This is a genomic window from Streptomyces sp. NPDC050988, from assembly GCF_044456225.1.
GTDB lineage: Bacteria > Actinomycetota > Actinomycetes > Streptomycetales > Streptomycetaceae > Streptomyces.
This window is the reverse complement of sequence record NZ_JBITFQ010000016.1, coordinates 1-56,470: the sequence shown is the minus strand read 5'-3', so window position 1 is coordinate 56,470 and position 56,470 is coordinate 1. Positions and strand designations below refer to the sequence as shown.

Annotated in this window: 52 protein-coding genes and 1 pseudogene (1 of these 53 cut by a window edge); 29 read left to right on the top strand and 24 right to left on the bottom strand. The window is 70.4% G+C overall.

Features of this window, described 5'->3' with window-relative positions:
* The 5 genes in view from ACIBEI_RS29480 to ACIBEI_RS29460 are tightly spaced (each overlapping or abutting the next) and all read left to right on the top strand, a layout consistent with a single transcriptional unit that may run on beyond the window.
* Nucleotides 1-251: the end of a cytochrome d ubiquinol oxidase subunit II gene (locus ACIBEI_RS29480; protein ID WP_398893272.1), read on the top strand. It extends 751 nt beyond the left edge of the window; 251 of the gene's 1,002 nt are visible here — the last part of the coding sequence; the start codon falls outside the window, past its left edge; the stop codon is at nt 249-251.
* A complete protein-coding gene (locus tag ACIBEI_RS29475; protein ID WP_398893271.1) occupies nt 248-478 on the top strand; it encodes a hypothetical protein in 231 nt (76 codons plus the stop codon). Before ACIBEI_RS29480 ends, ACIBEI_RS29475 begins: the two co-directional genes overlap by 4 nt.
* Nucleotides 465-2,192, top strand: coding sequence for an ABC transporter ATP-binding protein/permease (locus tag ACIBEI_RS29470; protein ID WP_398893270.1), 1,728 nt, complete (start codon nt 465-467; stop codon nt 2,190-2,192). Before ACIBEI_RS29475 ends, ACIBEI_RS29470 begins: the two co-directional genes overlap by 14 nt.
* Nucleotides 2,189-3,778: an ATP-binding cassette domain-containing protein gene (locus ACIBEI_RS29465; RefSeq protein ID WP_398893269.1), complete on the top strand. Its 1,590-nt coding sequence runs from the start codon at nt 2,189-2,191 to the stop codon at nt 3,776-3,778. Before ACIBEI_RS29470 ends, ACIBEI_RS29465 begins: the two co-directional genes overlap by 4 nt.
* Nucleotides 3,775-3,954: a hypothetical protein gene (locus tag ACIBEI_RS29460; RefSeq protein WP_398893268.1), complete on the top strand. Its 180-nt coding sequence runs from the start codon at nt 3,775-3,777 to the stop codon at nt 3,952-3,954. Before ACIBEI_RS29465 ends, ACIBEI_RS29460 begins: the two co-directional genes overlap by 4 nt.
* A 116-nt stretch (nt 3,955-4,070) precedes the next feature.
* Here the strand turns inward: ACIBEI_RS29460 and ACIBEI_RS29455 are convergent, their stop codons facing one another.
* The gene (locus ACIBEI_RS29455; RefSeq protein WP_398893267.1) at nt 4,071-4,253 is read right to left on the bottom strand and encodes a hypothetical protein; all 183 of its coding nucleotides are present in this window, start codon (nt 4,251-4,253) and stop codon (nt 4,071-4,073) included.
* A 163-nt stretch (nt 4,254-4,416) separates the two neighbouring features.
* Here ACIBEI_RS29455 and ACIBEI_RS29450 point away from each other — a divergent pair, with 163 nt between their 5' ends.
* The 6 genes from ACIBEI_RS29450 to ACIBEI_RS29425 all read left to right on the top strand — a co-directional run bounded on the left by ACIBEI_RS29450 (nt 4,417) and on the right by ACIBEI_RS29425 (nt 11,483).
* Complete coding sequence (locus ACIBEI_RS29450) at nt 4,417-5,616, top strand: sensor histidine kinase (RefSeq protein WP_398893266.1); 1,200 nt, start codon at nt 4,417-4,419, stop codon at nt 5,614-5,616.
* On the top strand, nt 5,613-6,332 hold the full coding sequence (locus ACIBEI_RS29445) for a response regulator (RefSeq protein ID WP_398893265.1): 720 nt from the start codon (nt 5,613-5,615) through the stop codon (nt 6,330-6,332). Before ACIBEI_RS29450 ends, ACIBEI_RS29445 begins: the two co-directional genes overlap by 4 nt.
* A 250-nt stretch (nt 6,333-6,582) precedes the next feature.
* Nucleotides 6,583-7,014 (top strand): hypothetical protein, encoded by a 432-nt coding sequence (locus ACIBEI_RS29440; protein WP_398893264.1) that lies wholly within the window; start codon nt 6,583-6,585, stop codon nt 7,012-7,014.
* Nucleotides 7,015-7,089: 75 nt separating this feature from the next.
* Nucleotides 7,090-7,872 (top strand): ABC transporter ATP-binding protein, encoded by a 783-nt coding sequence (locus tag ACIBEI_RS29435; RefSeq protein WP_398893263.1) that lies wholly within the window; start codon nt 7,090-7,092, stop codon nt 7,870-7,872.
* Nucleotides 7,869-10,475 (top strand): FtsX-like permease family protein, encoded by a 2,607-nt coding sequence (locus ACIBEI_RS29430; protein WP_398893262.1) that lies wholly within the window; start codon nt 7,869-7,871, stop codon nt 10,473-10,475. Before ACIBEI_RS29435 ends, ACIBEI_RS29430 begins: the two co-directional genes overlap by 4 nt.
* A gap of 504 nt (nt 10,476-10,979) precedes the next feature.
* A complete protein-coding gene (locus ACIBEI_RS29425) occupies nt 10,980-11,483 on the top strand; it encodes a hypothetical protein (RefSeq protein ID WP_398893261.1) in 504 nt (167 codons plus the stop codon).
* Nucleotides 11,484-11,946: 463 nt separating this feature from the next.
* Here ACIBEI_RS29425 and ACIBEI_RS29420 read toward each other — a convergent pair whose 3' ends face one another.
* Complete coding sequence (locus ACIBEI_RS29420) at nt 11,947-12,417, bottom strand: hypothetical protein (RefSeq protein WP_398893260.1); 471 nt, start codon at nt 12,415-12,417, stop codon at nt 11,947-11,949.
* 59 nt (nt 12,418-12,476) lie between these two features.
* A complete protein-coding gene (locus ACIBEI_RS29415; RefSeq protein WP_398893259.1) occupies nt 12,477-13,391 on the bottom strand; it encodes a LysR substrate-binding domain-containing protein in 915 nt (304 codons plus the stop codon).
* Between the two features lie 106 nt (nt 13,392-13,497).
* Here ACIBEI_RS29415 and ACIBEI_RS29410 point away from each other — a divergent pair, with 106 nt between their 5' ends.
* The 4 genes from ACIBEI_RS29410 (at nt 13,498) to ACIBEI_RS29395 (ending at nt 17,071) form a co-directional block, all read left to right on the top strand.
* Nucleotides 13,498-14,343, top strand: coding sequence for an oxidoreductase (locus ACIBEI_RS29410; protein WP_398893258.1), 846 nt, complete (start codon nt 13,498-13,500; stop codon nt 14,341-14,343).
* Between the two features lie 180 nt (nt 14,344-14,523).
* Nucleotides 14,524-15,843: an aminotransferase class I/II-fold pyridoxal phosphate-dependent enzyme gene (locus tag ACIBEI_RS29405; RefSeq protein ID WP_398893257.1), complete on the top strand. Its 1,320-nt coding sequence runs from the start codon at nt 14,524-14,526 to the stop codon at nt 15,841-15,843.
* Nucleotides 15,844-15,882: 39 nt separating this feature from the next.
* Nucleotides 15,883-16,776 carry a dihydrodipicolinate synthase family protein gene (locus ACIBEI_RS29400; RefSeq protein ID WP_398893256.1) on the top strand — a complete coding sequence of 298 codons (894 nt, stop codon included), beginning with the start codon at nt 15,883-15,885 and terminating at the stop codon, nt 16,774-16,776.
* A gap of 151 nt (nt 16,777-16,927) precedes the next feature.
* On the top strand, nt 16,928-17,071 hold the full coding sequence (locus tag ACIBEI_RS29395) for a hypothetical protein (protein ID WP_398893255.1): 144 nt from the start codon (nt 16,928-16,930) through the stop codon (nt 17,069-17,071).
* 18 nt (nt 17,072-17,089) lie between these two features.
* On the opposite strand, the gene ACIBEI_RS29390 is transcribed toward ACIBEI_RS29395, so the two are convergent.
* On the bottom strand, nt 17,090-17,974 hold the full coding sequence (locus ACIBEI_RS29390) for a hypothetical protein (protein WP_398893254.1): 885 nt from the start codon (nt 17,972-17,974) through the stop codon (nt 17,090-17,092).
* A 216-nt stretch (nt 17,975-18,190) separates the two neighbouring features.
* A pseudogene (locus ACIBEI_RS29385) lies at nt 18,191-18,751 on the bottom strand (methyltransferase domain-containing protein); the annotation flags it as partial.
* A 44-nt stretch (nt 18,752-18,795) separates the two neighbouring features.
* Between ACIBEI_RS29385 and ACIBEI_RS29380 the strand changes: the two are divergent.
* Entirely contained in the window at nt 18,796-19,143 is a 348-nt protein-coding gene (locus tag ACIBEI_RS29380) for an arsenate reductase ArsC (protein WP_398893364.1), read from the top strand.
* 729 nt (nt 19,144-19,872) lie between these two features.
* On the opposite strand, the gene ACIBEI_RS29375 is transcribed toward ACIBEI_RS29380, so the two are convergent.
* Nucleotides 19,873-21,162, bottom strand: a complete 1,290-nt coding sequence (locus tag ACIBEI_RS29375; RefSeq protein ID WP_398893253.1) for an amidohydrolase family protein — start codon at nt 21,160-21,162, stop codon at nt 19,873-19,875.
* A 39-nt stretch (nt 21,163-21,201) separates the two neighbouring features.
* Nucleotides 21,202-22,377 carry a trans-sulfuration enzyme family protein gene (locus ACIBEI_RS29370; protein ID WP_398893252.1) on the bottom strand — a complete coding sequence of 392 codons (1,176 nt, stop codon included), beginning with the start codon at nt 22,375-22,377 and terminating at the stop codon, nt 21,202-21,204.
* 198 nt (nt 22,378-22,575) lie between these two features.
* Here ACIBEI_RS29370 and ACIBEI_RS29365 point away from each other — a divergent pair, with 198 nt between their 5' ends.
* Nucleotides 22,576-23,019: an Lrp/AsnC family transcriptional regulator gene (locus tag ACIBEI_RS29365; RefSeq protein ID WP_398893251.1), complete on the top strand. Its 444-nt coding sequence runs from the start codon at nt 22,576-22,578 to the stop codon at nt 23,017-23,019.
* Nucleotides 23,020-23,048: 29 nt separating this feature from the next.
* Here the strand turns inward: ACIBEI_RS29365 and ACIBEI_RS29360 are convergent, their stop codons facing one another.
* Nucleotides 23,049-23,897 (bottom strand): PhzF family phenazine biosynthesis protein, encoded by an 849-nt coding sequence (locus tag ACIBEI_RS29360; protein WP_398893250.1) that lies wholly within the window; start codon nt 23,895-23,897, stop codon nt 23,049-23,051.
* 322 nt (nt 23,898-24,219) lie between these two features.
* Between ACIBEI_RS29360 and ACIBEI_RS29355 the strand changes: the two genes are divergently transcribed.
* Nucleotides 24,220-25,749, top strand: coding sequence for an MFS transporter (locus ACIBEI_RS29355; protein WP_398893363.1), 1,530 nt, complete (start codon nt 24,220-24,222; stop codon nt 25,747-25,749).
* A 108-nt stretch (nt 25,750-25,857) separates the two neighbouring features.
* Here ACIBEI_RS29355 and ACIBEI_RS29350 read toward each other — a convergent pair whose 3' ends face one another.
* Complete coding sequence (locus ACIBEI_RS29350) at nt 25,858-26,433, bottom strand: cysteine hydrolase family protein (protein WP_398893249.1); 576 nt, start codon at nt 26,431-26,433, stop codon at nt 25,858-25,860.
* A gap of 117 nt (nt 26,434-26,550) precedes the next feature.
* Between ACIBEI_RS29350 and ACIBEI_RS29345 the strand changes: the two genes are divergently transcribed.
* Complete coding sequence (locus ACIBEI_RS29345) at nt 26,551-27,324, top strand: TetR/AcrR family transcriptional regulator (protein WP_398893248.1); 774 nt, start codon at nt 26,551-26,553, stop codon at nt 27,322-27,324.
* A gap of 30 nt (nt 27,325-27,354) precedes the next feature.
* Here the strand turns inward: ACIBEI_RS29345 and ACIBEI_RS29340 are convergent, their stop codons facing one another.
* Complete coding sequence (locus tag ACIBEI_RS29340) at nt 27,355-27,792, bottom strand: ester cyclase (protein WP_398893247.1); 438 nt, start codon at nt 27,790-27,792, stop codon at nt 27,355-27,357.
* A gap of 214 nt (nt 27,793-28,006) precedes the next feature.
* Here ACIBEI_RS29340 and ACIBEI_RS29335 point away from each other — a divergent pair, with 214 nt between their 5' ends.
* Entirely contained in the window at nt 28,007-28,543 is a 537-nt protein-coding gene (locus ACIBEI_RS29335) for an AAA family ATPase (protein ID WP_398893246.1), read from the top strand.
* A gap of 75 nt (nt 28,544-28,618) precedes the next feature.
* Here ACIBEI_RS29335 and ACIBEI_RS29330 read toward each other — a convergent pair whose 3' ends face one another.
* Both ACIBEI_RS29330 and ACIBEI_RS29325 read right to left on the bottom strand, forming a co-directional pair.
* Complete coding sequence (locus tag ACIBEI_RS29330; RefSeq protein ID WP_398893245.1) at nt 28,619-29,050, bottom strand: SRPBCC family protein; 432 nt, start codon at nt 29,048-29,050, stop codon at nt 28,619-28,621.
* Nucleotides 29,051-29,126: 76 nt separating this feature from the next.
* Nucleotides 29,127-30,140, bottom strand: coding sequence for an aldo/keto reductase (locus tag ACIBEI_RS29325; protein ID WP_398893244.1), 1,014 nt, complete (start codon nt 30,138-30,140; stop codon nt 29,127-29,129).
* A gap of 152 nt (nt 30,141-30,292) precedes the next feature.
* On the opposite strand from ACIBEI_RS29325, the gene ACIBEI_RS29320 reads away from it, so the two are divergent.
* The 4 genes from ACIBEI_RS29320 (at nt 30,293) to ACIBEI_RS29305 (ending at nt 38,628) form a co-directional block, all read left to right on the top strand.
* Nucleotides 30,293-31,192, top strand: coding sequence for a LysR substrate-binding domain-containing protein (locus tag ACIBEI_RS29320; RefSeq protein ID WP_398893243.1), 900 nt, complete (start codon nt 30,293-30,295; stop codon nt 31,190-31,192).
* Between the two features lie 332 nt (nt 31,193-31,524).
* Nucleotides 31,525-33,831 (top strand): M4 family metallopeptidase, encoded by a 2,307-nt coding sequence (locus tag ACIBEI_RS29315; RefSeq protein WP_398893242.1) that lies wholly within the window; start codon nt 31,525-31,527, stop codon nt 33,829-33,831.
* Between the two features lie 401 nt (nt 33,832-34,232).
* Nucleotides 34,233-35,129 carry a S1 family peptidase gene (locus tag ACIBEI_RS29310; protein WP_398893241.1) on the top strand — a complete coding sequence of 299 codons (897 nt, stop codon included), beginning with the start codon at nt 34,233-34,235 and terminating at the stop codon, nt 35,127-35,129.
* 265 nt (nt 35,130-35,394) lie between these two features.
* Nucleotides 35,395-38,628, top strand: coding sequence for a glycosyl hydrolase family 95 catalytic domain-containing protein (locus ACIBEI_RS29305; RefSeq protein WP_398893240.1), 3,234 nt, complete (start codon nt 35,395-35,397; stop codon nt 38,626-38,628).
* Nucleotides 38,629-38,796: 168 nt separating this feature from the next.
* Here ACIBEI_RS29305 and ACIBEI_RS29300 read toward each other — a convergent pair whose 3' ends face one another.
* The 10 genes from ACIBEI_RS29300 to ACIBEI_RS29255 form a co-directional block, all read right to left on the bottom strand.
* The gene (locus tag ACIBEI_RS29300; RefSeq protein WP_398893239.1) at nt 38,797-40,215 is read right to left on the bottom strand and encodes an NADH-quinone oxidoreductase subunit N; all 1,419 of its coding nucleotides are present in this window, start codon (nt 40,213-40,215) and stop codon (nt 38,797-38,799) included.
* Entirely contained in the window at nt 40,212-41,717 is a 1,506-nt protein-coding gene (locus ACIBEI_RS29295) for a NuoM family protein (RefSeq protein ID WP_398893362.1), read from the bottom strand. The genes ACIBEI_RS29300 and ACIBEI_RS29295 overlap by 4 nt, the downstream gene beginning before the upstream one ends.
* Before the next feature lie 5 nt (nt 41,718-41,722).
* Entirely contained in the window at nt 41,723-43,627 is a 1,905-nt protein-coding gene (locus ACIBEI_RS29290) for an NADH-quinone oxidoreductase subunit L (RefSeq protein WP_398893238.1), read from the bottom strand.
* Nucleotides 43,624-43,929: an NADH-quinone oxidoreductase subunit K gene (locus tag ACIBEI_RS29285; protein ID WP_359843530.1), complete on the bottom strand. Its 306-nt coding sequence runs from the start codon at nt 43,927-43,929 to the stop codon at nt 43,624-43,626. The genes ACIBEI_RS29290 and ACIBEI_RS29285 overlap by 4 nt, the downstream gene beginning before the upstream one ends.
* A complete protein-coding gene (locus tag ACIBEI_RS29280; protein ID WP_398893237.1) occupies nt 43,926-44,486 on the bottom strand; it encodes an NADH-quinone oxidoreductase subunit J in 561 nt (186 codons plus the stop codon). The genes ACIBEI_RS29285 and ACIBEI_RS29280 overlap by 4 nt, the downstream gene beginning before the upstream one ends.
* A 32-nt stretch (nt 44,487-44,518) precedes the next feature.
* Nucleotides 44,519-45,463 carry an NADH-quinone oxidoreductase subunit H gene (locus ACIBEI_RS29275; RefSeq protein ID WP_398893236.1) on the bottom strand — a complete coding sequence of 315 codons (945 nt, stop codon included), beginning with the start codon at nt 45,461-45,463 and terminating at the stop codon, nt 44,519-44,521.
* Nucleotides 45,456-46,760: a hypothetical protein gene (locus tag ACIBEI_RS29270; RefSeq protein ID WP_398893235.1), complete on the bottom strand. Its 1,305-nt coding sequence runs from the start codon at nt 46,758-46,760 to the stop codon at nt 45,456-45,458. The genes ACIBEI_RS29275 and ACIBEI_RS29270 overlap by 8 nt, the downstream gene beginning before the upstream one ends.
* Nucleotides 46,751-47,116, bottom strand: coding sequence for an NADH-quinone oxidoreductase subunit A (locus ACIBEI_RS29265; protein ID WP_398893234.1), 366 nt, complete (start codon nt 47,114-47,116; stop codon nt 46,751-46,753). Before ACIBEI_RS29265 ends, ACIBEI_RS29270 begins: the two co-directional genes overlap by 10 nt.
* A gap of 96 nt (nt 47,117-47,212) precedes the next feature.
* Nucleotides 47,213-49,477, bottom strand: coding sequence for a heavy metal translocating P-type ATPase (locus tag ACIBEI_RS29260; protein WP_398893233.1), 2,265 nt, complete (start codon nt 49,475-49,477; stop codon nt 47,213-47,215).
* Between the two features lie 77 nt (nt 49,478-49,554).
* Nucleotides 49,555-49,845, bottom strand: a complete 291-nt coding sequence (locus tag ACIBEI_RS29255) for a heavy-metal-associated domain-containing protein (protein ID WP_398893232.1) — start codon at nt 49,843-49,845, stop codon at nt 49,555-49,557.
* Nucleotides 49,846-50,042: 197 nt separating this feature from the next.
* Here ACIBEI_RS29255 and ACIBEI_RS29250 point away from each other — a divergent pair, with 197 nt between their 5' ends.
* Together ACIBEI_RS29250 and ACIBEI_RS29245 are read left to right on the top strand one after the other, a co-directional pair.
* Nucleotides 50,043-51,041: a hypothetical protein gene (locus ACIBEI_RS29250; RefSeq protein WP_398893231.1), complete on the top strand. Its 999-nt coding sequence runs from the start codon at nt 50,043-50,045 to the stop codon at nt 51,039-51,041.
* A gap of 112 nt (nt 51,042-51,153) precedes the next feature.
* Nucleotides 51,154-51,873: a DUF5134 domain-containing protein gene (locus ACIBEI_RS29245; protein ID WP_398893230.1), complete on the top strand. Its 720-nt coding sequence runs from the start codon at nt 51,154-51,156 to the stop codon at nt 51,871-51,873.
* Nucleotides 51,874-51,915: 42 nt separating this feature from the next.
* Here the strand turns inward: ACIBEI_RS29245 and ACIBEI_RS29240 are convergent, their stop codons facing one another.
* A complete protein-coding gene (locus ACIBEI_RS29240) occupies nt 51,916-52,998 on the bottom strand; it encodes a sensor histidine kinase (RefSeq protein WP_398893361.1) in 1,083 nt (360 codons plus the stop codon).
* Nucleotides 52,999-53,081: 83 nt separating this feature from the next.
* The gene (locus tag ACIBEI_RS29235; RefSeq protein ID WP_359843550.1) at nt 53,082-53,747 is read right to left on the bottom strand and encodes a response regulator transcription factor; all 666 of its coding nucleotides are present in this window, start codon (nt 53,745-53,747) and stop codon (nt 53,082-53,084) included.
* Nucleotides 53,748-53,922: 175 nt separating this feature from the next.
* Between ACIBEI_RS29235 and ACIBEI_RS29230 the strand changes: the two genes are divergently transcribed.
* From ACIBEI_RS29230 to ACIBEI_RS29220, 3 genes are all read left to right on the top strand, one after another.
* Complete coding sequence (locus ACIBEI_RS29230) at nt 53,923-55,197, top strand: DUF418 domain-containing protein (RefSeq protein WP_398893229.1); 1,275 nt, start codon at nt 53,923-53,925, stop codon at nt 55,195-55,197.
* A gap of 239 nt (nt 55,198-55,436) precedes the next feature.
* Nucleotides 55,437-55,865, top strand: coding sequence for a DUF6153 family protein (locus ACIBEI_RS29225; RefSeq protein WP_398893228.1), 429 nt, complete (start codon nt 55,437-55,439; stop codon nt 55,863-55,865).
* Nucleotides 55,866-55,950: 85 nt separating this feature from the next.
* The coding region (locus ACIBEI_RS29220) for a DUF305 domain-containing protein (RefSeq protein WP_398893227.1) at nt 55,951-56,470 on the top strand (520 nt) is incomplete at its 3' end.

The window sequence follows — 56,470 nt, the reverse complement described above, 5'->3', positions numbered from 1 at the left end:
GGGCGGCGGACAGCCTGCCCCTCGGCGGACTCGTCGTCGCGACCGTGTCCGTGTTCCTCGCCCTGGCCGTGGCCCGCTACCCGGTGCTCGTGCCTCCGGACCTCACCGTCTACGGCACGGCCGGGCCCCACTCCACGATGGTCTTCATCCTCGTCGGCATCGGCCTGAACATGCCGCTGGTGCTGGCCTACAACGTGTTCGCCCACCGGGCCTTCGCAGGAAAGCTCGACACTGCAGGAGCGCGCTCATGACCACCCGGAGCTCACTCCCCACGCCGGTCCGTATCGTGCTGCGCCTGCTCGCCGCGGTCGTCTGGACCGTGCTGGGGCTGCTCGCCTACGTCGTCTGCCAGGGGATGTTCGGTGGCTACCGGCAGATCCACTCGCAACTGCTGACCACCCTGGGCATGATCGCCATCGCCCTGACCGGTGGCATCGCGTGGATCGTCGACGAGCGGCGCCCTCATGACGATGAATGAGATGTACGAGAAGAGTGCGCCGGGCACCGCCGGAAAGCGACAGGACGACGACGCTTGGCTCACCGCGTGCGCCGCGCCGGGGCGGCACTGGTTCGGTCTGTCGGGCTCGGCCCAGGCACTGGAGACGCTGTTCACGATCGCCCGCTGGGGCGCCCTGGCATGGACGGCCCAGGCGAAGATGGACCGGGCCGCGGCGCACGAGAGGTGGGGCCTGGTGGCCTTCGCCGTCACGAGTGTGCTGGCGGTGGGCGCCGGTTGGACGGCGGGCACGCTCGCCGGGCGGGGCGCGCGTGCCGTCGCGACCGGCCTGCGGCAGCAGTTGACGGGCGCTCTGCTGCCGACCGCCGGGCGGATCAGCGAGACCGGTCCGGCCGAAGCCGCGTGGGCGATGGTCGATCTGGCTGACGACGTCGCCGACTTCCACGCGCAGGCTGCACCCCTGAGCCGGTCGGCACCGCTGTCCATGGTCGCCGTACTGGCGGTCACGGCCGCGGTGCACTGGCCGGCTGCGATCGTGCTCGTCCTGACCACCGCGCTGCTGCCCCTGAACATGCGCCTGGCGGGACTGTTCGCCCAGCACGGCGCGGCCCGGCAACTGGCCGCGACCCGGCACCTGAACGCTGTCGTCCTCGACAGTTTCCGCGGCATGCGGACGTTGCGCGAGCTCGGCGCGGTCGGCTGGCGCGGCCGAACCCTGACCGCGGCCGCCGAGCGGCTGAACAAGGCGACGATGAGCGTCCTGCGCCGGGCCTTCGTCTCCGGGATGATCATGGACGTCGTCATCACGTTCTCCATCGCGGTGAACGCCACGTACATCGGCCTGTCGCTGCTCGGCTACGTGCAGGTGCCGTACGCACCACGGCTCGACCTGTTCACCGGTCTGCTGGTGCTGCTCGTATGTCCGATGCACTTCGCCCCCCTGCGTGCCAGGGCCTCCGCCTTCCATCAGCGGGAACGCGCCACGATCGCGGCCGGCGCCGTCCGAGACATCCTCAAGGACACGCCTGCCGCGGTGACGCGGGTGGCCGGTCCGCGGTTGACCGAGCCTGTCGGTGTGTCGCTGACAGCGGTCCGGTTCCGCTACGGCGGCGCCGACCACGACACCCTCCATGCCGACGCCGAGTTCGAACCGGGCACCTGGACCGCGATCACCGGTGCCTCCGGTTCCGGGAAGAGCACGCTGTTGTCGCTGATCGCCGGATTGCGTCAGCCGTCGGCCGGAGTGGTCCGGTGGCAGACCTCGTCCGTACGGCAGGCACCGGCACTCGGCGGATCCGCCTGGGTCGGACAGCGGACCGTGCTGCTCGATGCGACCGTCCGCGACAACATCCGCCTCGGCCGCCCGGCCGCCACCGAGCGGCAGATCCGGCGGGCCGTCGACGCCGCCGGACTGAGCGCCGTGGTCGAGGGCCTCCCCGAGGGACTGAACACCCGGCTCGGCGAAGGCGGTTGGGGTGTGTCGACCGGTGAGGCCCGCAGGGTCGCCATCGCCCGCGCCTTTCTGCACGGAGCCCGGCTCTGGCTGCTCGACGAGCCGACCGCCCACCTAGACGCGGACAGCGAACGCGAGGTCGTTGAGGCCCTGCGGAGAGCCACCGACGGCTGCACCGTCGTCATCGCCACCCACTCCTTCACGCTGGCCGCCGCGGCCGACACCGTGCTCGCGATCGACGACGGCCTCCTGCACAACGCCAGGCCGGTGAACGCGCGATGAGCAGCAGCCGTCCCCCGAACAGCCGTGGTCGGCGGGGGAGTCACCTTGCCGCCGGCGGGCTGGTGCTCGCGGTCGTCGCCGAACTGTCCTCTGCAGGACTGCTCGGCCTGTCGGGCTGGTTCATCAGCGTCTGCGCCGTCGCCGGGGCGGCCAGCTTCAGCTCCTTCTCCTACATCGCCCCCAGTGGTGGTGTGCGTGCCTTCGCCATGGCCCGCGTAGCCGGGAACTACAGCAAGCGTCTGGTGCTGCACGCGGCCGCCCTGTGTCGGATCGCCACCGCCCGGGCCGGTCTCTTCGACCGTGCCGCAGCCACAGAGCGGGCACAGCAGGACCGCCTGTGGTCGGGTGAACTGCTCGACCGCAGCATGGCCGACGCCGACAGCGCCGGGATGGCACTGATCGAGTGCACAACCCCCGTTGCCGTCACCGCCGCGCTGACCCTGGGCGCCGTCCTCGCCGTGGCGGCGTCCACGTCCGTCGTGCCTGCAGCCGTACTCGCGGCCGGCGTCGTCGTCATGGCGGTGATCGCCCACCGCCCGCCCGGTAACGCCCGCGAAGCCGAGCAGAGCACCCGCAAGGCGCTGCGCACCGAGCTCGTCACCGCTGTCGACGCCTGGACGGAGATGGCCTCGCTCGGCGCCGCCGAGCAGCTCGCGGCGCGTACGACGGGGAGGTTCACCCGACTCGACGCCGCGCGCGAAGCGGCCGTCCGGCGCAGGCACCGGAACGGGCTGGTGGGCGGCCTGACCGGCACAGCCACTCTGATTGCCACGGCCGCCACCGGCGGCGCACCGGATGCCCCCACGTTCGTGTTCGTCGTCCTGTTGTCCCTCGGCGTGCTGGCCCAGGCCGAACAGCTGGCGAACGCCGCCGAAGCCCGAGCCACCGCGAAGGCCGCACACCGCAGGCTCACGACAGGCGTGCCGCTCGCCGCGAGCGCCCCCACTGCTGCGGAGATACGGTCCTGGTCCACCGAGCAGAGCGTCGGCTTCGCCGACTACCCCCTTCCGCCGATGGCCCTCCGGTCGGGGCGCGTCCTCGGTGCCACCGTCGCCCGAGGCGCGATGCTCGTCGTCACCGGCCGCTCCGGCAGCGGCAAGAGCACCCTGCTCCGAGCCCTCGCCTCGTCGCTGCGGCAAGCGAACGAAGGCCGCGAGAGCCGGCCCGCCGTCGTGGCCGTCGCCGCCGACGACCACCTCTTCACCGGCACCCTCGGATCCAACTGGCGCCTCGCCGACCCCGCCCTGACCGACGACGAGATCGACGAACGCCTCGCCGAACTGCGCCTGAATGACAGCGGACTGACCGCCACAACCGCCGTCGGCCCCGGCGGCAGGCAGCTCTCCGGCGGTGAACTCCGCCGGGTCTACCTGGGCCGGGCCCTGGCCCGCCACCCGCGCGTCCTGATCGTCGACGAACCGACCACAGGCCTGGACGACCGAACCGCCCGGCACGTACTCGGCATCCTCCAGAACCTGCCCGACACCACCGTCGTCCTCGCCCTGCACGACGTACCGGTCTGTCTCGAGTCGGCCGGACCCGTGACCCGGCTGCCGCTCGACCACACCTTTCAGGAGGCACCATGAGCACAACACAACACCGCTTCGAACCGGCCCTGGCGTATCTCGACCGGCTCTACTCGACCGCGTTAGCGGGCAGCGAGCGGATCATGCCGTTGCGCGAGACCGCCCGCAAGCACCGCCAGGCCGACCACAGGGCTGTGAAGACCGGGGCCAAGGACTCGTCGAAGGCCCGGCGGTAGCCCGGACTACCGGGAGCCCGTCACAGGGCGCGACTTGTAGAAGGACTCCTACAGGTAGGCGACCTCGTGCGGTGGGCGACGGAGTCCCAGAACGGCGGCAGGTGCGCCGGGGGCAACTACCGTGCCCGCGAGGCCATGTCGTCCAGAAACCGTCCCGGCTTCCCTTGCGCCCGGACCAGACCGGACTCGACCGCCTCCATCAACCCGCGCGCGGCCGGCTCGGTGTCCGCGTCGTGGGCGAGGACCCAATCGGCGTACGGCACTAGGGAGTTGGGCCTCGGTGGCAGTGCGACGGTCACGCGGTCGATCCTGGCACACACCACTGACAGGCAGGCCCGATCCCTCGGGCCGAACTGCAGGTCAGCGACTCGGCGCACCTTCGGTGCGCGCCTGGTTCGTCGTCTCACCTGTTCTCGACGTATTCGACAAGTTCGTACGACGGGGCCATGTACGCTGACCGCCATGATGCGCCGGATGTGGTCGGAGCCGTGGGTGCACACGGCCTACGACCTGCTCCTCGCGCTGGTGGTGGCCTATTCGACGCTGTCCTACGGCCAGGGCTACGACACACTCATTGGCTTCTCGATGGCGGCGGCCGTGGTGTTTCGCCGACGCCGACCCATGACGGTGATGGCGGCCGTTTCCGCTCTCGCGCTGGCGCAGTATGTACTGGCGGCGCTTCCCGAGCCATTGGCGAGCGACGGGGCCATGTACGACATGGCCGTCCTGATCGCGATGGTGACCGTGGTGAGCCATACCGAGCAGATATGGAAGGCGTACGCCGCCGGTGGCATCTCCGTTGTCGGCATCCTGCTGCTGTTCGGTGGCATGGCCGACTTCACCTCCGAGGCGGGCCGGGACGGTCTCGACGAGGCATTGGCGGTCGCGGGCGCGTGCGCGGCGGTGTGGGTGACCTCGTACATGATGCGGACCCGGCGGCTGTACGTGGGTGTCCTTGAGGAACGCGCGGCCACCGCGGAGCGGGAGCGTGCCCACCTCGCCCAGATCGCCGCCGCCGAGGAACGCGCGGAGATCGCGCGTGAGTTGCACGACGTGGTGGCGCACAGCCTGGCCGTGATGATCGTGCAGGCCGACGGGGCCAGTTACGCGATCGTGGCGGATCAGGACAGGGCCCGCACGGCGATGCAGACGATCGCGGGCATCGGCCGGGACGCGCTGGAGGACATGCGCCGCATCGTCGAGGTGCTGCGGGGCACGAAGGGGGCCGACGCCGAGGATGACAGTGATCGTCGCCGGGTCGGCCTGGCCCATCTCGAACCGCTGGTGGAGCGGGCCCGTGTCGCCGGACTCCAGGTGGAGCTGCGCATCGAGGGCGAGCGGCAAGGGCTGTCGGCCGCCGACGAGTTGACCCTGTTCAGGATCGCTCAGGAGAGCATGACGAACGCCCTGCGGCACGCCGGCCCCTCGGCTCAGGTCTCCGTCACGCTGCGGTTCGACGACGGCACCGCCGTGCTGGAGGTCGTCGACGACGGGGCCGGCAAGCTGGCCGGCTCCGCTCCGGTCGTACCCGGGTCGGGCGGCAACGGGCTCGTGGGCATGCGGGAGCGGGTCGAGGTACACGGCGGACGGTTCACCGCCGGCCCCCGGCTCGGCCCGGGCTGGCAGGTCAGGGTCGAGCTTCCGGTGAGGGCAACTGCATGAGTGACATGAGTGACGTGAGCGGCATGAACGGTTCGAGCGGTGCGGAGAGGCCGATCCGGGTGGTCGTCGTGGACGACCAGCCGCTGGTCCGCGCCGGATTCGCCATGGTGCTGGACGCCCAGTCCGACATCGATGTCGTCGGCGAGGCCGGGGACGGGGCCGAGGCTCTCTCGCTGCTGGACAGGACTCCGGCGGACGTCGTCGTCATGGACATCCGTATGCCGGTCATGGACGGGGTGGAGGCCACCGAACGGCTCGTCATGCGTCCGGACCCGCCCAAGATCCTTGTGCTCACCACGTTCGACACCGACGAGGACGCGTTCGCCGCGCTGCAGGCCGGCGCGAGCGGCTTCCTCATCAAGAACGTGCCACCCGAGGAGTTCCTCACCGCGATCCGCGTGGTGGCGGCGGGCGACTCCGTCGTGGCGCCCCGGGTGACCCGCCGGCTCCTCGACCGGTTCGCCGGACAGCTCAACCCCGGACCACAGCAGGAGGACGACCGCCTCGCCGTTCTGACCGAGCGGGAGCGGGAGGTACTGGAACTGGTCGCTCAGGGGCTGTCCAACTCCGAGGTCGCCGCCCGCCTGTACGTCGCCGAAACGACCGTGAAGACGCACCTCGGGCGGATTCTGACCAAGCTGGAGTTGCGCGACCGGGTACAGGCCGTCGTGCTGGCGTACGAGGTCGGGCTGGTACGGCCGTCGTCGTCCGGCTGACCCTTACTTCACGGCAGTGCCCTGCCCTGCCGTGCCCTGCCGGGCATCGCCTATCCGCCCTCCCTCCCCGCCGTGCCTGCCGCCCGGGCCCCTACCGGTGTAGGACCCGGATCCCACCCGGCGTACGACCTGGGTCGTACGTGCCCGGCCTCGGAGGTCGTGTCCCGATCCGATGTGCCGAAAAGCCTGCCTGACAAGAATCGTCGATGACACGAACGAACGTGTCCCGACAATTCTCTGGAGGCCTCACATGACTGCATCTGGAATGCAGACCGGCACGACCGGAAGCCTGAAGGCAAAGGCGCTGGTACTCGGAATCGTGGCGGTCGCGATTCTGGCGGTAGGAGCCGGCGGTGCCTACTGGTGGCATCAGCGCAATCTCCCCAGCCAGGCCTCCGAGGCCGACTGCGCCCTGGCCCAGAAGATCATCGACGAGGCGCAGAAGCAGGACAAGTCCACCGTCACGAAGTGGCTGAAGGACGTGCGCGAACTGCGCTACGCGGAGATGAAGGACGGCTACCTCGCGGGCCAGATCGGCCGCTACGAGGGCGCGATGGCCACCCACCTGACGGGAAAGGGCGAGATGCCGACCAAGGCGGAGATGGCCGATATGTCGCAGCAGGCGAATTCGCACTGCACCGACGTCAAGCGCACCCTCGTGTTCCCGCCCATCCCGGCCTGACGCCTTCCACGTCGAAAAGCCGCAAGTCATACGCCGTAAGTCATAACCCGTAAAGCAGTTGAGGGGAAGCAGGAAATGAGTACCCGCGCCGCTGCGCACGACAATGAAGGAATTTCCCGGGACGACGGCGATGTCGCCGTCGGCGCGGAGGGCCTCGTCAAGGTCTACGGCCAGGGTGACACCGGAGTACGAGCCCTGGACGGGGTCACCGTCGGCTTCGCCCGCGCGCGGTTCACCGCCATCATGGGACCGTCGGGTTCCGGCAAGTCCACCCTCATGCACTGCCTGGCCGGACTCGACACCGCGACCTCCGGGCGGGTGCTGCTCGACGGTACTGATCTCACCGGCCTGTCCGACCGTGCACTGACCACCGTACGGCGCGACAAGATCGGCTTCGTCTTCCAGTCGTTCAACTTGCTGCCGCAGCTGACCGCGTTGCAGAACATCACGCTGCCGCTCGACCTGGCCGGCCGGCCCATCGACCGAGAACTGCTCGACCACCTCTCCGGCGTGCTGGGCATCGGCGACCGGCTGACCCACCGGCCCAGTGAGCTCTCCGGTGGCCAGCAGCAACGGGTCGCGCTGGCCCGGGCGCTGGCGTCGCGGCCCGCTGTGGTCTTCGCCGACGAGCCCACCGGCAACCTGGACTCGCGCTCCGGCGCGGAGGTGCTCGGCTTCCTGCACGACTCGGTGCGCGACCTCGGACAGACCGTCGTCATGGTGACCCACGACGCGGGCGCCGCTGCCTACGCCGACCGCGTCCTCGTCCTGGCCGACGGCCGGATCGTCGGCGACCTGGACGCCCCGACCCCGGCGTCGGTCACCGACGCGCTGCGAAGCATGGCGGGTACCCGATGAGCCGCGGACGGGGCACCGGCAACGCCGCCGTGCTGCGCACCCAGCTTGCTGGAGTGCTGGTCCGGCCCGGCAGGCTCGTCATGACGGGTCTGGCGGTGGTCGTCGCCGCGTTCGTCGTGTTCGGCACCGTGATGGCCCAGCAGATCACCGAACGGACCGCCCTCGACCGCTTCAGCGGCACCCCCGAGGCGACCAGCCTGATCGTCACGGCGAACGGGGGCGGGGACGAGTCGGCCATCACCGACGCGAAGATCAACGCGGTCCGGGCGGTGCCCGGCGTGGCCGAGGTCGCGGCCCGGACGGAGATCGGGGTGTCGCTCGCCGGTGTCTCCCCGCACTACCTGGAGCTTCAGGGCGACCCGGGCACCGGGCGGCTGTCACGGGTTCAGGTCGTGGCGGGCAGTTACCCGGACGGTCCCCGGGAGATGGCCGTGAACCGCCAGGCCTCGCAGCGGTTCGAGATCGAGCCCGGCGACCGTGTCGGCATCCTCTTCCCGAAGGGCGAGGACGGCGGGACGACGACGGTCACCATGACCGTCACGGCCGTGGTGCGGGCGGACTCCGACCGGCAGGCCACCGGCTACGCCCCTGCCGCCACCATCAACTCGCTGGGCGACATGAAGGAGTATCCGCAGCTGGACATCCGCGCGGAACCCGGGGTGTCCGCCGAAGCCCTGTCCGAGCGGCTGTCTCCAGTGCTTCAGGGCGCTGACGGCGCGGCTGCCGTGATCACCCCCGGCGACACCGTGCGGACCCAGGAGGCCAACGACGCGGCCGAGCAGTACGCGGAAGTCTTCCAGCTCATCGCGATGTTCCTGGCGATCGCCGTGGTCGCCGCCGCCCTCGTCGCGACGTCGACGTTCCGCATCGTCTTCGCGCAGCGGCTGGGCCAACTGGCGCTCCTGCGCACCATCGGAGCCAGGCGAGGCCAGCTCGTCCGGGCACTCGCCGTCGAGGGCGCGCTGGTGGGCCTTGCCTCCGGTACGGCCGGCGTCCTGCTGGCGCTCGGTGCCGGACACGCCGCCCCGGTGATCGCGGGCGCCGCCGGGCAGACCCTCCAGGCTCCCGGGGTGCCCGTGCCCGCGGCCCTGGCGGTGGTGCTCGGCGCCGTGCTGGTGACAGTGGGCGCGGTGCTCGCCCCCGCGCTGTCCGCCGCCGGCGTCTCCCCTCTGCAGGCGTTGCGCAGCGCCGGCACCGTGTCGGGGGAACGCGGCATCGGCCTGATACGCGTCGGCTCCGGCCTGTTCCTCGCCGCGGCCGCCGCCCTCCTGATCGGCCTGGTCTTCCTCGACATGCCCGAACCGGGCGACGCGAACTACGACGCGTCCACGGGCCTGATGGTGACCGTCGCGTCGGGCGGGCTGGCCTTCCTCGCGCTGATCGCCCTCGGCCCGCTGCTCGTACGCCCGGTGCTGGCCACCGTCGGGTGGCCGCTGCGCCGGCTCGGGCCCACCGGCACACTCGCCGTCGGCGGGATCGGCGGCACCCCGCGCCGCGCCGCAGCCGTGTCGGTCGTCGTCGCGCTCGGCGTCACCCTGGTCTCCGGCACCCTCGTCGGCGTCGCGAGCCTGCGGGGCTGGGCGGATCGGGACCTCGCCCTCACGGCCCCGGCGGACTTCGACCTGAGAGTCAGTGACAGCGGCAGTAGCAGTGACGGTCGTGGGAACGGCGGCAGTGACGGCCTCGGCGCCGAGGCCGTACGCCGGGTCAAGGCCCTGCCGCAGCTGGTCGACGCGACCGACTACCGCATGACCGACATCTCCATCGACGGGGCCGACGTGCGTGCCACCGACCTGGACCTGGCCGCACTGCCCACCTCACGGCAGCTGTACACGGCCACCGGCGAGCTGAGCGATCTCGGTCCGGGCCGAGTGATCGTCAACGCCCGGCTCGCCGAGCTGCTCGGCGTGACGGCCGGTGACAGCATCACGATCACCACGCCCACGAAGGGCACCGTCCGGGAAACCGTCGCCGCCACGCTGCCCAGCGAAGCACCCATGAGGGCCGACCTGATCGCCGTACCCGCCGACCTGGAGAAAATGGGCGCCTCGTCGCGGCCGACCGGCATCCTGGCGAACGCCGCGAAGGGCGGGCAGACAGCCCGCAACGCGGCGGTGCGGGCGATCGAGAAGACCGTCGGCCCGAACACCCACGCCTCCCTGACCATCCTCGCCGAGGACCGCGACGACAGCAGCGCCGACCTTGAGGTGGCGGCCACTTCGGCGCTCGGTCTGCTCGGGCTCACCGTGCTCATCGCCGTCGTCGGCGTCGCCACCACGACCGGGCTCACCGTGCTGGAACGCACCCGCGAGTCGGGACTGCTGCGGGCGCTGGGCCTCGGCCGCTCCGGGCTGCGCTTCATGATCGGCATCGAGGCCGGCCTGTACGGGGTCCTCGGCGGCGTCCTCGGCCTGGCCCTCGGCGTGCCCTACGCCTGGCTGGCGGTCCGGGTACTGAACATCGGCGCGCCGCTGCTCCTGCCCGTCGGGCAACTGCTGGCGGTCTTCGCGGGACTGGTGGGCATCACCGCGCTCGCCGGCCTGCTGCCCGCCCGCCGCGCGGCCCGGGTCAGCCCGGTCGCGGCACTGGGCACCACCGACTGAGCCGAGGCGGGCGCGCCGTACCGGGCGCGCCCCCTCGCCGGGCCACACGGTCCATGACCTGTCCCAGCAAGGCCTCGCACGGCAACCCAGGCTGGTGAGCCTCAAGTCCCCCGCCACCTTTGGCTGTTGCCTCCCCATCGCGACCCCGGTGTCCTCGCTCAGACGCTTTCCCCCCTCCCCAGCTCCAGCCGGTCATGGACCCCCTGGAGGGCTAGTGATCTGACCGCATTGGTTCGCCGGGTCGGACGTCGGCGGCCAACGCTTCTCAAGGCAGCGGGGCTTTGATGCTGTCCGGGGCGTAGGAGGCGGTCGTGGGGGGATTTGGCCTCGGTTGTGGGGGGTGTCGCACCTGCAGGCGGAGAGACGATCGAGGCGAGACGCAACGTGACGTCGGCCTGAGTGATGGGTCTGTACATGCGCGACGCTAAACACTAGTGCGATGTTCACGCACATCTACCTGGGCATGGGCCATTGTTCACGATTGATCATATAGAAGTTCTGCCCATGACCTCTTGGAGAGCTCGACTGAGACTGGCGATGCCCGCGGCCATCGCCGCGTTCCTCCTCGCCATCACCGGCGCCCTTACACCGGCATCCGCATCCGCATCCGCAGGCACGACCTGGGAGTACGTCAGCGGCTACCAAGGCAACTGCCTGAGAGCAGCTCCTGGTGGAGCCCCCGTAACGGGCTCGTGCACGGGGACGAACCATCTGTGGCACTGGGGTACAGAGACGAACACCTGGAACGGGCACGCGATGCGCCGGCTCGTAAACAACGCCAGCGGAGATTGCCTCACCTCGGACTACGCGAGCGGCAGGTACACCGTCTCGATGGCCCCCTGCGGGGGTGACCGGTCGGGGCAGTTCTGGACCGCGGACAACGAACACATGCAGAACCAGAACCACCTTTACCTCGGCGTCTATTCCGGCGCCGGCATCTTCATGTCGGACTGGGGCAATGGTGTCCCCTCCTCGACCACCTTCACCTGGTTCGGCTATGTCGTATAGCGGAAACACTGCCCCCGATTCGCCGTGCGGCCATGGACGCTGAGCACGGGGCCACCTCCAGGATGGCGGCTCCGAGTGCAGGAGCTTCCGTGGCTGCGCTCAGTGTGGGTCGTTCCCCCAAGTGATGCATGAGGGCGCAATCGGCCATGTTGGTGCGCCCTCATGCGAATGCGTTCCCCTTGCCGATCTCGTCGGCCACGGCCGAGGCCAGCAGCGCGTCGGAAACGCACCGAGCTGGTGCTGCCATGACGCACGATCTGCTGCAGTTTCTGCCCCCTCCTGGTCGGTCGGTCTGCGTACACGGACATGCTCAGCCACCGCGCCCCCAGCAGTCGGGTCGGACGTCACCGCACGTCCAACCGCCACGACGTCCGACCCGGCGAACCAATGAGGTCAGAGCACTAGTCCGGGCGGCGGCATCGCGGCGCTTGCGACGGCGCCCCTACCCGCGGCATCTCTTGGTTCAGGTGTGTCGTGGTGGCGATCCATGGCATTCCTTTTCCTGCGGGACTGCATGACTGAGATCACACCTGGGTTGGGTGAGCGCATCCGGTGGGACGATAGGTGAAGATAGGGCTTCGGGCACAGAGCCTTTCCCCGGAACGGGCAGTGGGAGGGTCGCGTAGATGTACCCGATCCTGATGCGCCCGTCCGCCTCGGGTTGAGGACCGTTCGGGCGCGCGTACTCACGCAGTGCGTCATCGACGTCGAACATGAGGGACGTGTCGAGTTCGAGCGTGCTGCTCGACGAGCAGTCGACCGGCTCGCTCTCGAAGTGGGACGTGAACGGGAGGACGAGCCGGTCACCGCCGGGCAGGGTGACCTCAAGTGGTGGTACGGCACGGTCCGGTGCCGCCAGCTCTGCCAGATTGGCCAACGCCCTGGCGACATTCCGAGGACGCAGATAGATGTCGTAGCCGTAGACCAGCCCCACACTTCCCCCTGTCCCGGATCGAACCGCACCCTCTCACACCCCGACCCTCGGGCGCCTGATCAACAGGTGGTGGCGCCTACCTCCCGTGCGGCGGCGAGGTAGGCGAGAACCAGTGTCCGTCGGTCGTCCCGGCAGGCGGCCACCGCAAGTCGGGACGGGGAAACACCCCGGACCGGCACGGCGGTCACCTCGTCCCGGACGACCAGCGGGGCGTTGCCGGTGGCCAGCAGCGCCACTCCCTGGCCGCCGGCGACCGCCTCGTAGGTCTCCTCCGCACTGGCCACCACCCCGCCGATCCGCGGCCGGCGACCGTCCCGGGCGTCCAGGGCCAGCCAGTAGTCCCGCAGCGGGCCGGCCTCCGGGGGGAGGGCGAGGAACGGCTCCTCCAGCAGGTCGGCGAAGTCGACCTTTCCCTCGGGGTCGGACGCGGCCCGCGCCACCAAGGGGTGTCCGTCCGGGAGCGCGACCAGCCGAGGCTCGCGGGCCACCACCGCATACCGGTAACGGTCGCCGTCGGGCAGCGGCAGCCAGACGAAGGCGACATCGCTGGATCCGTCCGCCAACCCGGCCGTGGGATCGGCCCAGTTGACCTGGCGCAGGACGGGCTGTGCGTCCGGGTGCCGGGAGACGAGGCGGGTCCGCAGGGCGGGCAGCAGCCCGTGGCCGGGACTGGTGGACATGCCGATCACCAGGGTGCGCTGCTCGGCGGTCTTCGCCTCCTCCACCGCCGCCTCCGCCACATGCCAGGCGGCCAGCACCGCGCGGGCGTGCGGCAACAGCGCTTCGCCCACCGCGGTCAACCGCACTGTCCGCCGGTCCCGTTCGAACAGGACCACGCCCAGTTGCCTCTCCAGCATCCGTATCTGCTTGCTCAGCGCGGGCTGGGAGACGAACAGTCGCTCGGCGGCGCGGGTGAAGCTCAACTCCTCGGCGACCGAGATGAAGTAGTACAGGTCGCGTCCGTGGACGTTCATAACTCATGGCTATCACAACGGGACTTGGACGCCGCCCTGGTGCCTGGCGAAGGATGGGACCGGTCGACGGGGCGGTCCCGAACGGCAGTTGACGAGGGAGACGAAGATGAGTGGGGACGCCAAGGTCTGGCTGGTCACCGGCGCGAGCAGCGGTTTCGGGCGGGCCATCGCGCAGGCCGCGGTCGCAGCCGGCGACACGGTGATCGGCACGGCCCGGCGGACCGGGGCGCTGGACGACCTGGTCGCCGCCCATCCGGACCGCGTCGAGGCGATCAGCCTGGACGTCACCGACGGCGAGCGGATCGATGTGGTGGCCGCCGACGTCCTGGCCCGCTACGGAAGGGTGGACGTGCTGGTGAACAATGCCGGCCGTACCCAGGTGGGGGCGTTCGAGGAGACCACCGACCGGGAGTTGCGTGACCTGTTCGAGCTGCACGTGTTCGGCCCGGCGCGGCTGACCCGGGCGCTGCTGCCGCAGATGAGGGAGCGGGGCAGCGGATCGGTCGTGAACATCAGCAGCTTCGGCGGGCAGTTGTCCTTCGCCGGGTTCTCCGCGTACAGCGCGACCAAGGCGGCGCTGGAGCAGTTGTCGGAGGGCTTGGCCGACGAGGTGGCGCCGTTCGGCATCACGGTGCTGATCGTGGAGCCCGGCTCGTTCCGTACCAACCTGTTCGGCAAGGGCGCGGCGTACTTCTCCCAGGAGAACCCGGCGTACAGCGAGAAGGTCGGCGCGACCCGGCAGATGGTGCAGGGCAGCGGCGGCAGTCAGCCCGGTGACCCGGCGAAGGCCGCGGCGGCGATCCGGCTGGCTCTGGACGCAGAGAAGACCCCGCTCCGCCTTGCCCTCGGCGCAGACGCGGTCGGCTTCCTGACCACACACCTGGACTCCGTGCGGGCCGAGCTCACCGAGTGGGAGGAGGTCTCCCGGGGGACGGACTTCGACACGGAGTGACAGCAGGGCACGGGGAGGGCCGGGGGAGGGCCGGGCCCTGTGCCCGGTGAACTCACCGCCTTGTCCTGGCAAGGGGACCCCGCGACGTGACGTTGGCGACGGCGGTCACCTCTGCCTTGTGTTTGGTATAGGACAAACTATGGCATAGGACGAATCCTGTGTTCGGGCGGAGATGATCACGTGCGCATCAGGGGCACTACTGCGGCTGAGATCGCAGGGAGTGTGCGGGACCAGGTCGCATCAGGCGAGCTGGTCCCGCACACGGGTCTGCCCCCGGTGCGCGCGCTCGCGGCCGAGCTGGGGGTCAACCGGAACACGGTCGCCCTTGCCTACCGGCGGCTTGTCGAGGCGGGAGTGGCCGAGACACGGGGCCGCGGAGGCACGGTGATCGCGGCGGTACCGCAGCTCGCACGCGAAGGCGTCGCTGTCGGTGGCGATCGCGTCGACCTGGCCGGCGGCAATCCCGACCCGAGGCTGTTGCCCGACATCCTGGCCGCCGCCCGGCGCGGTGAGTACAGCCGGCCGCTGTACGGCGTGCCCGCCAACGACGCCGGGCTGGACGCCTGGGCGCGTGCCGACTTCGCCGAGGACATCGATCATTCGTTCCGCACGCTGGTGACGCATGGAGCGGTGGATGCCACCGAACGACTTCTGACCGCTCACCTCACCCGCGGGGATCTGGTGGCGATCGAGGACCCCTGCTTCCTGGCGAGCATCGGCACCCTGCGGCTGAACGGCTACCGCTCGGCGCCCGTCGAGGTCGACGGCGCCGGCATGCGCCCCGACGCGTTGCGGGCCGCCCTGGAAGCCGGTGCCCGCGCGGTCGTCTGCACGCCCCGGGCGCACAACCCGACCGGCGCGAGTCTCACCGAGGAACGGGCAGTCGACCTGCGGGCGATCCTGGCGGAGCACCCCCAGGTCCTCGTGATCGAGGACGACCACTTCTCGGCGGTCTCCGCCCGGCCCTACCACCGGATCACGCCACCGAACAGTGCGCGCTGGGCACTGGTGCGGTCCGTGTCCAAGTTCCTCGGACCTGATCTGCGTCTGGCCCTCGTCGCCGCCGACGCCGAGACCACCGCGCGCCTGGCAGCGCGGTTGAGCGCCGGCACCACATGGGTCAGCCGCCTGTTGCAACACACGACCCGTGAACTCCTCCTCGATCCCCGTGTCCACGAACTCCATGAACAGGCCCGCGAGGTCTACGCACAGCGCAGCGGCCTGCTCGTCGAGCGACTGCGCGCCCACGGCATCGAAGTCCCGTACCGGCCCGACGGGTTGAACGTGTGGGTCGAACTCGACGTCGACGGGCGAGCCGCGGTCGCCGCTCTGGCGCAGCGGGGCTGGGCGGTACGGGCAGGTCACCTCTTCGCGCCGGATCCGGCCGCCCATCGGGGGGCGATCCGGGTCACCGCCTCCACCGTCACCGAGCCACAGGCCGAGGCCTTCGCCGTCGAACTCGCCGCGGTCGTCGCGGACTTGCGCTCGACGGCCACCTGACCATCACGAATTCCCACCCAACTCAGTGAAGGAGCCAACATGTTCCGCGGCCTGAGCGCCTTCCCCCTCACACCCACCAGCGAGCAGGGCATCGACGAAGTGGCGTACGCGGCTCTCGTCGCCCGCCTCGCCGCAGCCGGCGTGGACTCCATCGGCGCGCTCGGCTCCACCGGCGGTTACGCCTATCTCACCCGAGAGCAGCGCGCGCACGCCGCGAAGATCGCTGTCGAGGCCGCCGACGGGGTTCCCGTCATCGTCGGTATCGGCGCGCTGCGCACCTCGCAAGTGCTGGAGCTGGCCGAGGACGCCCAGAAGGCGGGCGCCTCCGGAGTGCTGCTCGCCCCGATGACGTATCAACCGCTCACCGAGGACGAGGTGTTCGGCCTGTACGAGGACGTCACGCGCGAGCTCTCCGTACCGCTGTGCGTGTACGACAACCCCGGTACGACGCACGTGCACTTCACCGACGAACTGCACGGCCGCATCGCGCAGTTGCCGAACGTCGGCTCGATCAAGATACCCGGTGTGCCCGACGATCCGCGCGAGGCCGGGCTCCGCGTCGACGCGCTGCGCGCGCTGATCCCCGACACGGTCACCGTCGGGGTGAGCGGCGACTGGACGGCGGCCCGCGGGCTGAACTCCGGGTGCGACGCCTGGTATTCGGTCCTCGGCGGCACCTTCCCGGGGACCGCCCTCGCCCTCACCCGCGCTGCCCAGGCCGGCCACGCGGGCCAAGCGGTGGATCTGTCAGCAGCACTCGAACCGCTGTGGGTCCTCTTCCGTCGCCACGGCAGCCTGCGCGTCATGTCGGCCGCCGCCTCCCACCTCGGCCTGGCGGGAGAACCGAACCTGCCGCGTCCCCTGCGGGGGCTGGACGAGACCGCCCGCCGCGAGGTCGCCGCCACTCTGGACGCCCTCCAGCTCACCTCCTGAGCGTGGACCTCATGGGGCAGCAGCACACAGCGCGGACGTCGCAAGCCCCGACCGCGCCCGGACGAGGCAGCTGCTGCCCGGACGAGGCAGCGGCTGCCTGGCGCGCCACGTCATCGCCGCCGCACTCGCCCGCACCGCCGACGGCGGAGCCGTGGTCGCCGTCGTTCCCCTCGTCACCTCCTCCGGCGGCTCCGGCACGCCGGCCGGAGTACTCGACGCCCGCGTCACCGCTCCGCACCTGCTCGGGCCCTTCGTCGCCCGGCCGCTGGTTTCATCGGGTTGCCGCGACCGTTGAGACACGTTTCGCGTGTGCTCACGCGCTCTCGGACGTGAAAGTGGTGAGCGGAAGGGCTGTGGCGTCTTTCGGGGGGCGTGACAGGTGCAGTGCGGTGTGGAAGTAGCCGCCGGTCTCCTTGCCCCGGGGGTCCTCGCCGGCGGCAGTCACCGCGGTGATGGCGTACCGCTGCTCACGCACGCTCGTGAAGCGGCGTTGCCGATAGGTCGGGGCTGCCGCCTTCTCGGTGATGAGGCCGTACGGTGTCAGCCCGTCGGCGATGCGGTGGTAGGAGCCGGTACGCAGCACGAACGCCGCGATCCACACCGGTTCGTGAGCCGCGGTGAGGAGCGGTCGAAAGGTGCGCGGGGACAGGAAGCTCGCTCCGCCCGTGACGGTGACCAGGCGGGTTGGCTGCACGGCCCGCAGGAGAGCGCGGGTGTGCGGAGCCGCTTCGAGGTTCTCGGTGAAGCCTTCGTCCAGCAGGCCGACGGCGAGAGCGTAGGAGATGGCGTTCGCGGCGATGTCGAGCCCGATCACCCGGTGCGCGTCGGGATGTCGGTGGGCCGCGTAGTAGGCACGGTCCCACTCGATCAGCTCCGCCGTGGTGAGCGCTGCTGCCTGCGAGGACGTGTAGTGGGCATACAGGTCGTCCAGGGTGAGGCTGTGGTTGAGAAGTGCCGCGTTGACGCCGTACGAGCAGCAAATGTCCAGCACGGTGAGTGGGGCGGCGGCGCGGAGGGTTCGTGTGCGGGCGGCGGCCACGCGCCGGAACACCCCCTGCGCATGGTGAGGCGTCTGATAGTCCCAGCGGCCCAGGAGGCGGAAGAAGTCCCTGGGGTCCGGCTGGTCGTACACCTCGTCGAACGAGGTCATCTCCGCCTGGCCGCAGGCGGCCGAATCGCCGGATGCGGCACTTTCCATGTCTCCTCGGCCGTAACGCCGCGCATGAGTCATCGCAGTGTCCCTTCCCTGCCTGGGGCCGCCCTGCGTCCCGGCAAGGAGTACCGCTTGACCGAGAGGGCGGGGAAGGGGGCATCGACGAATCCGGCCACAGGCCCACGATCACGTCTCAGGACTGACTGCGCACCGCATCGGTGACCAGAATCGAGCGACAGCGCCCTCCCGAGGGAGGTCTTGTCAGTTCTGACAGGCGCATCCGGAGGCGTTCTTGGCCGCGCCGACGGTGACGGACGGGTCGGTCGCCCGCTCGGCCGGGGTGCGGCAGTCGGTGACGCCGCAGCACGAGCTCTCCGCCGCGGACACCTTGGCGCCGTCCGGGGCGGTGGCGGTGGGCGGCTTGGTGGCGCGGACGATGGCGGAGTGCATGCCGTCGGCGACCGCGTGGGTCGGGGTGATCTCGATGTCCGTGAAGCCGGCCGCCTCCAGGCCCGCGCGGTATTCGGCGAAGGACAGCGCGCCGGCGATGCAGCCGACGTAGTCGCCGCGCTCGGCCCGGTGCTCGGCGGTGAGGGTGTCGTCGGCGACGACGTCGGAGACGCCCAGGCGATCGCCGGACTTGAGCACGCGGAAGGTCTCGGCGAACACGGCCGACTTGTCGGTGGACAGATTGATCACGCAATTCGAGATGACCACGTCGATCGTGTTCGCGGGCAGCGGGATCGCCTCGATGGTGCCCTTGAGGAACTCCACGTTCGTCGCGCTCGCCTTCGTCGCGTTGGCCACGGCGAGGGCGAGCATCGTCGGTGCTGTTCGTCTGCGTCCACAACGCCGGCCGCTCCCAGATGGCAGCCGCGTTCCTCACCCACCTCGCGGGCGACCGCATCGAAGTCCGTTCAGCCGGCTCGGCCCCCGCGGACAGCGTCAACCCGGCCGTCGTCGAAGCGATGAGCGAGGTCGGTGTCGACATCGCCGCAGAGTCCCCGAAAATCCTCACGACGGAGGCCGTCCAGGCGTCCGACGTCGTGATCACGATGGGGTGCGGCGACGCCTGTCCCGTCTTCCCCGGCAAGCGGTACCTCGACTGGAAGCTCGACGACCCCGCCGGGCAGGGCGTCGAGGCAGTGCGACCCATCCGCGACGCGATCGAGACCCGCGTCCAGGCGCTGATCATGGAAGTGGCTCCCGGCTGACGGCAAGATCACTCGCACCGGTGCAAGGTCCTGGTCAACTTCCGATCGGCATCCCGGGCAGCCTTCAGTCCGGCCTCGCGCTCCTCCGGCGACACCCTCGGATCGACGGTCCGCAGTTCCAGGCGGGTGATCGTCCGCAGGAGTTCGTCGACGTCTGCGGGTGTGCGCCGAGGCCCGACTCGCGCCAGACCCGTTCTCCCAGGGCCTCTGACAGGTGTCTCTCCGGTTGCCGGATACGGGCGGTGAGCCGGGTGTTGCGCGCTCGGGCCCTGGCGAGATCGGCCTGGAACGAGGCACGGCTGACGGGGGGTGACGCCCGCCGGTTCGTGTACGGCGGGCCCGAATTCGGCGGCGTGGACCGGGGCGAGCAGGTCCCGGTGGCGGTAGAGGCAGGAGCGGTCCACGCCCGCCGCGCGGGCGATGGCCGAGGCGGGGGCGATGGCCGAGGCGGTCGGCGGAATGCGTCGCGGACAGCGGTGGCGCGGTGGCGAGGTCGCGCTGGCGAGGCTGCGATGGCGATGGCGTCCTGGACTCGATCGAGCGCAGCCGCAACGGGCACCCCGCTTCAGAACAGGGACGCGGGCTCGTCCCCTGGCCCGCCTTGCGTCGGGCGTGTGCGTGGTCTCACGCCGGCGCGAACCCTCACAGTCGAGCACCGCAGTGGTGCCTCGTGACCACTTCCCGGGATCGCAGGCAGAGCCCGGTTCCGACGTGCCCAGCCACGTGCTCCTACTCCGATTCCGGCCGTGGGCGCCATGTGCCGTCGAGCGGTACCCCGGCGACCGCCGCGATCCGGTTGCGGGATTCGAGCAGACGGGTCCTCAGCGCCGGCAGGTCCACGCCCAGCAGCACGCCGTCGCGTTTGACGACGCGGCCGGCGACGAGAACGGTGTCCACCAGGCCGGGATGGCCGGCGCTGACGACGGTGGCGACCGGGTCGGTGACCGGGAACACGGTCAGGTCGTCGGTGCGCAGCAGGATGATGTCGGCGTCCTTGCCGGGCGTGATGCTGCCCGTGCGGGTGTCGAGCCCGCAGGAGCGGGCGGCGTCGACGGTGGCGAATTCCAGCAGGTCCCGGGAGCGCAGGCCGCCGTCCAGGCCGCGCTGCACTGCGAAGGCCGTACGCATCGTGGAGAACATGTCGCCGCCGACCGACGGGACGTCGTCGATGGACAGCGTCGGGCGCAGTCCGGCGGCCAACGCCCGGCCGGTGACGGGCGATCCGAAGCCCATCTTCAACTCGACGTCCGGGCTGATCGACAGGGAAGCGTCCGCGTCGGCGAGCATCCGCAGCTCTTCGTCGCTGATCCCGTTGGCGTGTACGAACGTGGTGGTGTCCCGCAGCAGGCCGTGTTCGTGGAGGTCGGCGACCGTCCCGCTCGCTTCTACGTGCAGGCTGGTGCGCAGGCCGAGTTCGGCCGCCAGTTTCAGTTCGCGGGCGACGGTGTCCATACCAGTGTCGTCGGGGCCGCGCAGCCCCAGCGCCATGGTGACCAGACCTTCCCCGGCCAGGTCGGAGCGGACGCGGCGGATGTCGGCGTCCACGGGGGCGGCGGTGCCCCAGCCGGCGCCGAGGCAGAAGATCGACCGGCCCGGCGCGTCCCGCAGCGCGGCGACGGCGGCGTCCTCGTGCGCGTGGCTCTGCGCGACGTGGTACCAGTCCAGCATCGTGGTCACGCCGGAGTGCAGGGCCTCCAGACGGCCGAGCAGGGTGCCCGCGTAGACGTCCTCGGGCTGGTAGTGGGGTTTGACCGTGCGGTGCATGGCCAGCGCCCACTCGGGGAACGTCCAGTCGGCGCCGACGCCCCGGAACGCGGTCTGCCAGGAGTGGCGGTGATTGTCGACGAAGCCGGGCATGACGATCCGGTCCGTCGCGTCGATCACCTCGGCGTCCGGCGCGTCGATGTTCGCGGCCACCTCGACGATCACGCCGTCCTCGATCAGCACGTCACCGCGTTCGAGATCGCCGACGGCCGGGTCCATGCTGACGACGGTGCCGCCGGTGAGCAGGGTCTTCATGGCAGAGCTCCTTCACAGAGGCTTGCGGATGGTTGAGGATCACGCCGTGGTGAGCACCGCGTCGGCCGCGGCGAGCGCGTCGGCGACCAGGTCCGCTGTGTCCTCCGTGCCCGCGGCCAGCCGGACCAGGCCGGGCGGAACCGATTCCGCGAGCTGTTCCTCGCTGAGCATTCCGCGCCACATGGACGCCGGATGCACGGCCAGCGACTCCACACCGCCGAGGCTGGCCGAGCGGCGGGGGTAGCGCAGTCGGCCGAGGAAGGCCTCGGCCATGTCGAAACCGCCCGCGAACTCGATGCCGAGCACCCCGCCGAAACCGCTCATCTGGTCGACGGCCAGCTTGTGCTGGGGGTGGTTCGCCAGACCGGGATAGTGCACCTTCGCCGCTGCCGGATGTGCGTTCAGCGCCTCCGCCAGTGCCAGGCCGTTGGCGTTGTGCCGCGGCACCCGCAGCGGCAGGGTGCGCATGCCGCGCAGCAGCAGCCATGCGTCGATCGGGCCGAGCGTGGCACCGGTGAGCAGGCCGACGTCCCATATTCGGTCGAGGACCTTCGCCGGTCCGGCCAGTACTCCGGCGGAGACGTCCGAATGGCCGTTGAGGTACTTGGTCGCGCTGTGCCAGACCAGATCGATGCCGAAGTCCGTCGGCCGCTGGTTCAGTGGGGTGGCGAAGGTGTTGTCCGCCATGGTCAGTGCGTCGTGCGCGCGGGCCAGGTCCGCGACGGCGCGCAGATCGGTGATCTGCAGCAGAGGGTTGCTCGGGGTCTCCACCAGGATCAGGCGGGTCTGCGGGGTCAGCGCCCTCGCGAACGCCTCCGGGTCGGTCTGGTCCACCAGCGTGGTCGATACGCCGAGACGCGGCAGCAGGTTCAGCAGCACCGACGCCGTACCGCCGTAGGTGGACCGCTGACCGATGACGTGGTCACCGGCGGACACCAGGGCCAGGACGGCCGTGGTGAGCGCGGCCATCCCGGACGCGGTGACCATGGCCGCCTCGGTGTTCTCCAACTCGGCGACAACGGCGGCGACTTGCGCGTGGTTCGGGTTGCCGAAGCGGGTGTAGAAGTCCTTGCCCCGCGGCTCCACGGCGCCCTGCGCGAACGTCTCGGCGTCCTCGGCCGAGAACGCCGCCGTCTGGTAGATGGGCGGGGCCACGGCACGGCTGGGTTGGACATCGCGATCGGCGTGAACGGTGATGGTGCTCTTGCCCGGCATGGCTGCCCTTCCGTGGACCGGCGGTGTGACCTATGAGGTGTGAATGCACTGAGGTGTGAATCCACGAGGTCCGGCTCCATGAAGCGTGACCGACCGACGGTCCGATGCGACCGCATCTCGGCAATTTTGGCAGCAAATTGCGCCGAGTACGGGCTCGTGATTGTGGTAGGTAAGATCTGGGCGCAATAATCTGCCATCATGGATGACGTGGACCGGTCGATTCTGGCCGTACTCGAGCAACACGGCCGCATCAGCAACAACGAGCTCGCCGCCCGGGTCGGGCTGTCGCCGTCGCCCTGTCTGCGGCGCGTGCGTCAGCTGGAGGAGGCCGGGGTCATCCGCGGCTACCGGGCGCTGATCGATCCCGCCGCGGTCGGCCGCAGCCTGCGGGTCTTCGCGGGTGTCCGGCTGGTACGGCACACCCGCGCGGACGTGGTCGCGTTCGAGCGGGGAGTCACCCAGCTGCCCGAGGTGGTCGCCTGTCACCACATCACCGGCAACTTCGACTACCTCCTCCAGGTCGAGGTGGCCGACCTGCCCGCCTACGAGGACTTCCACGCGAACCAGCTGGCCACCCTGCCCGCCGTGGCCACAGTGACCAGCTACGTCACGATGAAGACACTCACCGCCGACACCACATGACGGTCCCGTCCCCACGCCGCGGGGGGCGGTCAGAGCGTGATGGTGCCCCGGATACGGATCACGGCGGCGCCGCTGACCCAGACCGTGCCGTCCGTATCGGCGGTAATCTCGATGCTCGCGGCCCGTCCCAGTCGTGTGCCCTGGGAGACCCGGTAGGAGGAGGGCGCGGCGCCGGTGGACGTGAGCCACTGGCCGACGGCGGCGTTCATGCTGCCGCACGCGGGGTCCTCGGGTACGCCGACGCCGGGGGCGAAGGTACGCATCTCGAAGCGGTACGGGGACCCGTCGGGACAGGCCCCGATCGCGCCGACCATCGCGTCCGGGATGAGGGAGAGGTCGGGTTCGAGGGCCAGGACCTCCTCGGCCGTGGGCAGGTGGATCACGGCCCAGCCGGGACCGTTGTCGACCCACTGGTGGGCCACGACCCTGTCCCGCGTGATGCCGAACGCGGCCACGAACCGGTCCAGGTCATCGTCGTCGAGCGCGCCTTCACGCACGCGGGGCGGTGCGGCGAAGGACAGGGTGTCCTCGCCCCGGCGCACGGTGACCAGGCCGGCGGCGCATTCCTGCACGACGTGGTCGGCGTGCCGCGGTGTGCCGCCGCCGTCCAGCCAGGCGCGCGCGGAGCCGAGAGTGGGGTGCCCTGCGAACGGCAACTCGCCCCCGGGTGTGAAGATCCGCAGCCGGTAGTCCGCCGACGGCGTCGTCGGGGGCAGGACGAACGTCGTCTCGGACAGGTTCGTCCAACGCGCCAGGCGCTGCATGTCCTCGTCGGTCAGGTCCGTTCCGTCCAGGACGACCGCGACCGGGTTACCGGAAAAGGGGCTCGTGGAAAACACGTCGACCTGCACGAACGAGCGGGTACGCGGCATGGTCATCAAGGGCCTTTCGTAGCGGCGCCGGCGGATACTGCGCGTCCGCCCGTTGGCGGAGGCAGATCCATCCCAAGGGGCGCCCGTGGGGCTGGGACAGGGCCAGTCGCAACACAGTGGACTGACTGACCGGGACCTGAGGGCGAGGGGCGCTGTGTGCGCGGCGGTTTCGCAGTCAGTCCTTGCTTGTGCCCCGTTGGGAAGTGCTCCGGGTGCGGCGGTACCGGTCCGGACGCAGACTGGCCCGGTGAGCCGTACGCACGCGCAACGCAACGAGGGCACATCGGGCGCCGGACGCGCGGCCTCCCAGCCGTTGGCGCTCGCGGCGATGATGTTCGCGGTGGCGATGACGTTCATCGACCAGACGATCGTGTCGATCGCGGCGCCCGACATCGTCTCCGAACTCGGCCTGTCCGCCTCCGGCATGCAGTGGGTGGTCAATGCCTATCTGCTGTCCCTGGCCGCGTTCTTCGCCGTCGGCGGGCGCCTCGCCGACCTGTGGGGACCACGTCGTGTCGTTGTGGCAGGCACCCTGATCTTCGTCATCTCGTCCGCGATGTGCGGGTGCGTACCGGACGGGGACTACGCGCTGACGTGGCTCGTCGCCTTCCGCGCGACCCAGGGCCTCGGAGCGGCGCTGCTCTTCCCCGCCGCGCTCGCGGTGGTCGTGGCGGTGTTCCCGATCGAGCGGCGCGGGCGCGCCCTGGCCCTGTTCTTCGGCCTCACCGGTGCTCTCACCGCGGTGGGACCGCTGCTCGGCGGCTGGCTGACCACCTGGACCTGGCGGGCGATCTTCTGGGTCAACGTCCCCGTCGCCGTCGTGGCGTTGATCCTCACCGCGCTCGCCCACATCTCCGACCGGCGACGCGACGAACCGCTGGACGTCAAGGGCGCTGTGCTGATCGCCGTCGGCATGGGCACGAGCGTGCTCGGGTTCCAGCAGGCGGGGGCCTGGGGCTGGGACAGCGCGGCGACCTGGGCCTGCATCGTGGGCGGCCTCGCGGTTCTGTACGTCTTCTGCCGCCACGAACTTCGCACCCGCCACCCCCTGATCAACCTGTCGGTCTTCCGCGACCGCGCCTTCACGGTGGACTCGCTGGTGCTCTTCTTCGCCATGCTGGCGTTCGTCCCCGTGTTCTTCTTCGCCTCGGTCTACGCCCAGGTCTCCCTCAGCGCCTCGGCCAACCAGGCCGCCCTCTACCTGCTGTACTTCTTCGTGGGGTTCGCCATTGCCTCCCAGTGGGGCGGCCGCATCCTCGACAAGCGGGGCGCCCGCCCCACGTTGAAGATCGGCTGCGTGGTCGGCGCCGTCGGGTTCGCGCTCTGGGCCGGCAAACTGACCGACCTGTCCATGCACGACCAGTGGCCGTACGTCGCGCTCGCCGGCGCGGGCATCGGTTTCATCCTCGCCCCGGCCTCGACGGACGCCGTCAACCGGGCGATCGACGCCTCCTACGGCGAAGTCACCGGCATCACCCAGACCGTCCGCAACTACGCGGCCAGCATCGGACTCGCCGTCTTCGGCACCATGCTGACGCACACCATGACGGACAACGTCGTGGACACCCTCCAGAAGCGCGGAGTACCGCCGGACCAGGTGGACTCCGTGGCCCGGGACGTGACGCAGTCGATCACGGGCCAGGCGGACGCCCGCACTCCCACCGGCGACGGCCCGGTCGCGACGACCATGCGCGACGCTATGTCCTCGATCCGCATGGACTTCGCCGAGGCCAACCAGTGGGTGTTCTACGGCATGGCCGTCGCGCTGGGCATCGGCTACCTCTGCGCCCTGCGCCACCCGGGCGGCCAGGCAGCGGCGGCCGACGAGACACCCGCGCAGGCCCCCGTACGACATTGAGCACAACTTCCGCCCGGCGCGGCCACTTTGACACCGACCTCAGTGAACGGCCGGGCCGCCCGCGCCAGGGCCGACGCGCGGCACCGTGGCGCACAGGCAGAAGCAGTGTCAGAGCGCAGCCGCCCAGTCGGCCACCGTCGTGACCTCCGCCTGCTGAGGAAACACCTTCTCCGTGAGGAGCCGGTGCACTTCCGCGTCGCTGTCCAGACAGCCGTCGGCCAGGACGGTGAGGCCGAGGTCGAGGTCGGCCGCCTGGCGGAGGGTGGACAGGACGACGCCGCTCGTGGCGATGCCCGTCAGGACCAGGTGGCTGATGTCACCGGCCCGCAGAACCACATCGAGATCGCTGCCGGAGAAAGCGCTGACGCGTCGCTTGGTGACGACGACCTCGCCCGGCCCGGGTGCCACGTCCGGATGGACACGGACGGCCAGTTCCTCGCCACCCGCACCCGCACCCGCACCGGCACCCGCCGCCGAGGCGCCGGCGAGTCGGCCGAACATCTTGTTCCGCGTGCTGATCTCCGGATACCCGGGGCGGAACCCGACCACGACGTAGATCACGGGAACACCGGCCGCGCGCGCGGCGTCGACCGCCTTCCGCAGGCGTGGCAGGTAGTCGGGATCGTGGTAGCGATCGACGACGACCTGTTGGACATCCATGACGAGAAGCGCCTGCTGGGTCATCGCTGTGCTTCCTCCCGCGGCGCGCCGCGCAATAAGTCATCAGTTGATTACTTGATAACGTAAGTCTGCTCCAGGACCTTGTCAACAAGCGATTACATGAGGGGAGAAGGGTCTCCGATGACGACGAGGGCAACCGGCACATCGCCGGACGACGAGGCTGATGGACGCTCTGCCGGACCGTCGGCCGAACCGTCGGCAGAACCGTCGTCCGGGCAGCGTCGGCGACGGGATGCGGCAGCGACGCGGCAGGCACTGCTCCAGGCCGCGCGCAGCCGGTTCATCCGGCTGGGGTACGAGCGCACGACACTGCGTGACGTGGCCGCGGACGCCGAGGTCAACCTTGCCCTCATCAAGCGGTACTTCGGTTCCAAGGAGGGTCTCTTCAAGGCGTCGCTGGCGTCGGCGCCCCGGTTCCTCGGGCGCGACGGCGACTTCCCTCAGGACCGGGACACTCTCGCCGAGGCGCTCAGCCTTCAACTGGCGGCCGGGGCCTGGCCGGACTTCGGCGAGCACCCCGTGCTGATGCTGCTGCGCAACACCGGCGACGAGCAGGTGGACGAACTGCGCCGGCAGGCCCTGGAGGAGTTCAGCCGACAAGTGCTCGAAGCCTCGGGTACGCCGTTGCCGCACGGGGACCACGAACACCTGCCGCACGACGGCGAACGCTTGCGGCACAACGACGACGAACACCTGCCGCACGACGGCGAATGCCTGCTGCACAACCACGACGAACGCCTGCTGAGGGCTGAACTGCTGGTCGCACTCGGCGTCGGCGTCGCCGTCGTACGCTCCGCCGTGGGCCTGCAACCCTTGCGTGACGCGACGTCGGACGAGCTCCTCGGTCCGCTCCGCGATGTCGTCGACGGCCTGCTCGCGCCCCGTACGGATTGATCCCGTCCTGACGTCGCTGGAGAGCCGGCGTCAGTGGTCGGCCGGCGCGGGCGAGATCTGCTGCATGAGGCTGATCATGTCCGGGGCGACCCACTCCTCGGCGATCTTGTCGCCCTCGATGCGGTAGAGCTCGACGCTCCGGAAGCTGACCTCTCGACCCGTCGCCGGGACTCCTTGGAAGTCGCCTCGATGCGTTCCGCGGAAGTGGACCCGTACGGCCACCTTGTCGTCGGCGCCGAACATGTCCTCGACGCTGATCCGCAGGTCGGGGAAGCCCTCCCACATGGCCTGAGCCCCCATCCGCCAGATCTCCGGACCGTGCAGCGGGTCGGGTACGCCGGGGACGTTGGCGATGAAGTTCTCCGTCAGCATCTCTACGCACGCGTCCAGGTCGCCGCGCTCCAGCGTCCTGTAGGCCGTGCGCAGCAGGGCCAGGTTCTTCTCGGTGGTGGTGTTGCTCTCGGCCATCTCGGTGTCCTTTCCAGGGGGATCGCCCCGGCGAGCGCGGTGATCGCTCCGATCCGTATGGCTCTCAGTAGAAACCCTGCCGTTGCGTCAAGGTCAAGAAAGGCCCGAGGCGCCCGCATGGCGCCCCAGAACAGGGAAACGAGCGCTCGGTTCGCCATGAGATTCAGCAAAAACGGCTTCGCGGAAGACTGATCGACGCCCGTAGCATCCGTGCGTGCAACGCATCCTCGTCGCCGGCATCACCGGAGCCGGAAAAACCACCATGGCGCAAGCCCTCGCCGCCCGGCTCCAGTTGCCGTTCCACGAGATGGACTCGCTCGTGTTCACCGGCCCCGGCTGGGCGGTCGACCCCGGCCTTCACCAACAGGTCGCGAAGATCGCCGCCACCCCCGCCTGGATCTTCGACTCCTTCGGCCATCCCGAAGTGCGCGATCTGCTGTGGACCAACGCCGACACCGTGATCTGGCTCGACTACCCCAGAGGCGTCGTCATGCCGCGCGTACTGCGCAGATCCCTGCGGCGGACCCTGCTGCGCGAGCGGATCTTCGGCGGCAATGTGGAGACCCTGTCCTCCTGGTTCAGCGGCGACCACCCCGCGTGGTCGTCCTGGACCCAACACGCGGCCCGCCGGGCCGAGATCGACCGCCGCACGACCGATCCGCGCTTCGCGCCCCTGAACCTCATCCACCTGCGTTCACCGCGAGAGGCGACCGCGTGGCTACGCGGTCGCCCTCATCCCGCCTCTGGCTAGCCCTAGCCTCGCGGTCCTTGTGACGCGCTCGCGGGTGCGGAGTCACGCGGGAGAGCGGGGAGAGCGCGGTCGCGGCTATGCGGACTGGTCGGGGACGGTGAGCGTTTCGTTCAGTGCGGCGAGGCCGTCCGCGTAGATGCCGTGGAACAGAGTGATGGCTTCGTCGTCGCTGACGCCGTCCGGTGTGAAGGTGCCGGACCACTCCACCCGGGCGCCGTCCTGTCCGGGGATCTCGTGCACCGTGAGGGTGGAGAGGTAGCCGGTGACGGGGAAGGGCGCCTGGAGGATGGAGTAGCTGTAGGTGCGGGCCTTGTCGTCGAAGGCTTCGAGGCGCTCGACGATCACGCCGCCGTCCTCGTTGCGGAGACTGCGGACACGTCCGCCGTCGCTGAGTTCGCTGGCCGGGATGTACGGGAGCCAGTCGGGCAGTGAGTCGAAGCCGCCGATGAGCTGCCAGACGCGGTCGGGCGAGGCGGGGATGTCGAGGGATGCGGCGGTCGTGGCCACGGGATCCTCCTGGGGTGTGCGGGGTGTGCGGGGTGTACGAACCCCGCGGGGTGTGCGGGGTGTACGAACCGATCGGTCAGGCCGCGGCAGGTACGGGAGCGTCCTGCGCAATCAGCCGCTCCTCGCGCAGGTCCGTCCAGAACGCGGCCGGGATCGCCTCGCCGAGAGCGGCGACGTCCTCGGCGATGCGGCTGGGCTTGGTGGCGCCGGGGATCACGGCCGCCGTCGCCGGGTGGGCGAGGGAGAACTGCAGCGCGGCGGACTTGATGCCGACCCCGTGCCGTTCGGCGAGCGCCTTGATCCGCTCGACCTTGTCGATGATGTGCGCGGGCGCCTGCTGGTACTCGAAGTGCGTTCCGCCGGCGAGGATGCCCGAGCTGTAGGGGCCGCCGACCACGATGTCGACGTCCTGGGCGGCGGCGGCAGGCAGCAGCCGCTGCAGGGCCCGGTCGTGGTCGAGGAGGGTGTAGCGGCCGGCGAGCAGGAAGGCGTCGGGCTTCGGCTCGTCCAGGTCGAGGGTGAGCTCAAGGGGCTCCACGCGGTTGACGCCCAGGCCCCAGCCCTTGATGACGCCCTCCTCGCGCAGCTTCTGCAGTACGCGGAACGCGCCGGTGCGGGCGCTCTCGTAGGCGGCCAGCCACTCGTCCCCGTAGAAGTCCTGGGCGACGTCGTGCACCCACACGATGTCGAGGCGGTCGGTCCGCAGGCGCTTGAGGCTGTCCTCGATGGAGCGGAGGGTGGCGTCGGCGGTGTAGTCGTTGACCATCTTGTTCGGGCGGCCGTGTTCGAAGAGGCCGCCCTTCTCGCCGAGGTCGCGTACGGCCGGGTCCTCGATCTCGTCGAAGATGACGCGGCCGACCTTCGTGCTGAGGACGAACTCGTCGCGCGGGTGCCGCGCCAGTACTTCGCCGAGCCGGATCTCGGAGAGGCCGGCGCCGTAGAAGGGCGCGGTGTCGAAGTAGCGGATGCCCTGGTCCCAGGCGGCTTCGACGGTGGCCGCGGCCTCCTCGTCGGGGATGGCGCGGAACATGTTGCCGAGCGGAGCGGTGCCGAAGCCGAGGGCGCCGGGCAGGAGGGGCTTGATGCTCATGGGGGGATCCTTGCGATAGCGAGGGTGATACCGATTGCGGCGGATTCATCACTAAATGTGCGATCCGTCGGCCTTGCGTGTTCGAGGTTAGGATCCATGGATGAGACTGTCCAAGACTTGCTTCGACATACTTGAGTCCTCCGAGGTCCTACATGCTTGACCTGCGCCAACTCCGCTACTTCGTCGCCGTCGCCGAGGCCGAACACGTCGGCCGTGCCGCCGAGCAGCTGCACATCTCCCAGTCGCCTCTCAGCCGGCAGATCGCCCAGCTGGAGAAGAACCTGGGCCTGACCCTTTTCGAACGCAGCCAGCAGCGCATCCGGCTGACCTCCGACGGCCGCGTCTTCCTGACCGAGGCGCGCGCCCTGCTGCGCCACGCGGACCGGCTGGAGAACCTCGGCAGGCGGCTCGGCCGTGGCGAGGAGGGCGGCCTGTGCATCGGTTACGTGGCCGACGCCATGCACACGGGCATCCTGCCCACCGCCCTGCGCACACTGCGCGACCAGAGCCCGGGCATCCACGTCGCGCTGTACGACCAGGAGTCGGCCGAGCAGTTCGAGGGCCTGCGCCAGCGCAGCCTGGACATCGCGCTGGTGCGCACGCCGCCTCCCGAGGACGACCCGGACCTGAACCGGGCCCCGTTGCTCCAGGATCCCTTGCTGCTCGCGCTGCCCGCGGAGCATCCCCTCGCGGGGGAGGGGGAGTTGACCCCCGAAGCCCTCGACGGGCAGCCGTGGATCGCGGTGGGCGACTCTCACGACCCGGCCTGGCGCGACACGTTCGTCGCGTCGTGCGTGGCCTCGGGCTTCACGCCGGACATCCGTCTCGACGCGGCCGATCCGCTCACCGCGCTGGGTCTGGTCGCCTCCGGTCTCGGCCTCGCACTCATTCAGAAGAGCATGATGCGCGGCACGACCGACGGCGTCGCGGTACGCGAACTGCCCTGGCACGGAGGGTCTGTTCAGCTGTGGGCGGCCTGGCACCGGGTCGATCTCCGCCCCGTGGTGGCCTCGTTCCGCGAAACGGTCCTCGCGGACCGGGGTGCCGCCTGAGCGAGGGCGCAGGCGTACGTGCGGGGTGACTCGGAGCTTGGCCGGTTTACCCCCGCTCTGTGCGACCCGGCAGCTGATGTGGCCGAGGAGGCACCTGTGGGGCAATTGTTTACGTCGTGTAAAGGCGCATGTCGCCCTCGTTCCATGCCCGTTCGGACGTGATGGGCAAGACCTCATTCCGGACAACTGTCTGTTCAGGCCATGACACTGACGGTCTTTCAGTGTGAAGATCTCCACGCCGCGCGGCACTCATCGCACGTTCTCCCCGGATGGCCGACACCGTCTTCCGGTCTTCCCACACGGCCGCCATCGAGCGGCCGGAAGGAGCAGGAGTGCCGAGATCCTTACGTCCCCGCAGGCCCGGACTGCCTCGTGGTCCCCAGCGCGTCGCGGGAGGCGCGCTGGTCGTCGTGACCGCCCTCATCGCCGCCGCGGCAGCGCCGGCGACCGGAGCGCCCGCCCAGCCGAAGCAGGTCCCGGCCCAGGCCCGGATCGCCGCGGAGCCCAGAGCGGGCGCGACCCCCGTCCCTCTCACCCCCTCCCAGCGCACCGGCCTTCTGAAGTCCGCGGCGAACTCCGCCAAAGGCACCGCCAGTTCCCTGAAACTGGGCGCCAAGGAGAAGTTGCTGCCGAAGGACGTCATCAAGGACGCCGACGGCACCGTCCACACCCGCTACGAGCGCACCTTCGCCGGACTCCCCGTGCTCGGCGGCGACTTGGTCGTCCATCAGCGCACCTCGGGCCGGACCGTCACCAGGGCGACCGACGCTCCGGTGTCCGTACCGACGACCGACGCCACGGTCGCCGCCTCGACGGCGAAGAAGTCCGCGCTCGCGGCCGCCAAGGCAGACGGTACCGGGCAGTTGAAGGCGGATGGAACACCGCGACTGGTCGTCTGGGCGGCCGACGACGCACCCGCCCTCGCCTGGGAGTCCGTGGTCACCGGCGTCGAGGACGACGGCTCTCCCCGCAAGGTGCATGTCGTCACCGACGCGAAGAGCGGCAAGAAGCTGCGGGAGTTCGAGACCGTCCACCCCGGCGTGGGCAAAGGCCAGTTCAGCGGTGAGGTCGACCTCGGCAGCACACGCAACGGAGACGTCTTCGAACTGACCGACACACAGCGCGGCGGCCACAGGACGTACGATCTGGGCGGCGCCACGAGTGGCACCGGCACGCTCTTCACCGGCGCCGACGACATCTGGGGCGACGGAGACCCGGCCAACCGTGAGACAGCCGCCGCGGACGCCGCGTACGGCGCCCAGAAGACCTGGGACTTCTACCACGACCAGTTCGGCCGCAACGGCATAGCCAACGACGGTGTCGGCGCGTCCTCCCGCGTCCACTACGGGAACAACGTTGTCAACGCCTACTGGGACGACGACTGCTTCTGCATGCTCTACGGGGACGGCAAGGACAACGCGAACCCGCTGACCGCGCTCGACGTCGCCGCCCATGAGATGACCCACGGCGTCACCAGCGCCACGGCGGACCTGTACTACTACAACGGCGAGTCCGGCGGTCTGAACGAGGGCAGCAGCGACATCATGGCCGCCGCCGTGGAGTTCTTCACGAACAACCCGAACGACGTGCCCGACTACGAGGTCGGTGAGCGGATCGACATCAACGGCGACGGCACGCCGCTGCGTTACATGGACCAGCCCTCCAAGGACGGCGACTCACAGGACTACTGGTCCACCGACACCGAAGGGCTCGACCCGCACTATTCCTCCGGCGTGGCGAACCACTTCTTCTACCTCCTCGCCGAGGGCAGCGGGCAGAAGACCGTCAACGGCGTCGACTACAACAGCCCGACCCACGACGGCGAGCCGGTCCCCGGCCTCGGCCTGCACAACGCCACGAACGTCTGGTACCGGGCGCTGACCACGTACATGACGTCCACCACCGACTACGCGGGCGCCCGCGTCGCGACCCTCCAGGCCGCCGCCGACCTCTTCGGCAGGTCCAGCGAGGCGTACGAGGCCGTCGGCAACACCTGGGCGGCCGTGAACGTCGGCCCGCGCTTCGTCAACCACGTCGCGCTGACGGCGCCCGCCGACCAGGAATCGGCGACCGGCCAGCCCGCCACGCTGAAGATCACGGCGGACACCAGCCGTCCGGGCGGCCTCACCTACGAGGCCACCGGTCTGCCCGACGGTCTGGCCATCGACCACGAGACCGGTCTGATCTCCGGAATCCCGGCAGAAACAGGGGAGTTCACCCCGACCGTGACGGCGAGCGCCGCGGACGGATCCGGAGCCGAGGCGGGCTTCGCCTGGAACGTCATCGCCTCGGGCGGCGACTTCTTCGTCAACCCGGGCAATGTGCGGATCCCCGACGCGGGCGATCCGGTCGAGTCCCCGCTCATCGTGACCGGCCGCACCGGCAACGCCCCGAGCGCCCTCCAGGTCTCGGTGGACATCGTCCACACCTACCGCGGTGACCTGGTCATCGACCTGGTCGGCCCCGGCGGCAGCACGTACAGGCTGAAGGACGTCGGCGACGACTCCGACGACGACGTACACACGACGTACACCGTCGACGCCTCCGCCGAACCGGCGGACGGCACCTGGAAGCTCCGCGTCCAGGACCGCTACTCGGTCGACACGGGCTACATCGACAGCTGGAAGCTGACCTTCTGATCCATGCTCCCGGGTCTGTGGTGCCGGCCGGCACCACAGACCCGGGACAGGCGTCGGAGGGTGGGGCTCCTGGGGCGAAACCGCCCACCAGGTTGGGCAGTTGCGGGCTTTACGGCCGGAGACGGCCTACCCCCGCCGGACACCGACGGGGACAATGAGGCGTTGGCCGGCTGCCACCGGGCCTCGTCGGTCACGCCGTGGCCGCGTCCCGCCGCAGTCGCGAGCCATCACGTGTTCCCGACGGGATATCGGGGGCACAGCCGCGCCCTTCGCAAGCGCGCACGCACCAGCGTCATGGCACGGAAGTACGGGCTCGGCATCACGGCACGGAAGCACGGCACGCCCGGCGACCGGTCGGGCGCGCTTGAACCTGACCGACCGTCTTCGGGGAGATTCGGGTGATGAGAGCACGCGATACCACCATCAGACGTTCCAGGCTCGCAGCCTCGGTGCTGAGCCTGCTCGTCGTGGCCGCCCTTGCGGTGTCCGGCACCAACGCGACCGCGGCGCCCACGGCCGCCGCCGCACCGTCCGCCGCCGCGCTGTCAGGTGCGGCCTCTGCCGTCGAATCCCTGGGGGTCGCCGGGACCAGCTGGGCCGTGGACGAGCGGACCGGGAAGCTGCGGGTGCTCGCCGACTCCACGGTCGGGGAGGCGGACCTGGCCGCGGTCCGTCGGGCCACCGGCCGTTTCGCCGGTGCCACCACCGTGGAGCGGCTCGACGGCCGGCTGCGCACCCTCCTGTCGGGTGGCGACGCCGTCTACGCGTCCAGCTGGCGCTGTTCGGCCGGGGTCAATGTGCAGAGCGGCTCCACCTACTACTTCGTCACCGCGGGCCACTGCACCGACGGCCTGCCCACCTGGTACACCAGTTCCGGCCTGACCACGATGGTCGGCCCCACCACCAGCACGAGCTTCCCCGGCAACGACTTCGGCGTCGTCCGGTACTCCAACCCGGCCGTGCCGCACCCCGGCACCATCGGAACCGTCGACGTCACCGGAACCGCGACCGCCTACGTCGGCCAGAGCGTCTGCCGTCGGGGATCGACCACCGGTGTCCGTTGCGGCAGGGTCACCGCGCTCAACGCGACCGTCAACTACGGGGGCGGAGACATCGTCTACGGGCTGATCCAGACCAACATCTGCGCCGAGCCCGGTGACAGCGGCGGTCCGCTCTACGCAGGCGACAAGGTCATCGGCATCCTTTCCGGCGGCTCCGGAAACTGCACCTCGGGAGGGACCACCTACTACCAGCCGATCCAGGAAGTGCTGAGCGCCTACGGCCTGACCGTGTACTGACGAGTCGTCGGACGTACTCCGCGTCAGCGCCCACCTCTCGGGGCGCTCCCCGACCGGGGCAGGTGGAGTGCCAGGTATGTCAAGCGGCCTTGGGCGGGCGGAAGACCAGCCCGAGGCCGCTTCTTCATGACCCGCCGCGCCAACTGCTGCACGCCTCTAGACATCCGATCTATTCCCCGGCGACGATGTTCGCGCCCTCGACAGATGTCGGTGTGGCTGCGACCTCCTCTGCGATAGAGCCGATGAATGGGCCGGGAGACTCACCGTGATCAATGAATCCCAACCGCAGCGACGAAGCATCCTCAAGTTCGGCGGAGCCTTCGCCGTCGCACCCCTGATCACTCAGCTGACCGGCGCAACCCCTGCGGGACAGGCCGTCGCCGCCGGGACCGGCGCGCCGGCGGCCGTTCAGTGGCCGACCCTGTCGCGCAAGGCGCTGAAGTACTCCGTACCCGCACTGGACTGGCAGTCGCAGGCCCTGCCGATCGGCAACGGCCGACTCGGCGCCATGCTCTTCGCCGATCCCTACGAGGAGCGCATCCAGTTCAACGAACAGAGCCTGTGGGGCGGGGTCAACAACTACGACAACGCTCTCGCCGGCAAGCCGGACAGTGACTTCGACACCGGCATGACCGGCTTCGGCTCCTACCGGAACTTCGGCGACGTCGTGGTCACCTTCGCTCCCCGTGCGAGACCGAAGATCACGGCCCCGGGCGGACCGTACAACAGCTCCTCGTCGGAGGGCGTCGACAGGACGTACGACGGTGAATCGAGCACCAAGTGGTGCATCGACGGGCCCGGTTCGAAGGTGCAGTGGCAGGTCGAGCTCCCCGAGCCCGTCGAAGTCGCGTCCTACCGTCTGACGAGTGCCAACGACGTGCCGGAGCGCGACCCGCAGGAGTGGAAGTTCTCCGGTTCGGCCGACGGGACCGCCTGGACCACGCTGGACAGCCGCACGCTGGACGCGCCCTTCGAGAGCCGTTTCCAGACGAAGGAGTTCACCTGTGCCGACGCAGGCTCCGACACCGCGGCCTACCGCTTCTACCGGTTCGACTTCGTCCCCAAGTCAGGCGTCAGCCACTTCCAGTTGAGCGAGATCGGCCTGTCCGGCGTCGACCTCGACGGGGGCGGTTCGATCTATCTGTCGTCACCGAGCGGGCACTCCAAGGGCGCCGGTTCCGTTTCCGGTTCCGGGGCCAAGTCCCGTGCCACGGACATCTCCAGATCGGTGGACGGCGATCCGGCCACGGTCTGGCGGGTCGACGACGCCGAGCCGAAGGTCGTATGGCAGGCCGAACTGCCCCGCGCCGTCGCCATCACCTCGTACGCGCTGACGGCGGCCCCGGACCGTCCTCGGGACGACCCCCGGCGATGGGTGCTGGAGGCATCGCAGGACGGGCGTGCCTGGACGACCCTCGACACGCAGAACCCCGGAGCGCCCTTCGCCGACCGAGGCAAGACCCGGACGTTCCGGATCACCAACACCACGGCGTACCGCGCGTATCGGCTCACCCTGACCCCCGGCGCGTCCTCCCGCGGCTTCCAGATCGCGGAGATCGCGCTGGAGGGCACGGGCTTCGACACGCGTACGCAGCGGTCGGTCGTCGACTACCAGCGCAGCCTCGACTTCGTGAACGGTGTCCACGTCACCCGCTTCGGCGCGCCCGGACAGCGCGTCCTGCGCGAGGCCTTCGCCGGCCGGTCCGCCGACGTCATGGTCTTCAGGTACACATCGGACGGCGCCCGGGAACTCTCCGGGGCGATCTCGCTGACGTCCGGACAGGACGAGGCCCCGACGACCGTCGATGCCGGCGCCGGGCGGATCGCCTTCAGCGGTGTCATGGGCAACGGACTCAAGCACACGTGCACCGTCCGCGCCGTCCACACCGACGGCGACCTCAGCGCGGACGGGTCGGTGCTCCGGTTCAGCGGCTGTACGACCCTGACCCTGTTCCTCGACGCCCGCACCGACTACAAGCTCGACGCCGCCGCCGGGTGGCGCGGACCCGATCCGGCGCCCATCGTCGCCAGGACGCTGGCCAGGGCGACCGCCCGGTCCTACAAGAAGCTGCGCGACGAGCACACTGCCGAGACACGCGCCCTCATGAACCGGGTCTCGGTCGCCTGGGGCACCTCCGACGACACCGTCGTCGCTCTGCCGACCGATGCCCGGCTCGCGCGTTACGCGGCGGGCGGCGAGGACCCGTCACTCGAGCAGGCCATGTTCGACTACGGTCGCTATCTGCTGATCAGCTCCTCCCGCCCGAACGGCCTGCCCGCCAACCTCCAGGGCCTCTGGAACGACAGCAACCAGCCGGCCTGGGCCTCGGACTACCACACCAACATCAACATCCAGATGAACTACTGGGGAGCCGAGACGACGAACCTGCCGGAGAGCCATGAGGCGCTCGTCAGGTTCATCGAGCAGGTGGCGGTGCCGAGCCGTGTGGCGACCCGCAACGCCTTCGGCAAGGACACACGCGGCTGGACCGCCCGCACCAGCCAGAGCATCTTCGGCGGCAACTCGTGGGAGTGGAACACCGTCGCGAGTGCCTGGTACGCCCAACACCTGTACGAGCACTGGGCGTTCACCCAGGACCTGGGCTACCTCCGTACCGTCGCCTACCCGATGATCAAGGAGATCTGCGAGTTCTGGGAGGACCATCTCAAGGAGCGCGAGGACGGACTTCTCGTCGCACCGAACGGCTGGTCCCCCGAGCATGGGCCGCGCGAGGACGGCGTCATGTACGACCAGCAGATCATCTGGGACCTGTTCCAGAACTACCTGGACTGTGAGGCGGCACTCAAGGCGGACCCCGCCTACCGGGCCAAGGTCACGGACATGCAGGCGCGCCTCGCGCCGAACAAGATCGGCAAGTGGGGTCAACTCCAGGAGTGGCAGGAGGACTTGGACGACCCCACCGACATCCACCGCCACACCTCGCACCTCTTCGCGGTCTATCCGGGCCGCCAGATCACCCCGAAGACGCCGGAGTTCGCGGCCGCCGCCCTCGTCTCGCTCAAGGCCCGGTGCGGAGAGAAGGATGGCGAACCGTTCACCGCCGGGACGGTGTCGGGCGACAGCCGCCGCTCGTGGACCTGGCCCTGGCGGGCGGCCCTCTTCGCGCGTCTCGGTGACGGGCACCGCGCCCAGATCATGCTGCGCGGACTGCTGACCTACAACACGCTGCCCAACATGTTCGGCAACCACCCGCCCTTCCAGATGGACGGCAACTTCGGCATCACGGGCGCCGTGGCGGAGATGCTCCTGCAGAGCCACGACGGCGTCATCCACCTGCTGCCCGCCCTGCCGGACGGCTGGAAGGCCAAGGGGTCCTTCACCGGGCTCCGCGCCCGCGGCGGCTACGAGATCGACTGCGAGTGGCGGAACGGGAAGGTCACGTCGTACAGAATCGTGGCCGACCGGGCGCGGAACCGGGGGAGCGTCACCGTGCGGGTGAACGGCGTCGACAGGAAGGTGAAGCCGGTCAAGCCCTGACGTGGGCACCGGATCACTGCCGAAGCAGCCATGCCGACGGCCGCCCGCCCCGCCACCTGACGCGGAGCGGCACGGCCGTCGGTATGGCGTCTCTCCGAAGGCCCGATGCCGTGGCCGCCCGACCACCGCAGACACAGACGCAGCCGCAGCCGCAGCCGTTCCGCCGGGTCAGGGACTCATCGGCCCGGCCAGCGCGTCGAGGACCGGCCCTCCCGCCAGGCCGAGTCCGACGGAGACGACCGTGACCGCGTACGCGACGACGCGTGCCGTGCGGTTCCCCTCGGCGGGGCCCGGCGAAGCGTCGCGGGAGACCGCGGGCACGATCCAGCGCAGGTAGTAGAAGAGGGACGCCACGGTGTTGACGGCGGCGAGGACGGCCAGCCATGCGTAGCCACCGTCGAACACGGCGCTGAACGCCTGGAGCTTCCCGAGGAAGACCGCGGTGGGCGGGGTGCCGACCAGGCCCAGCAGACAGACGACCAGGCTCGCCGCGAGGAGCGGGCGGTCCTTCGCGAGCCCCCGGTAGTCGTCCACCGTGTGGGCCCGGGGGAGGGCGCAGACGACGGCGAACGCCCCGAGGTTGGTGACCGTGTAGGCCGCGAGGTAGTACAGGAACGCCTGCTGTGCGAGATCCGAGCGGTCCACCACGGTCACCGGCAGGAGCAGGTATCCGACCTGACTGATCGTCGAGTAGGCGAGCAGCCGCTTCACGTCCCGCTGGAAGAACGCGCCGAGGTTGCCCAGCGTCATCGACGCGGCGGCGAGTACGGCGACCAGCGCCGCCCACGGCAGCGGGCCGCCCGCGAAGACCGCGTCACCGATACGGAAGAGCGCGGCGAGCGCCCCGATCTTGGGCAGCGTGGTGAGCAGCGCGGCCACCGGCGCACTGCTGCCCTGCACGGCGTCCGGCACCCAGAAGTGAGCCGGCACGCCGCCCGCCTTGAACAGCACACCGGCCAGCAGCCCGATCGCACCGACGGCGACCAGCGGCTCCGGGGCGTCACGCAGCGCGTCACTCAGCATCGGGTACAGGGTCGCGCGCCCGGCCGCGTACAGGACCGTGACACCGGCCAGCAGGAGTACGCCGAGCAGGGCGCCGACCACGTAGAACTTGAGGGCGGCCTCGGTGCCCGGACCGTCCTTGCGGAACCCGGCGAGCGTGTACGCGGGGATGCTCGCCAGGAGATACGCGGCGGCGAACAACAGCAGGTCCTGGGTGCCTGCCATCATCAGCGCGCCCAGGGCGGCCAGTTGCACCAGTACGTAGAACTCGCTCTCCCGGGGATCGCCTCGCAGAGGGCGGAAGGAGACGCCGAGGCCGAGGAGCGTGCCGCCGAGGACGACGATCCGGGACGCGCCGGTCACGGTATCGACGGCGAACGCCTCACCGAAGGCCGTCGTGGCGGGCTCGGTGGCGGCCACCGACGCCGCGACGATCCCCGCCACGCACGCGACGGCCGCCAGCAGTCCAACGGCCCACTGCCGGGCGCGCGGCAGCCAGGACCCGAGCAGCAGCCCGAGCACGGCCGAGGCGGCCAGCAGCACCTCGGGCAGCAGATCGAGTGGGTTCTCGTTCATCTCGGTCATCGGGCGAGCAACTCCAGGACCGAGCGGGAGGCCGGCTCGATGACATCCAGCAGGAAGCGCGGCGCCACACCGAGGACGACGGCCAGAACGAGCAGCGGAACCACGGCGAGGCCCTCGTGCACCCGCAGGTCGGCGAAGGCACGCGGTGTTCCCGGCGCGTCGGGCAGCCGCAACGGCCCCGTGAACACCTGGCGCAACGCCCGCAGGAACAGCCCGGCCGTGAGGACGATGCCGAGCACCGACAACGCTGTGGCCAGCGGCTGAGGCCCGAGACTGCCGGTGAAGATCTGGAACTCGGCGATGAAACCGGAGAAGCCCGGCAGCCCGAGCGAGGCGAAGGCCGCGACACCCGTCATCGCGGCGAACACGGGCGCCACGGCGGCGAGTCCGGAGTACGCGCCCATGTCGTAGGTGCGTCCGCGTTCGTGGAGCACCCCCGCGAGGAGGAACAGCGCACCGGTCAGCAGCCCGTGGCTCACCATCTGGGTCACGGCTCCGGTGACGGCGAGGGACCGCGCCTGCTCGGAGCTGTCCGCCGTCGCGGCTGCCGCGCCGAGGGCCAGCACGATGTATCCCATGTGGTTCACGGAGGTGTACGCGACCATCCGCTTGAAGTCGGTCTGCGCGAGCGCGACCAGCGCCCCGTGGAGGACGGAGACCACGCCGATGACGACCAGCACGAGGGCGTACCGCCGCCAGGCCTCGGGGAGGATCGGCATGGCGATGCGTACGAATCCGTACGTGCCCATCTTCAGCAGCACCCCGGCCAGGATCGCCGAACCGGCCGCGGGCGCCTCGACATGGGCCGGCGGCAGCCAGGTGTGGAAGGGCACGGTCGGGGTCTTGACCGCCAGACCGACCACGACGGCCAGCAGCACCAGGGCCCCGTAGACGGACCGGCCGGCGAGCGGGTTCTGCTCGGTCAGCTCGACGATGTCGAAGGTGTGCGGCGACGCGGCGAGATACAGGCCGATGAAGCCGAGCAGCAGGGCGAGCGACCCGATGAACGTGTAGAGGAAGAACTTCAGCGCGGCGCGGGCGGCCTCGCGGTGGCCCCATCCGGCGATGACGAAGTACATCGCCACGATCGACAGGTCGAAGAAGACGAAGAAGAGGATCAGGTCGAGGGCGACGAAGAGCCCGAGGCAGGTGGTCTGAAGGAAGAGGAACAGCGCCGCGAACTTGCGGATCCGGCGGTTCTCGCGCAGCGAGTAGAGCGCGCAGGCGAGGAACAGCAGACAGGTCAGGGCGAGCAGCGGCAGCGACAGGCCGTCGACGCCGACGTGGTAGCCGACCCCCGCGCCCGGAATCCAGCGGGCGCGTTCCTCGAACTGCATGCCCCCGCCCGGCTCGTACCCCGCCCACACCACGAGGACCAGGGCCAGTTCGAGGGCCGACGCCGTCACCCAGACGGCACGGAACACGGCCGGTGCCGTACGGCGGGGCAGCGCGAACAACAGCAGCGCGACGGCCGTGGGCGCGAAGACGAGGGCGGTCAGCAAGACGCTCACCTCACAAGGACGAGGACGACGGCGAGGACGGTGAAGGCGGCGACGGCCTGGGCGAGGTACTGGTGCAGCTGTCCGGTCTGCGGGCGGCGGGCCCAGCGGCCGAGGACACGGGTTCCGGCGGCGACCGCGCCGACCGTGCCGTCGACCGCACGTTCCACGACGTCGTTCGTCCAGCGGGCGAGCCGGACGGCGGCCGAGGCCGAACCGTCGACGGCACGGTCCAGCACCCGGTCGTCGAACGCCGCGGCGGCGCGCGCCAGTCGCATCGTGGGCGCGACCAGCAGGACGTGGGCCGCGCGTTCGAGGCCCAGCCAGTCGGCGAACCCCGACTTCGCCCGCGCCGCCAAGGGCAGCGGGCGCGCGCCCCAGCCCCAGGCTGCCGCGGCGGCAAGGACAGCTAGACCGGCGGAGAGAGCGAACTCCCAGATGTGCGGGGAGGGTTGACTCGACGCGGCGAGGACACGTTCCACGCTGTCGAGCATCGGCGGGAAAGCGAGCGCCACCAGCGCCACACACGCGAAGGCCAACAGGACGAGAGGCCACACGGCTCCGACCGGGATGCGCCGGGCGTCGGGGTGCGCCACCGCCGGACGCCATACGAACCACAACGCCTTGGCGCTGTAGACCGCGGACAGGAGGGCCCCGGCGAGCCCGGCCGCGTACAGCCAGGGACTGCGTTCCAGGGCTCCGGCGAGCAGTACGTCCTTGGCGGCCCAGAGGGAGAGCGGCGCAAGCCCGGCCAGGGAGAGCGCAGCCGCGGTGAAGGCCATGCCGACCGTACGGTGATGGCGCGCCGCGCCGAGCAGCGCGGGCAGTTGCTGGGTTCCCAGCGCGGTCAGCCAGGCGCCCGCCGCGAGAAACAGCAGGCTCTTCGCCGCCGCGTGCGCGATGAGCTGGAGCGTGCCGCCGGTCGTCGCCCCCGCTCCGGCCGCGAGGACCATGAAGCCGATCTGCGCACAACTCGACGCGGCCAGCAGCTGTTTGAGGTCGATCTGCGCGATCGCGACGAGCCCGAGGAGGACGGCTGTGGCCGCACCCGTCCAGGCGACAACGTCGTCGCCCCAGCCGGAGGCGTCCAGCAGCGGTCCGATCCGCAGCAGCAGGTACGCGCCCGCGACGACCATGGTCGCCGAGTGCAGCAGGGCGGAGACCGGACTCGGGCCCCGCATCGCCTTCGACAGCCAGAAACTGAAAGGGAGTTGGGCCGACTTGCCGAGGGCCGCGACCACGATGCCCGCGGTGATGAACGACAGCCACGGTTCCTCGGCCCGCGCGAGGCCGTCGAGCGAGAGTGACGCGTACGAGTTCTGACCGCCGCCGCTCGCGAGTGCCGCGCCCGCCGCCAGATAGAGGCCGAGGTCAGCGGTGCGGGTGGTGAGGAACGCGGTGTCGGCCGCGCTCGTACGCTCCGGGTCCCGCCACCAGTAGCCGATCAGCGCCCATGAGGTGGCACCCATGACCTCCCAGCCCATCAGCAGGACTGGGAGAGTGGCGGCGGTGACCGTGACGAGCATGCTCCCGGCGAACAGCAGCATCAGCCCGAAGAACCGCGCCCGAGCCTCGCCCCCGCCGGACTCCGACTTATCGGACTCCGACCTGCGGGACTCCGGCGCGCCGAACTCCGCCGCGCTGAAAAGGAGTACGACGAGGGTGACCGCGGTGACCGTGACCGCCATGAGCCCCGACAGACCGTCCACCGTGAGTCGCATCGGCAGACCGTCGAGGAACGGGGCCTGCGCGCTCGGGTGCCGGAACGCCGCGGCGACGGCGAGCCCCAGCGCGGCGGCCGCGACCGCGAGCGCCACGCCCGGTGCCGCACGATCGGCCTGCCGCCCCACCACCAGGAGCAGCACACCGACGCCGAGGGGCAGGGCGACCAGCGCCCACAGTAGAGCGCTCACTCCTTCAACTCCGCCGCCATGTCGGTCATGTCGATCTCCCGCGACCGGAACAGGGCGGTGACGACGGCGAACCCGATCGCCATCTCCAGGGCCATCGCCGTGACCGCCACCACGATCAGGACCTGCCCCTCGGCCGCCGCTGGAGCGATGTAGTGCCACGCGGCCGCGGCGGCCAGGATGACCCCGCCGAGCATCAGCTCAAGTCCCATCATCAGCATCACGATGGACTGCTGGGTGAGGGCACCGAACAGACCGACGCAGAACAGCGCGGCGGCCAGCAGCAGAAACAGCTCCAGACTCACCGGCCGACACCGCCCCGTACGGGATCGTCCGCGCGCCGCGCCCGCAGGTCGTCGCCGAACCGGTCGTACCGTCCCCGGCGGGTGGCCAGCACCACGGTCGCGACGATCGTCGCGAACAGGGCCATGCCCAGGGTCATCATCGTGAGCATCTGCGGGCCCATGAGCGACATGCCGAGTTCCATGGTCGGATCGGCGGGCGCCTTCCCCCGGCGGGCAGGCCAGGGCGCGAGCAGGATCCCGACGGCCAGCAGCGCGAACACCAGGCCGCAGACGACCGCCGCGCCCTTCTTGTTGTGGATCATCGTCATCGGCATGAGCCCGGCCGGGTTCATCATGTACATCACCATGAAGACCGCCATGATGGCCATCTCGATCGTCATCATCAGCACGATGACGATGCCCAGATAGTCCAGTCCCAGCAGGACGACCAGGCCGCCCACGCACAGCAGCGAGGCCAGCAGGGAGAACGTCGCCCGCGCCATGGAGTCGAAGCGGAACACCATCACCGCGCCGGCCACCGCAAGGACGGCCAGCACCCAGAAGACCGCGACATCCATCGCCGTACGTCACCTCGCTTCCGTCAGGGAACTCACCGGTTCAGCACCACCACGGCCACGACAAGCGCCTGCACGATCGCCAGCGGCGTCAACACGACCCAGGCCAGCTCCAGATAGCGCTCCATGCGCACAGTCGGAATCGCGCGCCGGATCCCCACCAGGAAGGCCAGGACGGCGGCCGTCTTGAGTACGGTCCAGGCCCAGCCGGGCAGCAGCGGCCCGTGCCCGCCGCCCAGGAAGAGCGGCACACTGAACGCCGCGGCCACGACCAGCAGCAGCCACCGGCCGCCGAGGAAGAGCACCCGGTCCGCGCCCGACAACTCGGCGCTCGCGCCGCCCGCCACATCCCGTCCGGCGGGCTGGTCGAACGGCCCCCAGAACGCCATCGCCATCGCGCTCAGCAGATAGATCCCGAAGGCCACCGGCATCCACACCACGAACCACAACCCGGCCTGGGCGTCCACGACTTGACCGACCCGGAGCGACTCGGCGCCGAGTGCGGCCGTGGTGATGGCCAGCATGTGCGGCAGCTCGTACGCCAGCCCCTGTGCGAGGAAGCGGTAGCCGCCGATGAGTGAGAGCGTCGAGTTCGGACCCCAGCCCGCCAGCCAGACCGCCGCCCACGCCAGCGCCTCCATCGCGTTGAACCAGACGATCCCGTCCGGCAGATCGCTCACCGACCGGAAGCCGAGGGGCAGTACGACCGCGGCCAGGACGGCGGCGACAGGGAGGAGACCGGCGCCGATCCGGGCCAGGGGCAGATCCGAGGCCCGGGTCCGCCGAGGCTGCTGGACGAGATACCGGAGGACCTGGCGACCGGGCTCCGCCGCGCGGACCACCGTTTCCCGCAGCGATCCGGGCCGCCCGCGCCGGGCCCCGGCCGCGAGCACGGCGTCGAACCCGGCCGTCACCAGGGCTGCCCCGAGCAGCAGCGCGGGCAGGACGAACACCGCCCACAGCGGAGTGCGCTCACCCATGGCTGTGGACCGTCCAGGGCGCCGGCACGTGGGTCAGCTCGTCGAGATCCGGATCCAGGCTCGCGACGATGATCCGGGCATAGGCGAACTCCGTTCCTTCGAGCAGCTGGGGGAGGCTGTCCAGCATGGCCTTCGAGGGAGGTACGGGTGTGTCGAGTCTCCCGCGAGGTCCAACGACCTCGGCGGGGTCCAGCGCCTCGGTGACATCGCAGTCCGCCGCACTCCGACCCACCGCGTCGAGCCACACGAGCATGCGGCTGTACGCGTCCCCGTCCGCGACCAGGGCCGGTCCTGTCACCCCACGCTGACGTGCCTGCTCGGCGGGCAGCGTTCCGAGCCCTGTCGTCAGCCACCGCAGCGTCCGCGAGCGCTGGGCTCGACGGATCAACGGGCTTACGAGGGAGGTGAGTTCGGCGGCAGCGGCTCCGGCGAGGGCGCGATCCCGTGCGTGGCGGGTGCGCGCGGCCATGTCGTCCCAGCCGGCCACGGCGAAGAACCTGCCCAGGCTGTCCAGGTGGGCCGCGCACAGTCGTCGCGCCGCGTCGCCGCGCGAAACGTGCTCGCCGCCGGCCGTGCGCAGCCACGGTTCGTTCCAGAAGGGCGGGTGCGGGGACGGGGGAGTGGCCACCGGTTCGACGGTGACCTCCTGAACGATGTCGCCCTGGAGGGCCAGGCGCAGGATGAGCCCCGCGGGCCAGTCGGCGAGCACGGGTCCGAGCGGCACGTGCAGCACGTCGAGCCGGAGACCGTCCCGGTCGTCGGCCCGGTCCGCCATGGGCAGTCCCTCGACGAGGCCCATGTCGTGACCTGTGTGACCGTGATGCCCACCGTGCGTGTCGTGACCGTCGTGGTCCGAATGTGGAGCGGGATCGTCACCCTTCCGCTGGTGCTCGTGGTGCTCGTGGTGCTCGTGGTGCTCGTGGTGGGCGTCGTGTGCCTCGTGTGCGTGGTCGTCCTCGTGTTCTGGCTCTCCGTGCACAAGGTCCGCCAGCCCGCTGTCCAGAGCGTCGGCGGCCTGCTCGGGATCAGTGACCCACACCCGGGCCTTGGGCGCCGGAATGCCCTGCCACAGCCCCGCGACCCAGTCGCTCTCCCCGCCCTCACCCTTGCCCTCGCCCTCACGAACGCCGACGATGACCAGCAGATCGGCCTCCGCCGGCCCGCTCGCACACGGCCAGCCGCGACGCGCCAACTCCGCTTCCACCGCGAGCCGTTGCCGCGTGGCGCCGGGGTACACCGCGAGGAGAACGCCCGGCCGCGACACGGCCACCCGCACGAGCCTGCGCCTCAGCTCCACCGGAATGCCCCCTCGCGCCAGGCGTACGCGACGCCCGCGAGCAGGATGCCCAGGAAGAGGAACATCTCGACGACCGCACTCGTGCCGACGGCCGAGACGACCTTCGTCCACGGATACATGAAGAGCATCTCCATGTCGAAGGCGAGGAAGACCATCGTGACGGGGTACCAGCGCACGTGGAACCGCGAGAGCGGGTGTTCCTGAGGTTCGAGACCGCCGCTGAACGGGCCGGTGTGCACGGGCTCGCGGACCGCCCGCAGTGCGACGGACAGGGCATGCAGGAGTACGACGGCCGCGACGATCAGTACGAGGAGTACGAGGAGTACGAGTACCGGTTGCCAGTCCGATGTCGCCACAAGGGCCCCTTCCCGACGATCGCTCTCGGACGGTCACCACGGCAGGCAGCATGTCAGCAGCCAGGGGTGTAAGGAACGCACGACACCTGCCTCCGGTCAGTTCGCCGCGCGGAACGAGCGCAGCCGCAGGGAGTTGCCCACGACGAACACCGAGGAGAAGGCCATGGCCGCTCCGGCGATCATCGGATTGAGCAGACCGGCCGCGGCGAGCGGCAGGGCGGCCACGTTGTAGGCGAAGGCCCAGAAGAGGTTGGACCGGATGGTGCCGAGGGTGCGGCGGGCGAGGCGGATGGCGTCGGCCGCGGCGCGCAGGTCTCCTCGTACGAGCGTCAGGTCGCCGGCCTCGATCGCGGCGTCCGTGCCGGTGCCCATGGCCAGGCCCAGGTCGGCCTGGGCGAGGGCGGCCGCGTCGTTGACGCCGTCGCCGACCATCGCGACCGAACGGCCCTCGTCCTGAAGCCGCTTGACGACGTCGACCTTGTCCTGCGGCAGCACCTCCGCGATGACGTCCTCGGGCGCGATACCGACCTCGCGGGCGACCGACTCGGCCACGGCCCGGTTGTCGCCGGTCAGCAGGATCGGCGTCAGGCCGAGCGCGCGCAGCCGTGTGATCGCCTCCGCGCTGGTGTCCTTCACGGCGTCGGCGATTTCGAGGACTGCCCGTGCCTCGCCGTCCCAGGCGACCGCGATGGCGGTGCGTCCCGCCGCCTCCGCCTCGGCCTTGGCCCGCGCCAGGTCCTCGGGCAGTTCCATGGCCCAGTCGGCGAGCAGCCGCTCACGGCCCACGAGAACGGCGTGACCGTCGACGATGCCCTGCACACCGAGACCGGGCACGCTCGCGAAGTCCTCGGGTGTGGGCAGCGAACCCAGCTTCCCAAGCGCCCCGTCGGCGACGGCGCGAGCGATCGGGTGCTCGGAGGAGTGCTCCAACGCGCCTGCCAGGCGCAGGACTTCGGCCTCGTCGGTGCTGTCGGTGTCAGAGGTGTGCACGGCCAGCAGGGTCATACGACCGGTCGTGACGGTGCCGGTCTTGTCGAGCACGATGGTGTCGACGCGGCGAGTGGACTCCAGGACCTCGGGGCCCTTGATGAGGATGCCGAGCTGGGCGCCACGGCCCGTGCCGACCATGAGCGCGGTCGGGGTGGCCAGACCGAGGGCGCACGGGCAGGCGATGATCAGTACGGCGACCGCGGCGGTGAAGGCGGCCGTCAGCCCGGACCCGTTGCCCAGCCAGAAACCGAGGGTGCCCAGCGCGAGCGCGATGACGACCGGCACGAACACGGCGGAGATGCGGTCCGCGAGGCGCTGCGCGGCGGCCTTCCCGTTCTGTGCGTCCTCCACCAGCCTGGCCATTCGGGCGAGTTGGGTGTCGGCGCCGACCCGTGTGGCCTCGACAACCAGCCGACCTCCCGCGTTGATCGTGGCGCCGGTGACCGGGTCGCCCGTGGAGACCTCCACCGGCACGGACTCACCCGTGAGTATCGAGGCGTCCACCGCCGAGGATCCCTCGACCACCGTCCCGTCCGTGGCGATCTTCTCGCCCGGGCGTACGAGGAAGCGGTCGCCGACCTTCAACTCGGCGGTGGGGACCGTCTGTTCGCGGCCGTCGGGACGCAGCAGGGTGACGTCCTTCGCGCCCAGCTCCAGCAGTGCCTTGAGCGCCGCGCCCGCCTTCCGTTTGGAGCGGGCCTCGAAATACCGGCCGGCCAGGATGAATGCGGTCACGCCCGCGGCGGCCTCCAGGTAGATGTTCCCGGCGCCGTCGCCCCGGGCGATCGTCAGCTCGAAGGGGTGCGTCATGCCGGGCGTGCCCGCGGTGCCGAGGAACAGGGCCCACAGCGACCACAGGAACGCGGCCGAGGTGCCCACCGAGATCAGCGTGTCCATGGTGGCCGCGCCGTGCCGCGCGTTGGTGAACGCGGCCTTGTGGAACGGCCAGCCGGCGTACGTCACGACCGGCGCCGCCAGCGTCAGGGACAGCCACTGCCAGTACTCGAACTGCAGGGCCGGGACCATCGCCATCGCGATGACGGGAACGGCGAGCACCACCGCGGTGATCAACCGCTCGCGCAGCGGCCGCAGTTCGTCGTCCGCGCCCGCCGATTCGTTGTCGCCCTCGGACTCGCTGCGTACGGGCTCCGGCTCGTGCGCGGTGTACCCGGTCTTCTCGACGGTGGCTATCAGGTCCTGGACGGAGACGTCACCGTCGTAGGCGACCTTGGCCTTCTCGGTGGCGTAGTTGACGGTCGCGGTGACCCCGTCCATGCGGTTGAGCTTCTTTTCGATACGCGCCGCGCACGAGGCGCAGGTCATGCCGCCGATGGCGAGCTCTACCTCGGCGCCGGTCGTCGTGGTGGTCATGGCTGCTCCTCGTACGGGGTGGGTGGCCGGGATCCGGCGATGCGCGGGCCCCGACCGGTGCGGGGGGAGTGCCCGGGTCAGGCCCTGCCGGTCAGCTCGTAGCCGGCGTCGTCGACGACCTCGGCGATCAGCGTGTCGTCCGGCTCGGCGGTGCCGATGACGGTGACCCGACCGGTGTCGAGGTCGACGTCGACACTGCTCACGCCGTCCAGCTCGCCGATGACCTCGGTGAGCGTGGCCTTGCAGTGGCCGCACGTCATGCCGGAGACGGCGTAGGTCGTGGTGACGGTGACGCTCTCGCCGGCGGTCGCGCGGTCGGTGGTGGCGGTCGAGCAGGAGCCGTCGGTGGAGCAGCAGGACGAGGACATGGGTTCCTCCTGGTGAGTACAGCCGGTGGGTCTTGGATACGGGGTGGGGGTATCCGTGTCGAGATCCTGTATACCCCTGTAGGGTATCTGACGCAAGCCGTTCGATCGCCTTGACTTTATACCCCCTAGGGGTATGTTGAAGTGCATGGAGGGGCCTCGCCTCCCAGTCATCGGCCCCCGTCCCTCAGGAGATGGCCATGCATACCGGAGTGAAGATCACAGCGTTCGCCGCCGCACTCGCCGCGACCTTCGGCACCGCCTACGGCGTGGGCCAGGGCATCGACCCCGTCGTCGCGGACCGCGAGCCCGCGAGCCACGACACCCACGCGGAACCGTCACCGGAGCCGGAAGGAGGCGGCGGCCCCGCCGAACACGAATCAACCCAGGAGGGCCAGTCGCTCCCGGCCGGCGGACTGCAGATCTCCGAGAACGGCTACACCCTCGACCTGAAGACGCCCCGGATCGAAGCCGGGCAGCGCGCCGACCTGCGCTTCACCATCCAGGACGAGAAGGGTCGCGCGGTGACCTCGTACAAGCGCGAACACGAGAAGGAACTCCACCTCATCGTGGCCTCGCGAGACCTGGTCACCTACCGCCACCTGCACCCCACCCGCGCCGCCGACGGCACCTGGAGCATCCCCGTCGAGCTGCCCCGGGCGGGCGGTTACCGGGTCTTCGCCGACTTCACCCCGGCGAAGAAGGGGGCCGAGAACCTCACCCTCGGCGCCGACCTCGCGGCCTCGGGCCCGTACGAGGCGAAGGGGCTGCCTGCGGCGAGCACGACTGCGAAGGTCGACGGTTACGAGGTCAAGCTGGCGGGCGGACTGCGACCGGGCGTGGCGGGCGAGGTGGAGCTGAACGTCTCCCGCGACGGCAAGCCCGTCACCGACCTCCAGCCCTATCTCGGTGCCTACGGCCACCTGGTCGCCCTGCGCTCCGGCGACCTCGCGTACCTCCACGTCCACCCCAACGGCGAACCCGGTGACGGGAAGACCAAGTCCGGCCCCGGCATCTCGTTCACGGCCACCGCGCCGAGCCCGGGCGCGTACCGCCTCTTCCTCGACTTCAAGCACCAAGGCGTGGTCAGGACCGCTGCGTTCACCGTTCACGCGGGTGAGGCATCGGGCGGAAACGGCGATCACAGCGAGGCCTCAGAAGAGGCCACCGGAGAGACCTCGGGCGGGCACGGGCACTGAAGGGGACCCTCCGTTCTGAGTCGGATCGTCGAACGCCACGTACTGAGCGGGTACATAGGGTCAGCGATCGGTGAGCCGGAGAACGGGCCCGGCTCCCCCGAAGGGTGGCGTCATGACGGGACCGCTTCTGGGCTGGGCGTTGGTGGTGTTGGGCGTCGGCATGGCCGGCGGCAACCTGCTTCGTATGGCTCTCGTCAGAGGCTGGGCCCGGTTCGAGGCGGCGGCCGAGGCCGTGATGGGCGGGGGCATGGCCGTGATGGCCGCGCCACCGACGGCGGCCCACTACGGCACGTACAGCACCTGGTGGGCCGCGGTGTTCGGCGCCTTCTGTCTCGGAGGCGTGGCACTGTCCGTACGGCATGCCGCCCGGGGCGGTCTGAAGTACCTGCGTCATGGCGGCCACGTCGTGATCGGCAGTGCCGCGATGGTGCTCATGACGCTGGCCATGTCCGGGACGACGTCCTCACCCGCTCTCGCGCTGGCCGGTTCCTCCGGGCACGGAGGGATGTTGGGCATGGCCGGTATGGAGAGTGCGGGCGCCCACGGTCACGGCGGTGTGGCCGAGGCGGCCGGCTCCTCGGGAGGCGCACTCGCCTGGCGTGTGGCCTTCTGGGCGCTGGCCGCGTACTTCGTGATCTTCATGGCTCTGGCCGTGCGCGCCCGCCTGCGCGGCAGGGACGGGTGGCGGCCGGCCGTGGCCGCCGGCGCGCGGGCCCGCCACCGTCACGCCCGACGGCATCCCTCGCTGCTCACCGTGCCGAACGCTCGCCTGGCCGGTCACGTCGGAATGGGCGGATCGATGGCGACGATGCTGCTGATGATGGCCACCTGAGGACGGCCGCCTGGCGACAGCTGCCTGACGACGGCCCTGACGTCATGGCGTGTCCTGGACCGGGAGGCGCAGCCGGAGTTCGTATCCGCCGTCGGCCGTGGGGCCGGACGTGACGGTGCCGCCCAGGAGTTCGGCCCGCTGGCGGAGGCCGACGAGGCCGTGATGGGCGCCGGGCAGGGGGAGCGCGGGACGGGTGGGGGAGGCGTTGGTGACGGTGGCGTGGACGGTGTCGTCCGCGTGATGGACATGGATCGTGGCGGTGGCCCCGGGAGCGTGCTTGCGTACGTTGGTCAGCGCCTCCTGGACCGTGCGGTAGACGGCGCGCTGGACGGTCGCCGGCAGGTCGTCGGGCAGGTCCGTGCGCAGCGCGGCCTCGATGCCGCTGGTGTCGACCAGCCGCTGGAGGTCCGCCAGGGACGGCTGCGGAGTCAGCTCCGTGGGACGGCTTCCGGAGGCGCGCAGCACGCCGACCATGTGCCGCAGTTCGTCCAGTGTCTGCACGCTGAGCCGCCGGATCGTGGCCGCCGCCTCTCTCGCCTCCGGGTCCCGCGTGCCCACCTGGAGCACTCCGGCCCGTACGGCGATCAGGCTGACCTGATGGGAGACCACGTCGTGCATCTCCCGTGCGAGCTGCGCGCGTTCCTTCGCGAGCACGCCCTGGGCCAGCAGCCGACGCTCGTGCTCCCGCGCCTCGGATATCTCGGACAGCCGCAGGGACAGTTCGCGTCCGGTCTGGACGAGCTGGCCGAGGAAGACGGGCGCGACCGCCGTGGCCAGGCTGTAGGTGACCGTGAGCAGGTCGGAGGAGTCCGACAGATCGGCGAACTCCGGCGAAGGCCACGACCACCACGTGATGTCGCATGCCGCGAACGCCAGCGCGCACAGGGCCAGGAGCACGCGACGACGGCTGAGGGAGGCGAGGGTGTAGAGCGCGATCAGAGTGGCGAGCACCGCGTCGCCGACCAGGGCCGCGGGCAGGGCGAACAGGAACGTCGCCAGCGGCAGACGGCGACGGAGTACGAGAGAGAACGCGGCGAGCAGCGCACAGGCCATGCGCAGCCGCTCCTCGCTGTCGTAGTGGATCCAGACGTCCAGCAGGGACACCGCGACGAGCATGGCGTCCATGAGCGGGGCGGGCAGACGGCGGTGTCTCAGGCGCGCTTCCGGTCCTGCGGGTCCCGTGAGTCCGGCGAGTCCCGCGAGGGGCTTCATCCGTCCTCCGGGTCCCGCGGTGGCCTGAGCAGGCCCGCGCGTTCGGCGAGCAGGGCCGCCTGGACGCGGCTGCCCACCTCCAACTTGGCGAGGACGGCGCTCACATGGTCCTTGACCGTGCCGATGCTCAGATGCATCCGCGCCCCGATACCGGTGTTGGACAGTCCCTCGGCGATGAGGACGAGGACCGCACGCTCGCGTTCGGTCAGCCGGGCCACGCAACGGGCGGCCTCCTCGTGGGGACCGTTGTCCAGATACCCGTCGACCACGGTCCGGGTGACCCGGGACGACAGGACGACACCGCCGTCGGCCAAACTGCGTACCAGCAGCGGAAGTTGTACGGGATCGGTGTCCTTGAGCAGGAACCCGGCCGCCCCCGAACGCAGTGCCGTCGCCACGTACTCGTCCATGTCGAAGGTCGTGAGCATGGCCACCGTGGGCGGCTGCGGCAACCGGCGCAGATCGGCCAGGACGGTGAGCCCGTCCACGTCCGGCATCCGGATGTCGAGCAGCACGACGTCGGGACGCAACTCCCGTGCCGAGTGGACGGCCTGGCCGCCGGGGACCGCCGCCACGACCTCGATCCCGTCCGCGGAGTCGAGGATGTGCCGGAAACCCGTACGGATCAGAGCCTCGTCGTCGACCACCAGTACCCGGATCACCTGCGCTCCCCTCGCCCCGGGGCCGCCAATGGACTCCTACGACGCCCAGGAGCATCCTCCGGTTCCTTCGCGTCGGCGCTCGCCGGGAGACGGGGGCGGCTCCGGCCGGTCGGCGGGGCAACTCCGGCCACCTGCCGGATGGGTCGGAGCCCGCACGCGCCCGATGCTGAAGCACATGACAGACGACGCGCCATCGGTCTCAACGGCTATCACCCCGGCGCCTGCCTCGGAACGAGGCAGCACTCCCACCAGCACCGCCAATCCCAACGCCACTCCCACCACCGCTTCCGCGCCGTCGACGGGACGGCTGATAGGCATCGACCTGGCCCGCGGACTCGCGGTCTTCGGCATGTACGCGGCCCATGTCGGCCCGGATCCGTCGGTGGGCGGGCCGCTGGGCTTCGTCCTGGAGCTGGCGCGCGGGCGCTCCTCCGCGCTCTTCGCCCTGCTCGCCGGTTTCTCGCTCGTCCTCATCACCGGCCGCCCGCACCCCCGCACCGGCCGGGCCGGACGGCAGGCCGTCGGAAGGATCCTCATCCGCTCCGTGGTCCTGGTCGTGCTGGGCTTCGCCCTGACCGCACTGGACACCGACGTCGACGTGATCCTCGCGTTCTACGGACTGACCTTCCTCGCCGTGCTCCCGCTGTACCGGCTGCGGGTCCGCACGCTCGCGGCCATCGGCGCGGCGTGCGCGTTGGTCATGCCCCAACTCCTGTACGTGATACGCCAGTCGATCGACAACGGGGACTGGGCCGACACCGTCATCAGCTGGGACCCGCTGGCGCGGATCAGCGACACGGACGGTCTCGTCGAGCTGCTGTTCACCGGCGAGTACCCGGTGCTCACCTGGATGCCGTTCATGATCGTCGGCATGGTGGTGGCCCGGCTCGACCTCGGCCTGGCCAAGGTCCGTGCCCGACTCGCCCTGGCAGGCGGCGGGTTGGCCGTCCTCGGATACGGCGGCTCCTGGGTCGCCCTGCGCCTCGTCCCGCACGCGCAGGCCACCGTCGCCGCGGCCACGGACGGGGACTCGGCGGCCTCGGCCTGGTGGTCCGACACCGTCGGCTACCTCACGGACGGCACCCCGGCCGCCTGGCTGCTGGTGGCCGCGCCGCACAGCCAGACGACCTTCTCCATCCTCGGCAACACGGGCGCCGCGCTCCTCGTGGTGGCCGCGTGCGTCGCCGTCACGGCCCGGATGCCCCGAGTCACGCGCCTGGCCACGCCCGTCGCCGCGGTCGGCATGATCTCGCTGACCGCCTACGTCCTGCACATCCTCGCCATCCACGTGGTCGGCATGGAGGAGGAGACCGTCCCGGCCCTGGTCGCGCTGCTCGCCTTCATCGCGACCGCCATGCTGCTGGCGACCGCATGGACACGACGGTTCCGCCGCGGCCCTCTGGAGTACCTGCTCCACGCCACCACACGCGTCACCCGCCACATCAAATGACGTCCGGATCACAGTGAACGCCCTGCCGCCCGGCCCGACCGGGCGGCAGAGGCGCGGGTGTTGAGGGGGAGCATGCCGTAGCCTGCCGCGATGCCGACAAGTGCGGTGCGGGCGGCCAGGACGGGGCCGCGTTCAGGGAGTCGGCCCGGGCTTCGGGCCCCGCGACTTGGCGAGATACCCCTGGTAGGTATCATCCCTTCGTACCCACTCCGGTGGGCACCCGAGACGCAAGGGAACCCATGGCCAGTGTCCGCGACGAGGCGGTGAACCGCCTCGGACGGCTCGCTCGACCGCGATCGACGTCGCGGTTCGCCGGGTTGCTCGTGAGCGCGCTGCTCCTCGGCCTGGTCGGTATGCACGGCCTGGGGCCGCTTCCCATGGGTTCCGGTCACGACCCGATGCCGGTGGCCGCGCCCATGAGCGTGGTGGCGTCGATGCCGGACGTGTGCGATCACGGCGAGGGCGGCTGCACGGGCCACGCCCAGCACGCGGATCCGACGTGTGCGTCCGCGTCGGTCGCCGGTTCACCCGCGATGGTGCCGGTGCTGCTGCCCGACGTGGCGGCCTGCGCCGACGCACCGCGAGCCGGTACTGCCTCGACCGGCAGCGGTCCCGATGGCGGCCGGGCGCCGCCCTCACTCTCCGAACTCCAACTCCTGCGGATCTAGAGCGGCCAGCGAGGCGTCGCACGCCATTCGGCGCGGCGCCGCGCTCCGGCATGCCCTTCACCCCTCCCATCCCAGGAGTTCCACCATGACCGCGCAACGCGCAATCGCCCGCCGCACCGCCCTCTCCGTCACTGCGGGAGCGGCCGCGCTCGTCCTCGCCGCCTGCGGCAGTGACGGCGGCAGCGGAGGACACGACATGGGGTCCATGGAGTCCGGCTCCAGCCCCACCGCGACCGCCTCGGCCAAGGCCGGCGACCACAACGACGCGGACGTCGACTTCTCCAAGGAGATGATCCAGCACCACCGCCAGGCCGTCGACATGGCCGAACTGGCCGCCGACCGTGCCTCCTCGCAGGAGGTCAAGGACCTGGCCACGAAGGTCAAGGGTGCACAAGACCCGGAGATCGAAACCATGTCCGGCTGGCTCACCTCGTGGGGCGAGGACGTGCCCGAGGAGATGTCCGGCGCCATGGACCACGACATGTCGTCGGCCATGCCCGGCATGATGAGAAAAAAAAAAAAAAAAAAAAAAAAAAAAAAAAAAAAAAAAAAAAAAAAAAAAAAAAAAAAAAAAAAAAAAAAAAAAAAAAAAAAAAAAAAAAAAA

What these genes read in the sequence shown, in the direction of transcription:
- ACIBEI_RS29475 (WP_398893271.1), top strand. Translation starts at nt 248, where the DNA reads ATGACCACCCGGAGCTCACTCCCCACGCCGGTCCGTATCGTGCTGCGC.
- ACIBEI_RS29470 (WP_398893270.1), top strand. Translation starts at nt 465, where the DNA reads ATGACGATGAATGAGATGTACGAGAAGAGTGCGCCGGGCACCGCCGGA.
- ACIBEI_RS29465 (WP_398893269.1), top strand. Translation starts at nt 2,189, where the DNA reads ATGAGCAGCAGCCGTCCCCCGAACAGCCGTGGTCGGCGGGGGAGTCAC.
- ACIBEI_RS29460 (WP_398893268.1), top strand. Translation starts at nt 3,775, where the DNA reads ATGAGCACAACACAACACCGCTTCGAACCGGCCCTGGCGTATCTCGAC.
- ACIBEI_RS29450 (WP_398893266.1), top strand. Translation starts at nt 4,417, where the DNA reads ATGATGCGCCGGATGTGGTCGGAGCCGTGGGTGCACACGGCCTACGAC.
- ACIBEI_RS29445 (WP_398893265.1), top strand. Translation starts at nt 5,613, where the DNA reads ATGAGTGACATGAGTGACGTGAGCGGCATGAACGGTTCGAGCGGTGCG.
- ACIBEI_RS29440 (WP_398893264.1), top strand. Translation starts at nt 6,583, where the DNA reads ATGACTGCATCTGGAATGCAGACCGGCACGACCGGAAGCCTGAAGGCA.
- ACIBEI_RS29435 (WP_398893263.1), top strand. Translation starts at nt 7,090, where the DNA reads ATGAGTACCCGCGCCGCTGCGCACGACAATGAAGGAATTTCCCGGGAC.
- ACIBEI_RS29430 (WP_398893262.1), top strand. Translation starts at nt 7,869, where the DNA reads ATGAGCCGCGGACGGGGCACCGGCAACGCCGCCGTGCTGCGCACCCAG.
- ACIBEI_RS29425 (WP_398893261.1), top strand. Translation starts at nt 10,980, where the DNA reads ATGACCTCTTGGAGAGCTCGACTGAGACTGGCGATGCCCGCGGCCATC.
- ACIBEI_RS29415 (WP_398893259.1), bottom strand. Translation starts at nt 13,391, where the DNA reads ATGAACGTCCACGGACGCGACCTGTACTACTTCATCTCGGTCGCCGAG.
- ACIBEI_RS29410 (WP_398893258.1), top strand. Translation starts at nt 13,498, where the DNA reads ATGAGTGGGGACGCCAAGGTCTGGCTGGTCACCGGCGCGAGCAGCGGT.
- ACIBEI_RS29400 (WP_398893256.1), top strand. Translation starts at nt 15,883, where the DNA reads ATGTTCCGCGGCCTGAGCGCCTTCCCCCTCACACCCACCAGCGAGCAG.
- ACIBEI_RS29390 (WP_398893254.1), bottom strand. Translation starts at nt 17,974, where the DNA reads ATGGAAAGTGCCGCATCCGGCGATTCGGCCGCCTGCGGCCAGGCGGAG.
- ACIBEI_RS29380 (WP_398893364.1), top strand. Translation starts at nt 18,796, where the DNA reads ATGGCAGCCGCGTTCCTCACCCACCTCGCGGGCGACCGCATCGAAGTC.
- ACIBEI_RS29375 (WP_398893253.1), bottom strand. Translation starts at nt 21,162, where the DNA reads ATGAAGACCCTGCTCACCGGCGGCACCGTCGTCAGCATGGACCCGGCC.
- ACIBEI_RS29370 (WP_398893252.1), bottom strand. Translation starts at nt 22,377, where the DNA reads ATGCCGGGCAAGAGCACCATCACCGTTCACGCCGATCGCGATGTCCAA.
- ACIBEI_RS29365 (WP_398893251.1), top strand. Translation starts at nt 22,576, where the DNA reads ATGGATGACGTGGACCGGTCGATTCTGGCCGTACTCGAGCAACACGGC.
- ACIBEI_RS29360 (WP_398893250.1), bottom strand. Translation starts at nt 23,897, where the DNA reads ATGACCATGCCGCGTACCCGCTCGTTCGTGCAGGTCGACGTGTTTTCC.
- ACIBEI_RS29355 (WP_398893363.1), top strand. Translation starts at nt 24,220, where the DNA reads ATGATGTTCGCGGTGGCGATGACGTTCATCGACCAGACGATCGTGTCG.
- ACIBEI_RS29350 (WP_398893249.1), bottom strand. Translation starts at nt 26,433, where the DNA reads ATGACCCAGCAGGCGCTTCTCGTCATGGATGTCCAACAGGTCGTCGTC.
- ACIBEI_RS29345 (WP_398893248.1), top strand. Translation starts at nt 26,551, where the DNA reads ATGACGACGAGGGCAACCGGCACATCGCCGGACGACGAGGCTGATGGA.
- ACIBEI_RS29340 (WP_398893247.1), bottom strand. Translation starts at nt 27,792, where the DNA reads ATGGCCGAGAGCAACACCACCACCGAGAAGAACCTGGCCCTGCTGCGC.
- ACIBEI_RS29325 (WP_398893244.1), bottom strand. Translation starts at nt 30,140, where the DNA reads ATGAGCATCAAGCCCCTCCTGCCCGGCGCCCTCGGCTTCGGCACCGCT.
- ACIBEI_RS29320 (WP_398893243.1), top strand. Translation starts at nt 30,293, where the DNA reads ATGCTTGACCTGCGCCAACTCCGCTACTTCGTCGCCGTCGCCGAGGCC.
- ACIBEI_RS29310 (WP_398893241.1), top strand. Translation starts at nt 34,233, where the DNA reads ATGAGAGCACGCGATACCACCATCAGACGTTCCAGGCTCGCAGCCTCG.
- ACIBEI_RS29300 (WP_398893239.1), bottom strand. Translation starts at nt 40,215, where the DNA reads ATGACCGAGATGAACGAGAACCCACTCGATCTGCTGCCCGAGGTGCTG.
- ACIBEI_RS29280 (WP_398893237.1), bottom strand. Translation starts at nt 44,486, where the DNA reads ATGGATGTCGCGGTCTTCTGGGTGCTGGCCGTCCTTGCGGTGGCCGGC.
- ACIBEI_RS29275 (WP_398893236.1), bottom strand. Translation starts at nt 45,463, where the DNA reads ATGGGTGAGCGCACTCCGCTGTGGGCGGTGTTCGTCCTGCCCGCGCTG.
- ACIBEI_RS29260 (WP_398893233.1), bottom strand. Translation starts at nt 49,477, where the DNA reads ATGACCACCACGACGACCGGCGCCGAGGTAGAGCTCGCCATCGGCGGC.
- ACIBEI_RS29255 (WP_398893232.1), bottom strand. Translation starts at nt 49,845, where the DNA reads ATGTCCTCGTCCTGCTGCTCCACCGACGGCTCCTGCTCGACCGCCACC.
- ACIBEI_RS29250 (WP_398893231.1), top strand. Translation starts at nt 50,043, where the DNA reads ATGCATACCGGAGTGAAGATCACAGCGTTCGCCGCCGCACTCGCCGCG.
- ACIBEI_RS29245 (WP_398893230.1), top strand. Translation starts at nt 51,154, where the DNA reads ATGACGGGACCGCTTCTGGGCTGGGCGTTGGTGGTGTTGGGCGTCGGC.
- ACIBEI_RS29240 (WP_398893361.1), bottom strand. Translation starts at nt 52,998, where the DNA reads ATGGACGCCATGCTCGTCGCGGTGTCCCTGCTGGACGTCTGGATCCAC.
- ACIBEI_RS29230 (WP_398893229.1), top strand. Translation starts at nt 53,923, where the DNA reads ATGACAGACGACGCGCCATCGGTCTCAACGGCTATCACCCCGGCGCCT.
- ACIBEI_RS29225 (WP_398893228.1), top strand. Translation starts at nt 55,437, where the DNA reads ATGGCCAGTGTCCGCGACGAGGCGGTGAACCGCCTCGGACGGCTCGCT.